A 56267-nucleotide genomic window follows, 5' to 3' on the forward strand; every position below is an offset into this window, starting at 1 on the left:
AGCACGGGCGTCCTGCCGCGCTTCGGCCCACCGGTGCGATGACCGGGAGCGATTTGCCAGTTGGCCTGTAAGCCGGGTTCTGTATGGCTCCGGTTTGCACCGGAACGTGGCAGCCATTCATCTGGGACCGGACTTGCGCCCGGCCTCTTGCAACCCACCCGGATGACCGGCCCGGAAACAGGCTGAAGCGCTAGCGCGCCTCGCGTCATCCCTATTCGGTTTTGCTCCCGGTGGGGTTTACCTTGCCGTCCATGTCGCCATGGCCGCGGTGGGCTCTTACCCCACCCTTTCACCCTTACCTTCCGAGGAAGGCGGTTTGCTTTCTGTGGCACTTTCCCTGGGGTCGCCCCCGCCGGACGTTATCCGGCACCGTGTTTCCGTGGAGCCCGGACTTTCCTCCCCCTGCGGCCTTTCGGCACTTGCAGAGCGCGGCTGCCCGGCCAACTGGCAGGCGCTGACTAGCCTATGGCGACAGGAAAGACCAGAGGCCCGAAGCATTTCCGACAAAAGTGTGCAGCGGTTTTGCGTTCGGAAACGCTTTATCGAAAATGAACCGCGAAATCGGTCGCGAAGTCCGGCTCATCCATGCGGCCGCGAATCACTAGATCGGCACCGATGCGGCCGATCTCGTCCGAACTCTTCGCCGCCATGCCGTTGCCGCCGGTCAGAAGCGCAATGCGGTCGCTCTCCACGAAACCGGCATAGGGGTAGCCGTGAGTGGTGAAGGTGGTGACGCAGGGGGCCGAGACGAGCCGTAGGGGTCTGAGGTCGGGGATCGAGCGGGCGAGCAGCCGCTGGAGATGGCTGATCGCGCCGGGCGTGCCCTCCCCGCGGAACCAGTCGGCAATCGTCGGTTCATTCTCGATTTCGATATCGGTCGGGTCACCGCCGATCTTGAGATAGGCGTGACCATCCGGATAGACGATCGGCGGCAGGAAGTAGAAATGCTCGGAGGGATCGGCGCTCTCATCGATCCAGGAGGGCATGTTGCGATAGGCCTCTGCCTGTTCCGGCGTGAGCTGTGCCAGCACGACGGTGCGCGCCTTGACGACGAGGGATGGCACCTTGGGCAGCAGACCAGGTGCCCGTGAAAACCCGCCGGTCGCCACCAGCACGCGATCGCCCGTCACGGCTTCGCCGGTCTTGAGTGCCACCGATGCGCGGCCACCGTCCTCCGTCACCGAAACCGCATCGTCGAGAATGGAGAGACCTCCGGCCTTCTCGAAGCAGGCGATCTGCGCAGCAACAAGCTTGCGCGGATCGACGTAACCCGCCCCTTTCGCCTCGAACAGGCCCGCCGATGTTTCAGGCAGATCGAACCAGGGAAACTGCGCCCGCAACGCGGCGCGATCGAGCAGCGGCGCATCGAGCTCGTGGTGTCTGGCGACCGTCTCGACGGCGGTGATGTAATCGCCCCCGGCCCGACCGGTGATCAGGCAGCCCGTCTCGCCGTAGAAGGCGATGCCGCTTTCGGCTTCGAGATCCCGGTAGCGGGCGATGGACCGTTTGGCGAGCAGCGCCCAGTCCGGATCGCCATCGATGGTGCGGGTGATGCGTCCGCTGTCGTAGTGGCTGGCGAAGACGCCATCATGGCTCTTCCAGTCCGCCGGCTCTCCCCGGCCGACGAGCGCCACGGATGCACCCGTCCGGGCCAGGTGGCGCGCCGCAGCCGCCCCCATCATGCCCCTGCCCACCACGACGCAATCGAAATGCCGAACCATGCTTCACCTCACGCTGTTGCGGGCAGGCATAACATGGCGCGGCTCCGATTCCAGCCCGCGACGCATCACTCAGTCGATGATGCTCTGCACCTTGCCGCAATAGCGCTTGGAGACCGGATTCATGCGCTTCGCACCATGGCCGGCATTGTATTTGAGGATGGTGCCGCAGGTCGTGCCGCCGCCGAGATCATGTGCCATGGCGAGGTATTTCATGCCGAACTTGATGTTGGTCTCGGGATCATAGAGGCCCTTGGCGGTACCCCGATAGCCCATCATACGCGCCGTTGCGGGCTTGATCTGCATCAGGCCGATTTCACCGGCGCTGCCGCGTGCCTTCGGATTGAAATTGCTTTCGACGCGCACGACGGCGTGAGCGAGATCGACCGGAACGCCATAGGTCTTCGCATAGGTCTGGATGAGGCTGGAATAGCTTGCCGACTGGACGGCCTCCGTCAAAGGGTTCTCCGCCCTTGGGAAGCCGGCGGTGCTCTTGTAGGTCTTCAGCTTGCCCACCACGACACCGTCCCTGTCGATGACGGTCTTGCGCTTGTTGCGCTTGCTCACGGTCTTTCGGGACTTTTGCTTGCTCGAAACCTTGGCCTTGCTCGTCTGCGCTGTCTTGGCCTTCACCGGGGTCTTGGCCACGGGCTGGGATGCCAGGCGGGGACTTTGTACTTGGATCCTGTCGGAGGCTGCATGCACCATGCCAGCGGAAAAAATGGACACACAAAAGCAGGCCGCGCTGAGGGCAGCAACAAGTCTTCTCATCTAGTTTCAGTCTCCAAAAGGCGCAAAGGCAGAGCCTTTGGGGGCTGGCATATCAAGCCGCGCACCCTGCGCTAACGTCGTGATCCCTGTTGATTGCGATCAGGCCCTGACCGCATGTTGCGTTGCAACGAACGCAGCCGGAAAAGACATGCCCAATCGGGTAAGGATGTGGCGAAACGGTAAACTTCTGTTACAAACCGTAATATTCGAATAAAAGAATAGGCTATTACGTCGTGATCCGCGGCAGTGCGGAAAGCAGCCGGTGCAGCGTATCGATGGTCGAAAAATCGGCGATGCCATCGACCTTTTCCGGCCGAAAATGGCGCTGGAAAGCGGCGACGTCGCCTTCAGTTTTTTCCGAGAAAACTCCATCGATTTCAGTGCCATAGCCGTAGAGCGACAGCATGGTCTGCAAGGCCTCGACCGGCTGGCCGGCATCGCCCCGCTGGAAGAAGCGCCCGCCCGCGATGGGAGACGGCTCCACCCAGTGCCCGACACCCGCTTTGTGCAGGCGGCCCCAGGGGAAGTTTTCACCCGGATCAACCTTGCGAATGGGGGCCACATCGCTGTGCGCCAGCACCCGTTCGGGGGCAATTCCCCACCTTCGGCCACAATCGAGACACAGTTCGACAACCGCCTGGATCTGGATTTCTGGGAAATCCGGCAGTCCGCCAGGATGGCCGGGATTGGCGATTTCGACGCCGATGGAGGCCGAATTGATATCCGCCTCGCCCTTCCAGATGCTCTTGCCGGCATGCCAGGCGCGATCGGCCTCGCGCACCAGCTGCTCGACGCGCCCGTCCTCATGCACGAAGTAATGACAGGAGACCTGGCTTTCCGGCGCGCAAAGCCATTTCATCGCGGCGTCCGCCGTTGCCATGCCGGTATAATGCAGGAGAATGATGTCAGGCAGGCGCCCAGCAGCGCGCTCGCCAAAATTCGGCGACGGCGCGGGGATCGCGCCGGAATAATCACATGTGAATGCGCTCATGCGGCGCAGCGTTCCTTCTCGATCGCCTCATAGGCAGCGTTGAGCGCGGCCATGCGGTCGTTCGCAATCTGATGGAACTCGGCCGGCACGCCACGCGCCACCAACCTATCAGGATGGTGTTCGGAGGCAAGCACGCGATAACGCTTGCGGATATCCGCAAAGTCGTCGCTCGGCTTCACGCCCAGCACCTTGTAGGGGTCACGGCCGCTGACATGAACGTGGCGCGCGGTGATCTGTTCGAAACGCTCGTCCACCATGCCGAAGATTTCGGCAACGCGAGACAGGAAGGCCATCTCGTTTTCGTGGATCAGGCCGTCTGCCTTGGCGATATGGAACAGGCCGTCGACGATATCCTCGAGGATGGGGCAATTTTTCTCGCAGGAGACGCAGAGCGCCTTCATCTTCTCCGCATAGGCCTCGTAACCGGCAACGTCCTGCCGCGCGAGGTTATAGAGCCGGGCGACATTGGCCGCCTGGTTGTCAGGGTATTTGAAGATGTCCTTGAAGGCATCCACTTCCGCCGTCGTGACGATACCGTCGGCCTTCGCCATCTTGGCGGAAAGCGCGATCATCGCGACGGAAAAGGCGACCTGCCGGCGCGTTTCCGGATCCCCTTCGAACAGGGTCCGGACAGCCTCGACCACGCCGGACAGCACGTTGCTGGCGGTATCGGCGACCATGCCGACGAGGCGATCCCACACGGCACTGATGAAGCAACTTGGCGAATTCTGGAACATAACGTGATCTTGATCAGACAATTGCAGGGAAAGCAAGGCGTGAGAGGCCGGATTCCGCTCGCATGACAAAATTTTGATGCCCCTCAATAGATGGGCCGGCCGCTTTATTGGTGGATAGCCGCCCCGCGCCTCTTCTCCGTTGCGTCGGAAGCGTCGAAACACCTTCACGGGATCTCTCGCTTTCTCATTCGCCCGACGACGCGCATAACGTCCATCCGCGTTTCGCGGGTGTGAACAAAGAGGTGGAAAACCATCTCGCACCGTCATTTAAATGCCGTATGATTTCCGCTAGAGAGAGCGCGCGTTTCGAGGAATCCCTGAGGAGGAACCATGCCTAAGCAGAAAGTCGCAATGCTGACCGCCGGCGGGCTCGCACCCTGTCTGTCGTCCGCCGTCGGAGGCCTCATCGAACGCTACAGCGATGTCGCACCGGATATCGAACTCGTCGCCTACCGCTCCGGCTATCAGGGCCTGCTGCTGGCCGATCGCATCGAAATCACCAAGGACATGCGCGAAAAGGCGCCCCTCCTCCATCGCTACGGCGGCTCGCCGATCGGCAACAGCCGCGTGAAGCTGACTAATGCTGCCGACTGCGTGAAGCGCGGCCTCGTCAAGGAAGGCGAAAACCCGCTGCGCGTCGCAGCCGAGCGGCTCGCCAAGGATGGCGTGACCATCCTGCACACGATCGGCGGCGACGACACCAACACGACGGCCGCCGACCTTGCCGCCTATCTCGGCGCCAACGGCTACAACCTCACCGTGGTCGGCCTGCCGAAGACGGTCGACAACGATGTCGTGCCGATCCGCCAGTCGCTCGGCGCCTGGACGGCCGCCGAAGTGGGCGCCGGCTTCTTCGACCATGTCAGCAACGAGCAGAGTGCCGCCCCCAAGACGCTGGTCGTGCATGAAGTCATGGGCCGCCATTGCGGCTGGCTCACCGCCGCCACCGCGCGCGCCTATATCCAGAAGACCAACGGCAACGAGTATGTCGAGGGCTTCATGATGAACAAGCAGCTGAAGAACATCGACGGCCTCTACCTGCCGGAACTGGACTTCAACCTGGAAGCCGAGGCCGAACGCCTCAAGGGCATCATGGACCGCGCCGGCTATGTCACGCTGTTCGTTTCGGAAGGCGCCTGCCTCGACGCCATCGTCGCCGAGAGGGAAGCAGCCGGCGAGACGGTCAAGCGCGACGCCTTCGGCCATGTGAAGATCGACACGATCAATGTCGGCAACTGGTTCACCAAGCAGTTCGGTGCGCTTCTCGGCGCAGAACGCTCGATGGTGCAGAAATCGGGTTACTACGCCCGCTCCGCGCCCGCCAACCGCGATGACCTGCGCCTCATCCAGAGCATGACCGACCTTGCCGTCGAGAGCGCGCTCAACAAGGCTTCGGGCGTCACCGGTCATGACGAGGGCCAGGGCGGCAAGCTGCGCACCATCGAGTTCCCGCGCATCAAGGGCGGCAAACACTTCGACACCTCGGCAAAGTGGTTCGGCGAGGTGATGGACACGATCGGCCAGAAGTGGAAGCCGGCGGCCTAAACCCGCTTGACGCCGAAAATTAGGAATGGCTTGCTCCCCGGATCGATCTCGATCCGGGGAGTTTTTCATGTCCTTCGAACATTGGCTTGCCTTCGCCGCCGCATCCGCCGTCATGCTGGCCATTCCCGGCCCGACGATCCTGCTTGTCATCTCCTATGCGCTCGGGCACGGCCGCAAGACGGCCGGTGCGACCGTCGCAGGTGTCGCTCTCGGCGATTTCACCGCCATGACCGCCTCCATGCTCGGCCTCGGCGCATTGCTCGCCACCTCGGCGGCGATCTTCACCGTGCTGAAATGGGTGGGTGCGGCCTATCTCATCTGGCTCGGCATCAAGCTCTGGCGCGCACCCGTCTCCGTTGGGGCGGAGGGCGAGACGCCGGCGGAGGAAAAACCCTTCCGCATCTTCGCTCATGCCTATGTGGTGACGGCGCTCAACCCCAAGAGCATCGTGTTCTTCGTCGCGTTCCTGCCGCAGTTCCTCGATCTCTCGCGGCCGATGCTTCCGCAGATGGTGATCTTCGAAATCACCTTCCTCGTGCTCGCCACGCTGAACGCCTTCTCCTACGCGCTTCTCGCGTCCGCCGCACGCAAAACCATCCGTAAACCCTCGGTCCAGAAGGTCGTCAACCGCACGGGCGGCACGCTCCTGATCGGCGCCGGATTGCTCACCGCCGGCCTCAAGCGGGCGGCGGCATGACGCATCGGTAACTCTGCGGGTTGCCGCTTTCGGCCCGATCGGCTATGAGCGAGGCACGGCCACGGCCGATTGATTTGCAAAAGCGGGGGCGTTTCGGCGCCTCGCACCCCAGCAAACCGAGAGCGACGACCATGGCTGACACCCCCGCTTCCCGTCCGGCACGCCTTGCCACGCTTGCCTGCGCCGGCCTTCTTGTAACGCTTGCCGGCTGCGCCAGCGTTGCCGACGATGCGACGACGGCGCGAACGGTGAAGCCGACCTCCACGACGACCACGGATCTCGCCGCGGCCGACGGCACGACGACCGAAGTCGCCTATGCCGCCCTGCCGGCCGCAAAGCCGGGCACGGAAAACACCGCGGCAGCCCTGCCGACGCCGATCGCCGTTGCGGGCGACGCCGCAGGCGCCGTTCCGGTCTCGGCGCTGGCCGAGTCCAGGAGCATGACGGGTGCGGCAGCCGCGACCGCCGCCCTTGCCGGCAACACGGTCGAGGTGGCGAGCGCCGATATGGCGGCAACGCAGACCTACGACACCGTAATCGGCGTCTCGGTCATGGAGCCGGGCTTCGACAGCGGCGAACCGGAAGGTCTCGAGCAGCTCGTCGCCACCCACAAGATCGTGCCGATGGCCAAGCCCGCGATGATCAGCAACGCGGTTCTGACAACGGAAACACGCCTGGTCGTTCCGCAGGCCGAGCAGCCCTTCAAGAAATCCGGCACGCCGATCGACGCGCTCATCACGAAGTATGCCAGCCTCTACGGCATTCCGGAATCGCTCCTGCATCGCGTCGTGAAGCGTGAAAGCACCTATAATCCGCGCGCCTTCAACCGCGGCCACTACGGCCTGATGCAGATCAAGTATTCGACCGCCAAGAGCATGGGCTACGAAGGCCCGGCCGAAGGCCTGTTCGATGCCGAGACGAACATCAAATATGCCGGCAAGTATCTGCGTGGCGCCTGGATGGTGGCTGACGACAAGAACGACGGCGCCGTGCGCCTCTATGCCGCCGGCTATTACTATCATGCCAAGCGCAAGGGCCTGCTCGACGAGACCGGCCTGCGTTAAGCCGGCCTTCGCCCAGATACGTTTACAGCACCGGCTTCAGCCAGAACGACATCGGCTTTTCCGTCTCGTCGGTCTCACCTATATCCTGCCAGGCCAGCATCGTGCGTAGATCCGCACGGTGCGCATAGCCGCGCTTGCCCCAGAATTCGTCGAGAGGCGCATAGTCTGCCGGACGGAGCGGGTGATCGCTCGGGCGCTCGACGGCGCAGAAGGCACACCAGTCGAACCGGCCAAGCCGGCGCGCATAGGCTTCGCGTTCTTCGAAGAAACGCACGCCGAGTCCCCTGCCCCGATAGGTCGACAGCAGGACGGATTCGCCGAAGTAGAACACCTTTTCCGGATCGATGCCCGCAGCCACGAACGGCACCTTGAACACATCGGACGCATCCGTCATCGGCACGCCAGTCGAGGCACCGACAATCGTCTCGCCATCGAGCGCCAGCACGAAGAGGCTTTCGGGCGATTGCGCATAAGTCGCGAGATAGGACGCCTCGTAGTCCTCGCTACCTTCATAAAGATAGGGAAAGGCGCGGAAGACGGTGGTGCGAAGCTGCGCGAGATCTGCGATGTAAGGCGTCACGGCCTCGCCATGGATAACTTTGATCTGCATGATCCGTGAACGTTCCCAACGGTTTGAACAATGCTATAAGACGGGCGGGTTCGCCCATCCGACAACGATATGAGGGATGACATGCCAGCAAAAGAGACGATCCGCGCCTATTACGATGCTTTCAACAGGCAGGATATGGAGGCCTTCTTCGATCTCTTGCATGACGATGTCGTCCACGACATCAATCAGGGTGGCCGACAGGTCGGCAAGGACGCTTTCCGTGACTTCATGGCGCACATGAACCGTAGCTACCGCGAAACGCTGACCGACATCGTCATCATGTCGAGCGATGACGGCCGGCGGGGTGCGGCCGAATTCGTCGTCAACGGCCAGTATCTCGCCACCGACGAGGGCCTGCCGGAAGCTAACGGTCAGACCTATGTGCTGCCGGCCGGCGCCTTCTTCGAAATCCGCGACGGCAAGGTTGCCCGCATCTCCAACACCTACAATCTCAACGACTGGATCGCTCAGGTCGGCGCCTGAGCCGTCCCTGCCTGCGCATCCACGATATCGAGGATGTGCCTGATCAGCGGCTGGGGCTCATAGCCGAGCTTCGAGGGCGTCAGCCCCAGCCTGATGACCGCAAGCTTCCGCGAAGGTATGATGGTGGCCGATTGCCCGTCATGCCCGCGGAGCCAGAACGTATCGGCCGGCAGACCATGCTCGGCATCGCTCTTGGCACCCGGCCCCTTGAGCCAGGTCTGCATCTGGCTATAGGTGCCGCCGGACGCCTTGCCTGGTGTTCCCATGGCCGTGACGAACCCTTCCGGCAACAGCCGCTCTCCCTTCCAAACACCGTCGTTCAGGAGCAACAGGGAAAACCGCGCCCAGTCCCGCGCTGTCGCATACATGTAGGATGAGCCGACGAATATGCCGGTCTCGTCCGGCTCCAGCACGGCGCTTGCCATGCCGAGCGGTGCAAACAGCGCTTTCGTCGGGAAGGACAGGGCCTGGCTGCGCCCGGACAGCGCGCTCATCCAGATACGCGACAAAAGCAGGGCCGTGCCGCTGGAATAGTTGAACCGCTCGCCGGGATTGGCTTCAGAGGGCAGCGACAGCACGAAGCGCGTCATATCGGGTTCGAGATAGAGCATGCGCGTGACATCGGCGACGTCGCCGTAGTTCTCGTTGAAGGCAAGTCCGCTTTCCATGGCAAGCAGCTGGCCGAGCGTGATGGTGGAGCGCGCGTCACCACGCCATTCCGGGAAGAGGTTATCGAGTTGCGGTGACAGCGCACCCGCCTGCATCAACCGGCCCACCAGGGCGGCGTTGACCGACTTGGTCATAGACCAGCCGAGAAGCGGTGTCGCGGCATCGAAATCATCGCCATAGGCTTCCGCGACGATGCGGCCATCGTGCACCACGACGGTTGCACGCATGCCGGGACCGGTCAGTTCGCCATCCTCAAGCAGCGTGGCGATCGCCGCATCCACCGTCACAGCTTCGCCCTCCGGCCAGAGGATCGCGGGATCACCCATCGGGATTTTCGGCAGCCGGACGTCAGAGGTCGCCTGCTGCGCAGCGCGGAAGTCGCCATCCGGCACGCTGGAGCAGCCGAACCCCTCATGCCAGGCGGCATAACCCGGCGCGAAAATGCCGAAAAGATGGGTCGTCACCGTCTTTTCCGAGAAATCGACATCCTGCCGCATCAGCTTCAGCAGCGGGTGACCGGGCGCCTGCACATCCTCGGCCATGACCTCTCGGGCATCCCTGCCGGAAATGAAGACGCTGGAGCAGACGATCTTGGCCGCATAGCCGGAACCGACACTGAGCAGCGCGGGCGGTGATACGATCAGCCAGCTCGCCGCCACCACGATGGCAAGGGCAAGAAGCGAAAGCACCCAAGCGGCCAGCCTGTAGAATCGTCTCATCGAGGCCCCTCCGTCCAACCCTGAGACAAGCAGGATTTGACTGTCATGAAAAGGCTTTTTGCACTTCAGGCGGAAAGCCGGCTCTCCGTTTTCAAAAGAAGACGCCGGACATCGTCTGCGCCGACCGGCGCGGAAATCAGGAATCCCTGTGCCTCGGAGGCGCCGCGCTGGCGGATGAATTCGAGCTGGCCTTCGGTCTCGATCCCTTCCACCGTCGTCGCGACCTGGAAAGTCTGGCCAAGCTTGAGAATGATGTCGACAAGCTCGGCATCGCGCCTGGTCTCCATCATCGCCCGCGCGAAGGAGCGATCGATCTTCAGCTGGTCGATGGGGAAAGCCCTGAGATTGTTGATCGAGGAAAAGCCGACGCCGAAATCGTCGAGCGCGACACGGACCCCATGGTCGCGCAACTCGCACAGGCTTTCGCGGATGACGGTCTCGTCGACGGAAAAGACCGATTCCGTCACCTCGATCGTCAGGCGCCCCGGCGCCAGCCCGGCCTCGACAAGGCACTGCTTCACATAGTCGACGAAGGCGCTATCCTTGAACTGGTCCCCGACGACATTGACGGCGACACCCGCCGGCGCCGGCCAGTTGGCCGCCTCGCGGCAGGCCTCCCGCACCACCCAGTTGCCAAGCGGCAGGATAAGACCGGTCTTTTCCGCGACCGGAATGAAGACCGCCGGCATGATCCGTCCCTTTTCGGGATGCTGCCAGCGCAGCAGCGCCTCGAAGGAACGCACAGCGCGGCTCTCCACGCCGACGATCGGCTGGTATTCGAGGAACAATTCGCCCGCATCGATCGCCCTGGCGAGATCGCGCTCGATTTCCGCCCGCGCCAGCACGTCGGCGGCAAGGGCGGCATCGAAGAAACGAAAGCCGCTGCCATGGGCCTCTTTCGCTTCATAGAGCGCGACATCGGCCCGCTTCAGCAATTCGGACATGGAGGTATCGTGCGCCTCCATGAAGGTCACGCCGATGCTGCAGCCGCTGGTGACACGGTTTCGCTTCAGTTCGAACGGCTCCTCGAAGAGCCTGCAGATCGTGCGGCAGACATTCTCGATCTTGCCCTCGGACGGGTGCCCCGCGATCGTCACCACGAACTCGTCGCCGCCGAGCCGATAGACGCGGGCCACCGCGGAAAGGGCACGCCGCAGCCGCTCGGCGATCGCCGCCAGCAGAGCGTCGCCGGCATCATGGCCGAGGCTGTCATTGACGAACTTGAAGCGATCAAGATCGATCAGCAGCAGCGCCGGCCGCGCATCCTCGTCCCCTTCCTCCACCGCAGCCTGGATGTCCCGCTCCAGGCAGAAGCGATTGCCAAGCCCAGTCAACCGGTCGTGATAGGCATCGTGCGACAGCCGCTGCTCCGTCCGGCGCCGCTGGGCAAGCTCATCGATGAGTTGCGCCTTGGAGCGGCCGATCTGGTAGAAGCCGACGCCGAAGAAAACCGGCATGAGAGCGAGAGCCGTCGCGGTGGGAGCAGAAAAGCCGAAGAGACTTGCCTGCGTCGCATCACGCAGAAGCTGGTCGGCGGCAAAGCACAGGGTCGGAAGGAAAGCTCCGAAGACAGACCCCGTCAACGCATAGCGTTGCTCGATCCTCGGCAACAAGGTTTTCAACATCATGTAACCCTAAACCGTTGTTATCATGACAACAGGGTGCGCGTGAACCGCCATCGGTCCGTCGATGTTTCTAGCCGACAAACAATGACAGAGTGTTAAGCGAAGGTTGGCGTTTGCCTGCCAGATTCCGTGGGTCTTCTTTTCTTCGGAACACTCCCCGCCCTTGCGCGTTCGGGACCTGTTGTCATTCGCGTGCGGGGCTTCGCGCGAGTATCGAGTGAAAAGGACCATCACATGAAATCGATCATTCTCGGTGCCGCCGGCATCCTCGTCACCGCCAGCGCGCTGCCGGCTTTCGCGGCTGACATGACCATCGCCGAACCGCCCGTGGAAACGCCCATCGTGGAGGCCGCACCCGGCGTCTATGACTGGGGCGGTTTCTATGTCGGTGTGAACACCGGCTATGCTTGGACCGGCGTCAATTCCGACGGCCCTGCACCGGCTATCGACCAGCGCGTCGGCGGTTTCGCGCTCGGTGCCTTCGCCGGCTACAATTTCTTCAATGACGGCTGGGTCTACGGTGTTGAAGCCGACGTCAAACACGACTTCAACAACGACCGCTTCTCTTCGGGCGGCACGACCTACGAGGCAGAGACGAAGTGGGGCGGTTCGGTCCGTGCGCGGCTCGGTTATGCCTTCGACCGCACGCTTGTCTATGCGACGGGCGGCTGGGCCTTCACAAATGCCGCGCTCGAAAACGTAAATACGGGCGTGAAGGAGAAGGACACGTCGCACGGCTGGACGGTCGGCGCCGGCGTCGAGCAGGCCTTCACCGATACTGTCGCCGGACGCCTCGAGTACCGCTACACCGATTATCGCAGTTCCGACATCTTCCAGGCTGCCGGGCGGGACGGTGATCTCGATTCGCATTCGATCATGCTCGGCGTCAGCATGAAATTCTGAGGTGGCAGGCCGGGCGGCGCCAGCGCCGCCCGTTTTAACCACCCGCTAACCATAATTTTACGAAAATCCGCGATAGGTCGAGGATCTGTCCCGCGCGCTCCCCTTTACGGCCCGCTTCGTTCGAGGCAGGATCGGTAATCGCGCGAAACACGGGACCTCCATGCGTCGGCTCATTCTGGCTTTGCTGCCCCTCGCCCTCCTCGCCACGTCCTGCTCCACCACCGATTACGACCTCGTGTCGACGGCTTCGGTTCCGCCCCGCTTCGAAGACAAGGACCCGCAGGATTTCGGCGCCCGTACGCCGCATCGCCATCAGGTGCACGGCATCGACGTCTCCAAGTGGAACGGCGATATCGACTGGCCTTCGGTGAAGAATGGCGGCGTCTCCTTCGCCTTCCTCAAGGCGACCGAGGGCACGGACCGCCTCGACAGCCGCTTTGCCGAATACTGGCGCGGCGCGCGCTCGGCCGGTGTGGCGCATGCGCCCTATCACTTCTATTATTTCTGCTCCACGGCAGATGCCCAGGCCGACTGGTTCATCGCCAATGTGCCCAAGGAAGCCGTACAGCTTCCCCCTGTTCTGGATGCCGAATGGAACCCGGCCTCGCCCACCTGCAAGACCCGCCCGCCGGCGGACGAAGTGCGCACATCCCTGCAGCGCTTCATGGACCGCCTCGAAAAGCACTATGGGAAGCGGCCGATCATCTACACGACGGTCGATTTCCACCGCGACAATCTCGTCGGCCATTTCGAAGGCTATCATTTCTGGCTGCGCTCGGTGGCGAACCATCCGGAAAACATCTATTCGGCCCGCAAATGGGCGTTCTGGCAGTACACCTCGACGGGCGTCGTGCCGGGCATTTCGACGAACACGGACATCAACGTCTTCGCCGGCTCCGCCAAGAACTGGAACACGTGGGTCGCTTCGGTCTCCCGCTAACGTATGTCGCGCAAAGTTGTGCAGCGGTTTTGCGGTAACGACATGCGGAAAAACAAGGCGCTAAAGCGCAAGGAGCTAGTCTGGAAGATCGCGACGCGCTTTAGGTCCGCCAACAAGTGCGCAAAAAGGAAGGCCGCGCGCTACGGTTGCCCTTTTCTTCTTGCTTCCGTCACATTCATCTGAGACAGCCGGGCAATCCAGAGCCTGTCGGGCGAAACTCGCGACGACGGACACCATCAAAGACACCAGGGCAACGGACCCTTAGGGAGCATTGAGATGCGGCTGAACCTGAAGACGACACTTGCAGCCGGCCTGACGGCCCTTCTTTTCGCAGGCACGGCGCATGCCCAGACAGCAAGCGCCACGGCACCGGCTTGCGGTGGCGATCTCGGCGCATTTCTTCAGGGCGTGAAGGCCGAAGCCCAGGCGCTCGGCGTTTCAGCCGACGTCGCCGAGCGGGCGCTCGCCGGTGCCGCTCTCGACCCGAAGGTCCTGTCGCGCGACCGTGCACAGGGCGTCTTCCGCCAGACCTTCCTTGAATTCTCCAAGCGCACCGTCAGCCAGGCCCGCCTCGATATCGGCCGCAAGAAGCTGAAGGATCTCGCAGACGTCTTCAGCCGCGCCGAGCAGGAATTCGGCGTGCCCGGCCCCGTCATCGCCGCCTTCTGGGCCATGGAAACCGATTTCGGCGCCGTGCAGGGCGATTTCATCACCCGCAACGCCCTCGTAACACTCGCTCACGACTGCCGTCGCCCCGAAATCTTCCGCCCGCAGCTTCTCGCCGCCATCGAGATGGTCGGTCACGGTGATCTCGACCCGAACGGGACGACCGGCGCCTGGGCCGGCGAAATCGGCCAGGTACAGATGCTGCCGCGCGATATCATCGCCTTCGGCGTGGACGGCGACGGCGACGGCCACGTCGATGTCAAGCGGAGTTCGCCGGATGCGATCCTGACGGCCGCGAAGTTCATCCAGAGCCTCGGCTTTACCAAGGGGCAGCCCTGGATCCAGGAAGTCTCCATTCCCGACGCCCTGCCCTTCGAAAAGACCGGCCTGCAGTCCGGCATGAAGGCTGCCGACTGGTTTGCGCTGGGCGTCAGGCCGCGCGACGGCGACACGTCCTTCGGCAATCTCGAGGCCTCGGTGGTTTTGCCGCAGGGCCGCAAGGGTCCCGCCTTCATGACCTACCCGAACTTCAACATCTATCTCGAATGGAACCAGTCCTTCATCTACACGACCTCGGCCGCCTATTTCGCCACCCGGCTTGCCGGCGCCCCGCCCTATGAGCGCGGCACGCCCGAAGAGGGCCTTTCCGAGGACGCCATGAAGCAGTTGCAGACCAGGCTGCAAAGCCTTGGCCACGACGTCGGCAAGATCGACGGCATTCTGGGCTCCGGTACGCGCGCGGCAATCCAGAAGGAACAGCTGCGCCTTGGTCTCCCCGCCGACGGCTGGGCAACGCAGGCCCTGCTTTCCGCGCTCTGACGGAAATCGGGTGGCGGTTCCCCGCCCCGATGCTATGACAGCAGGCAGACTGAGAGCGGCGGCACGGTCGGACCGGGCGGCCGCTTTTCTCATTGCGCATGGACCGGGAGGGGAATGATGGACAATTCGGTGACGGCACCGGCCCGCATGAGCGCGCAAACCTGGGCTCTGCTGGCGCTGCTCGGCATGATCTGGGGTGGCTCGTTTTTCTTCGCCCGTGTCGCCGTCGGCCACGTACCGCCGGCAACGCTCGTGCTGCTGCGTGTCGGCATCGCCGCGCTTGCCCTGCATATCTATGTCGCCGGCCGTTTGGGCATCTATCAAACCCTCCGCGCCCGCTGGCGGGAATTCCTGCTGCTCGGGCTCATCAACAATGCCGTACCGCATATGCTGATCTTTCTCGGGCAGACGCAGATCGGCGCGGGCCTCGCGTCCATCCTCAACGCGACGACACCGATCTTCACGGTGCTCATCGCCAACCAGCTGACGGCGGACGAAAAGCTCTCGTCCGAAAAGATCGCCGGCTGCCTGATCGGTCTCGTCGGCACCGCCGTTCTGATCGGTCCGCGCGCGCTTGCACCATTCACCGGCGCCGCGTCCTCCGGCGATGGCGGTCCCCCGCTCTGGGCCGTCCTCCTGCCCGTTCTCGCGGCTGTCTCCTACGGTTTTGCGGCAACCTACGGCAAGCGCTTCCGCGGCACCGCTCCGCCGGTCATCGCCGCCGGCCAGCTGACGGCCTCCACGCTTCTGATGCTGCCGGTATCGTTTGCGCTCGACACACCGTGGCAGCTCGCCTTGCCGCCGTTGCCGGCCATCCTTGCCGTGCTCGCGCTGGCGCTCGTCTCCACCGCCTACGGCTATATCCTGTTCTTCCGGATCATGGCCGCCGCCGGCGCCACCAACACCTCGCTTGTCACCCTGCTCGTTCCACCAAGCGCGATCATCGCCGGCATGCTCTTCCTCGGCGAAACGCTGACGCCGCTCGGTATTCTCGGCATGGTGCTGGTCCTTTTCGGCCTCGTGGTGCTCGACGGGCGCGCTGTCGCATACCTGCGCAGCCGCTGAAGCAATCCGGCAGCAGACCGGCGTTCTTGATCAAAAGCCGTGAAGATGCTCCAGCGACTCACCCTGCGGGGAACAAAAGATCATGCTGACCGTTTTGTTAATCTGCCGGGATTACGGCGCCGACCTGCACCACTATGGTAAATGAACAATGTCGGCACTCGTCATCCGGTAAGGATTGTGAATTTTTTGCGGCAAGCACATTAACGCAGGAAATTCAATTATTTAGCACTGTTAATAACTGCGAAGCCACGCCCCGATGTTGCAACGCAGCAACAAAACGCCTTTCCAACACGCTTTTTTCGGTCGTAATATCGGCCGGTAAACGCAAGGAGGTCAGCCATGGGACTCACACATTCCTTGAATGTTCTGATGATCAGTGCAGCGTTCCTCTTCGTCGCCACCATGATCTTTATCTAGGCGACACAAGCGCAGTCAGAGAGGCCGGGAACAAGACCAACAAACCCTGCCATACCTATTCAAAAGAAATGCATGGCCCCGGAAACGGCGCCATGCATTTTCATTTTGCGGACATTGTCGGCAGGGCCTGCCCGTTAGGCGGCAGCACCCGTTGTACGCTGGCGATCGTTCCTCGCAAAACCGACGCCGTCGCACACAGCCGAGACCATCGCGGCGCGGTTCATCGTATAAAAGTGGAACTCCGAAATGCCGCGGGCGATAAGATCGTCCACCTGACGCGTCGCAAGCTCGATGGCCGCGGCGGCACGCTCGTGCGGCCGGTCATCGAACGGGCTGAGACGGTCCGCCAGCCAGCCGGGCACACTGGCGCCACAGAGGCCGGCGAATTTCTGGACCTGCGCGAGATTGTGCACCGGCAGGATGCCCGGCACGATCGGGATGGTGATACCGGCCCTGCGCACGCGCTCCAGATACCGTTCGAAATCATCGTTCTCGAAGAAGAACTGGGTCAGCGCGCGTGTCGCGCCCGCATCCACCTTGCGCTTGAGCATATCGACGTCAGCCGCGACGTCAGGGCTCTGCGGGTGCTTTTCCGGGTAAGCCGAAACGGAGATTTCGAAACCGGCGAGGCCGCGAAGGCCCGCCACCAGTTCGGCGGCATTGGCGTATCCGCCGGGATGCGGCTGGTAGGGCGTGCCGACGCCACCCGGCGGATCGCCGCGCAGCGCGACAAAGTGCCTGACGCCGACAGCCTGGAAGTCTGCGACGACGGCATTGACCTCCGCCTTCGTCGCGCCGACGCAGGTAAGATGCGAGGCGGCGGGAAGCCCCATTCCGAGGAGATGGCGAACCGTCGCCAGCGTCGGTTCCTTCGTGGAGCCGCCGGCACCGTAGGTAACCGACATGAAACCCGGATCATAGGCCGAAAGCGCGGCGGCCGTCTCCCAGAGCTGTCCTTCGGCTTCCACGGATTTCGGCGGGAAGAATTCGAAAGACAGGCGGATGTCCTTGCGGGCTGGGATGGCGGTCGCCTTGGTCATGTCAACTCCTCCTGCGGATGGCAATGGGGTCGGCTGCCTGTTCGCGGGTATCGCGGGCAAGCCAGATGGTAACGGTGAGCGCGTCGGAGGCCGAATGCGCCGGTTTGAGGTCGACGACCTCCTCGACGGCAAGACCGGCTTTCTCCAGCCATTCCGACATCGTCTGGTGCGAGAAGCCGAGACGGATATGGGCGTGCTCGTCGCGCAGATGCTCCAGCGCATGGGGGGCAAGGTCGATAATGGCAAGGCGTCCGCCGGGCGCCAGCATGCGCGCCGCCTCCCCGACCGCCGCTTCCGGCTCGTCGAGGAAGTGCAGCACCTGATGGATCGTCACGACGTCGAATTCGTCGCGCTCCAGCGGCAGGTTGAAGATATCGCCATGGCGGATCGACGCCTTGGTGATGCCGGCGCGGTCGAGGTTGGCACGCGCCACCGCCAGCATGTCGCGGCTGGCATCGACACCGACGCCACGACGGTAGAGACCTTCGAAAAGCTGGAGGATACGGCCCGTACCGGTGCCAAGGTCGAGGAAACCGTCGACGGGCTCCGTGCCGATCATCGCGGCGAGCTTCGCCTCGACCTCGGCCTCGCTGACATGCAGGCGCCGCACCGCGTCCCACTCGGCCGCGTTGCGGCTGAAATAGGCCTGCGCCTTGTCGGAACGGATCTTCTTGAGGGCCCGCAGCCGCTCGTCGTCGCGAGCCAGAACCGCGTCGACCGGGTCGGATGAATCGAGAAGCTGGCGCACGAGCGTCACCGCCGGACCAGCCTGACTGAGACGGAAGAAGGCCCAGGCCCCTTCCTGGTAGCGATCGACAAGCGCGGCCTCGGCGAGCAGCTTCAGATGGCGCGAGATGCGCGGCTGGGACTGGCCGAGAATATCGGTCAGGTCCGTCACCGTGAGGTCGCCATGCGACAGCAGCGCGAGCAGGCGAAGGCGCGTCGGCTCGCCCGCCGCCTTCAGGATCTCCACGATGTCATCCAGTCCGAGTTTGTCGCCCATGATCTTCCCAATCAAGACATAAAGATATGTTTATGTGATTAATCCGCATTGTGCAAGGCAAATCCACACCGCCGATCTTTCCATCAACAGGCCCAAAGAAAAACCCCGGCGAGCCGGGGTTTTTCAGAGAAGCCGAATGATCGGCCCGATTTTGCCGATGGCCGCCTGCCGGCAGCCTCGTGATCAGCGCGTCAGGCGCTTGTAAGCCTGGCTGCCGGGATTGAGGGCATCGGGGCCGAGACGACGGACCTTGTCCTCTTCGTAGTCCTCGAAATTGCCTTCGAACCATTCGACATGGCCGTCACCTTCGAAGGCCAGGATGTGGGTGGCCAGACGGTCGAGGAACATGCGGTCGTGGCTGATGATGATCGCGCAACCGGCGAAGTTTTCAAGCGCACTTTCCAGCGCACCGAGCGTTTCCGTGTCGAGGTCGTTGGTCGGTTCGTCGAGCAGCAGAACGTTGCCGCCGGCCTTCAGCATCTTGGCGAGGTGCACGCGGTTGCGCTGGCCACCCGAGAGGTTGCCGACCTTCTGCTGCTGGTCGCCGCCCTTGAAGTTGAAGGCGCCGCAATAGGCGCGCGAGTTCATTTCGAACTTGCCGAGCTTGACGACTTCCGCACCGCCGGAGATTTCCTCCCAGACGGTCTTGTTGCCGTCGAGCGCATCGCGGCTCTGGTCGACATAACCGAGATGCACGGTATCGCCGACGCGGATCGAACCCGCATCCGGCTTTTCCTGGCCGGTGATCATCTTGAACAGCGTCGACTTGCCGGCGCCGTTCGGGCCAATGATGCCGACGATGCCGCCCGGCGGCAGCTTGATCGACAGGTCGTTGATCAGCGAGCGGCCGTCAAAACCCTTCTTGATGCCTTCCAGTTCGATGACCACGTTGCCGAGGCGTTCGGAAACCGGGATGATGATCTGCGCGTCGCCGGGCCGGATGTTCTCCGCCGCATCGACCAGCTGTTCGTAGGCCTTGATGCGGGCCTTGGACTTGGCCTGGCGGGCCTTCGGGCTGGAGGCGATCCATTCCTGTTCGCGCGACAGCGCCTTCTGGCGGCCGGCCTCTTCACGGCTTTCCTGCTGCATGCGCTTGGCCTTGGCCGTCAGGTAGGCCGAGTAGTTGCCTTCGTAGGGGATGCCGCGGCCACGGTCGAGCTCAAGGATCCAGCCCGTGACGTTGTCGAGGAAGTAACGGTCGTGGGTGATCATCATGACGGCGCCCGGATAGTCACGCAGGTGCTTTTCCAGCCAGGCGATGGTTTCGGCGTCGAGATGGTTGGTCGGTTCGTCGAGCAGAAGCAGGTCCGGCTGCGACAAGAGCAGGCGGCAGAGCGCGATACGACGGCGTTCACCACCCGAGAGCAGCGTGACGTCGGCATCCTTCGGCGGGCAGCGCAGGGCTTCCATCGCCATTTCGACCTGCTGCTCCAGGTCCCAGAGGTTCTGGCTGTCGATGATGTCCTGGAGCTTGGCGCCTTCGTCCGCCGTCTCGTCGGAATAGTTCATCATCAGTTCGTTGTAGCGGTCGAGCACGGCCTGCTTGTCGGCCACGCCTTCCATGACGTTTTCGAAAGCTGTCTTGGCCGGATCGAGCTTCGGCTCCTGCTCGAGATAGCCCACGGTCGCGCCTTCGGCGAGCCAGGCTTCACCGGTATATTCCTTGTCCTGACCGGCGATGATGCGCAGCACCGTCGACTTACCCGCACCGTTCGGGCCAAGGATACCGATCTTGGCATCGGGATAGAACGACAGGTTGACGTTCTCGAGGATTTTCTTGGCGCCGTAGGCCTTGTTGAGCCCCGACATATGATAGATGAACTGGCGTGCCATGCGAACGTGCTCCGGATCGGATAAATTTGCCCGCTATGTAGGGTAATTCTCCGCCCGCGGCAATCTGTGAAAGCCGCGGCGCACAGGCGAATGGCCATGCGTGTTCCTCGCAACGTCGTGTCGGCGAGCGCATGAGGCGTTGAAGCAGCAAACCGTCCCGCCGGTGCGCGATCCCCGCCCACGCCATCCATCTGCCGCCAGTCCCGTTTTAGCCCGACTTGGCGGCGCCCGTCGTGCCCTCGGTGCAGCGCGACCGGGTTGGTGAAGAGCCGTCAATCAGCGTCTCGAGCTTTCCTTCGCCTGTCCCAAGACCGATGGTGAGGCCGATGACGATGGGTTGACCATCCGGCCCTTTCCGGCAGGCCAGGCGCACGCGCGTGCCGGCATCGGGCCCGAACGCCGTGTCGAAGGCAGCGCGCACTTCCGTCAGCGTGACCACTGCCCCGGCCTTGCCGGTAAAGAGGGTACGCACCGGCGAAGCGTTCAACTGGTCGAGCAGGTCGAGCGAGCGGCTGTAATAGGCTTCCGCCGAAGCGGCGACGCAACTGCCGCTTCTCAGCCACTGCTGCCGGTCGAGCCCGAACTTCGCGGCGGGCATGGCCGCCAGCAAGCGATCCTTGGTTCCGGAGGCGAGCGCGATATCCGGCAGGTCCGTCCACTTGCCCTTACGGGCCTTCTGTCTGATCGCGGCATCGATGCCGCAATAGCTCTTTCTCGCCTGGAAGCGGCTGAGCAGCGAGAATTGTTTCGCGGCGGTGGACGTCGCCGCAAAATCGGCGCAGCCGCGGCTCTTCGGCCGCGCGGCGCAATAGCCGGGCTGCCAGCTGACGGATAGCACTTCACGCATGACGACCGGTGCAGGCACCGACTGCGCGGCAGCAGGAAGCGGACCGACCAGACAGGCAAAACACAGGAGAACAGAGGAAAGGACGGCTTTGAACGGCAAGGCAGCATTCGTCATCATGACCGGCTCCCGAATGAGAACAAAACAAGATCATATACAACCAAAAATCTCAAAATTGCAACCATGAATCGGAAAAATCACGAAAAACGCGAGGGCATGCAAAAATACACGCCGCATCCCGTTGTCTTTGCACGGCAAATCGCGTTGACCTGTCGGAAATGGGAGGGAGTGCCGTGTTTTCAGAGGCCAGGACGCTGAGCGCTAGCGGGGCGAGTCTGGCGCTGCGATACGAGGCGGCACGCGGCGAGGCGCGCGGTATCCTTCTTCTGAGCCACGGCCTGGCCGAACACAGCGCGCGCTACGCCGCCTTTGCTGCGCGCATGGCGGACGAAGGGCTGCATGTCTATGCGCATGATCATCGCGGCCACGGTTTCACCACCGCACCGGACGCACCGCTGGGCCAGTTTGCGCCGCGCGACGGCATTGCGCGGGTGGTCGCCGATATGCGGACGGTGCGCGATCATGCGGTTTCCCGCCATCCCGGCCTGCCGATCGTGCTGTTCGGCCATTCGATGGGCGGGCTCATGGCGCTGGCCTTCGCCGAGACGCACCCGGCCGATATCGATGCGCTGGCCGTGTGGAATTCCAATCTAGAACCCGGCTTTGCCGGGCGCATCGCGCAGGTGGTTCTCGCCGCCGAGCGCATGCTGAAGGGCTCCGACGTGCCGAGCGGCATCCTGCCCCGCCTCACCTTCGCCGCCTGGGGCAACACGATTTCCGGACATCGCACCGCCTTCGACTGGCTGTCGCATGACACTGCCGAGGTCGATGCCTATATCGCCGACCCGCTGTGCGGCTTCGATATCAATGTCTCCATGTGGATCGACATCTTCGCCGTCACCTTTGCCGATGCCTCGGCAGAGGGCCTTTCACGGCTTCCGAAAAATCTGCCGATCAATCTCGTCGGCGGCGATGAGGATCCCGCCACCGATGGCGGCAAGGCGACGCTGGCCTTTGCCGAGCGACTGAAAAAATCGCGGCTTGAGGACGTCACGACAACGGTCTATCGCGGAATGCGCCACGAAACGCTGAATGAAAGCCCTGGCCTGCGCGATCCCGCCATCGAAGCCTTTGCCGGCTGGTGCCGGCGGGCCATCGCCGAAAAGCGACGGGTTGCGGAACACACATGACCTCATCCACCATCACGCCGCCGCGCCAGGAGATCGGCTTCGGGCTGCTCCTCATGGTGCTCTCGGTGCTCATATCGCCGATCATCGACATCTTCGCCAAGCTCGCTGTGACGGCTGTTCCGGCAACCGAGATCACCTTCGTGCGCCTGCTCTTCCAGATGACGGTCCTTGCACCGATCTGTCTCTACCGTGGCACGCTGTTCGACGTCACCTGGCGAAAAATGGGGCTCCATGCTGCGCGCGGCCTGTTGATGGCAATCACGATGATCAGCTTCGTCACACCGCTTGCCGTGATGGAGGTCGCCGACGCCATCGCCATCTTCTTCGTCGAGCCGATCATCCTGACCATCCTGAGCGCGATATTCCTCAGGGAAACCATTGGCTGGCGGCGCTACACGGCCTGTGGCGTCGGGTTCTTCGGCTCGCTGCTCGTCATCCAGCCCAGCCTGCAGGAAGTGGGACTGATCGCGCTGCTGCCCGTGGTCGCCGCCTTTTCGCTCGCTCTCTTCTTCCTTCTGACCCGGCTCGTCGCGCAGAAGGAGGATCCGTGGTCCATGCAGTTCTATGCCGGTTTCTGGGGTGCGGTTATTGCCGGCCTGCTGCTTCTCGTCGGCAGCAGCGTGGGCATCTCCTTCCTGACGCCCGTCGTGCCGGATATGCAGCACACGCTCTACATTGCGGGCGCGGCCGTCGCGGCCACCATTGCCGGCGTGCTCGGCGTCTATGCCTACCGCTCGGCGCCTGCGTCCACGCTGGCACCGCTGCAATATCTCGAGATCGTTTCGGCGACGATCCTCGGCTGGTGGGTGTTCGGCGACCTGCCGGATGCGCTGAAATGGCTGGGGATCGCCATCATCATCGCGTCGGGCCTCTATGTCATCTGGCGCGAACGCCAACTCAACAAATCCGTGGCGACACCACCCGTCTCGGCTCCCATCTGAGAAAGGCCAAAGGCGACCGCTTGGGCAGGCATGATGTCAGTCTGAGGCGTCATGATCTTCTCCAGGCCTCCGGCTTTCGTGCCTTCCGGCTTTTTGTTATCCAAGGGAAAACGGGCGAAAAGCCCGCCGGCCGGTCGCTCTGCGCCGGTCACCTAGGAGGAGTACACGATGGAGAAATCGAACCTGCCGCTATCAGGCATCAGGGTCATAGAGCTGGCGCGCGTTCTGGCCGGCCCCTGGGCGGGCCAGATGCTGGCCGATCTCGGTGCCGATGTCATCAAGATCGAGAACCCCGATGGTGGCGACGATACCCGTGCCTGGGGGCCGCCCTTCGTCATGGGCAAGGACGGCGAGAACCTGTCCGCCGCCTACTATCACTCCACCAACCGCGGCAAGCGCTCGATCAGCGTCGACCTGAAGACGGAGGAAGGCCGGGAAACTGTTCACCGTCTCATCGCGACGGCCGACATCGTCATCGAGAACTTCAAGGTCGGCGGCCTTACCAAATACGGCCTCGACTACCAGAGCCTCGCGAAGAAGCATCCCAAGCTGATCTATTGCTCGATCACCGGCTTCGGCCAGGATGGCCCCTATGCCGCCCGCGCCGGCTACGATTACATCGTGCAGGGCATGTCCGGCTTCATGTCGGTGACCGGCGCGCCGGATGGCGAGCCGATGAAGGCGGGCGTCGCCATCGCCGATATCTTCACCGGCATCTATGCCGTCACCGCCATCCAGGCCGCGCTCATCCATGTCATGAAGACCGGCGAAGGCCAGCATGTCGATATGGCGCTGCTCGATGTGCAGTCCGCCGTCATGGCAAACCAGAACATGAATTTCCTCGCCTCCGGCAAGGCGCCGACGCGGCTCGGCAATGCGCATCCGAACATCTCGCCCTACGAGGTCGTGCCGGCCTCCGACGGCCACATCATCCTCGCCGTCGGCAATGACGGGCAGTTCCGCAAGCTGTGCGGCATCCTGAAGCTCGCAGGCGTGCCCGAAGACGAGCGCTTCGCCACCAACCGTGCCCGCGTCGCCAATCGGGTCGAGGTGCGCCGTCTCGTCACGGAAGCCACAGCCACGCTCAGCAAGGCAGATCTGCTCGATGCCTGCGAACGCGAAGGTGTGCCGGCCGGGCCGATCAACTCGATTGCCGAAACCTTTGACGACCCGCAGGTCAAGGCACGCGGCATGCGCGTCGACCTGCCGGATGCCGACGGCAATCTCATTCCCGGCGTGCGCACCCCGATCGTTTTCTCCGGCACGCCGCTCGTCTACGATCGCCCCAGCCCGCGGCTCGGCGAACATACCGATGCCGTGATGGCAGAACTCGAAACGCTCGAAGCAGGAAAGAAAAGCGCATGAAGACCGGTGGCCAGCTGATCGTCGACGCCCTCGTTGCCAATGGCGTCAAGCGCGTCGCCTGCGTGCCGGGCGAAAGCTACCTCGCGGTGCTCGATGCACTGCATGACACGGATGTGGACGTGCTCGTCTGCCGCCAGGAAGGTGGTGCTGCGATGATGGCCGATTGCTGGGGACGCCTGACCGGCGAGCCCGGCATCTGCATGGTGACGCGTGGCCCAGGCGCCACCAATGCCTCGGCGGGCCTGCATATCGCACGGCAGGATTCCATTCCGATGATCCTGTTCATCGGCCAGGTGCAGCGTGATGCGCGCGAGCGCGAGGCCTTCCAGGAAGTGGAATACCGCCGCGCCTTCACCGAAGTCGCCAAGTGGGTGGCCGAGATCGATGACGCCCGCCGCATTCCGGAATTCGTGACCCGGGCCTTCGCCGTCGCCACCTCGGGTCGCCCCGGCCCGGTCGTGCTGGCGCTGCCGGAGGACATGCTGACGGACGAAGTCGAGACGGTCGAGCCGCAGGCTTACATGCCGGTCGAGGCCCATCCCGGCCGCAAGCAGATCGCCGAACTGACAAACCTGCTCGAAACCGCCGAGCGCCCGCTCGTCATCCTCGGCGGCACACGCTGGTCGCAGGAGAGCGTCACGGCCTTCACGGACTTTGCCGTGCGCTGGTCACTGCCGGTCTCCTGTTCGTTCCGCCGGCAGATGCTGTTCGATCACCAGCATCCCAACTATGCCGGCGATAGCGGCATCGGCATCAACCCGGCGCTGGGCAAGGAAATCCGTGAAGCGGATCTCGTCTTGCTGCTCGGCGGCCGCTATTCCGAAATGCCGTCCTCCACCTATAGCCTGCTGCAGAGCCCCTACCCGGCGCAGAAGCTGGTGCATGTCTATCCCGACCCGTCCGAGCTCGGCCGCGTCTATCGCCCGGACCTCGCCATCTGCGCAGCCCCTGAGGATTTCATCGCGGCACTGGACGGCGTCTCGCCGAAGAGCACGCCGCGCTGGGCAGCACGTACCGCCGCCATGCACGAATCCTTCCTGAAGTGGTCAACGCCGCCGATGGCCGGCCCCGGCGACGTGCAGATGGGTCCGATTATGGCCTGGCTCGAGGAGAATGTCGCCGACGACACGATCTTCGCCAATGGCGCAGGCAACTATGCGACGTGGGTGCACCGCTTCCACCGCTTCCGCCGTTTCGCCACGCAGGCGGCGCCGACATCGGGTTCGATGGGCTACGGTCTGCCGGCCGCCGTTGCCGCCAAGCAGCTCTTTCCGGAGCGCGAGGTCATCTGCTTTGCCGGTGACGGCTGCTTCATGATGCACGGCCAGGAATTTGCGACCGCCGTGCGCTACAATCTGCCGATCATCACCGTCGTCGTGAACAACGGAATCTACGGCACGATCCGCATGCATCAGGAGCGGGAATATCCCGGCCGCGTCAGCGCCACGGATCTCACCAATCCCGATTTCGCGGCACTCGCCATCGCCTATGGCGGTCACGGCGAGACGGTGGAAAAGACGGAAGATTTTGCGGCAGCCTTCCTGCGCGCCCGCGCCAGCGGCAAGCCGGCGATCATCGAGGTGAAACTCGACCCCGAAGCGATCACGCCGACGCGCACGCTTTCGGATATCCGCAGCGGGAAGTAATTATCGAGGGGCGGTGAAAACCGCCCCTTTCCCTATCAGCCGCGAAGGTGCTGGGCCTGCTCGTAGGTCTTGGTCGAGCGCATGCCGGAGCGGCAATAGCCGAGCATCGGGCGCGGCAGGTCGTCGAGCGCGTCCATCATGCCGTTGACGGCTTCCACGGTCACGCCCATCGGGCCGACGGGCACATGGGCGGTCCCGATGCCGAGCTCCTCGGCGCGGGCAGCGATGGCGGAAAATTCCGGCTGGCCCGCTTCCTCATGGTCCGGGCGGTGGCAGACGATGGACTTGAAGCCCAGGGCGGCGATCGCATCGAGGTCCTCGACGGTGATCTGGCCGGAGACGGAATATTCGTCGTTGATCTCACGGATATCCATGGACAAGTCCTTTCGCGATTGGTGCGCTCCCGTTTAAGCCCGCACCGAACAAGCGTCAATCATGCGAAATCTGGCGGACCTCGAAGGAGAGGCCGTAGTCGACGCTCTCACCCTGCGAAAACGCCTCTGCCTCACCCGAAGCGATCAGCTCTTCGCGGGAAACAAGCCGGTGGGACACCGGCTCGATGCCGAGCACGGCACAGCCCGGCGACTGGTTCCGCCAGACCTGGAGATAGGGCAAGGTATCGGTGCGGAAGCGGATCACCATGCTGCGGCCACCGAGCGAAGCGATCGGCCCTATTGCGATCTCCGCCCAGCCATGTTCGGCCGTCTCGGCCGCCGGCACGCATAAGATCGCCATGTCGCCCTCGTCGAAGCGCCACGGCAGGCTGCCGCCGGGCAGCATCGCGCCGGTCAGCCGCGTGGCCTCGTCGAAAAGGCCGGTGCCGAAATTGATGTGGTACATGGCAAAAGGCGGCCACGCCTTCTCACCGCTGTTGAAGACGGTATCGTCAAGCGTAATGTGACCGGTGCGCCGGTCGGCACGCCAGCGGCGGACCAGCTCCGCCGTGCCGCCATGGGCGAGCGAAACGGCGACACGCCCTTCGCAGATGACTTCGCCCTCGTCCTCCTCGATCAGAATATCCTTCGCCGGATGCGAGGAGAGCGAACCGTGCAGCGGATAACGCTGGCCATCGGTGGCACCCTCGATCGGCACCGGGTGGCGGATGTGGTCCGGCCCGCAGGTGAACAAGAAGCCCGGCAGTGCCTTGTCGATGCGGGGATCGCCATCCGAGGGGATGGCCGATCCCGGCGCAAGGTCGATGCCGTGGAAGAGCGCGCTGCCGATGTCCAGCGCCGAGTGCGGTGTCAGTTCGAGACGGAAGGACTGGTCTGGCGTTTCGGCGGTCAGGGCGAAGGTCATCCGGGTCTCCGGCAAAGGGCTATAGACCGGGGCATGCTAGTGGGAACGTTTAACCGACGCCACCGTTAGCCCCCTGTCGGCACACAATTTTTCGCCGGCGCGGAAAGTCCGATCACAAGTTTTTGCAGACTGCGTTGACGTTACGTTCACCATCGATTCAGTTTTTCCATATTAAGGTCTGAATTGAAGTGTTCCGTCCGCGCGATATGTGCAAGCTGGCAGGTCAAAAGTCGTGAATTCAATTTTGAAAACAAGCATTTCGCTCCTTATGGCAGCTTCCGTCACGGGAATCGCCCTGGCGCCTGCGCACGCACAACAGCCATCCCGCGAAACGATTCTCGTTTCTCCGGAAGGCGATATTCTCGATTACATCCCCAATGATGGCAGCGTTCGCTGGGCGAGGGATAATCGCGGCAACACGGTGCTCGTCGATAACTGGGGCAATGTCGTCGCCACCGCCATGCCGGCCGGCCGCTATTTCGCGCGCAACAACGATTATCGTCGTGACCGCTATCGCGACGTCTCCGGCTATCCGGAAACCGATCCGGATTATTTTCCGCCGGCGCCCTCCTCCGACTTCGGCGATGACCTGACCACCAGCTCCGTGCCGGAAATGCGCGAGGCGCTGCCGGGCGACATCGAGCGCCAGACGCTGCCCGATGCGGACTTCGGCAATTCGCAGCAGATGCCCGATTTCAACGATGGCAACGACGACAGCGCCGCCCTGCCGGAGACGACGGACCCGAATGCCGAATTCGTGCCCGGCCCGAAATTCCAGCCGGCGACGGCGCTCGGTAAGATGTCGTCCGCCGAGATCACCGCCCTCCAGGTGTTTCTTGATCGCGAAGGTTTTTCGCCCGGCGTGATCGACGGCAAGAAGGGCTCGAACGTCACCAAGGCGATCGAGGCCTGGCAGAACGCGACGGGCGACACGCTCGATCCGAACAATGCCGACGACATTCTGGAACGCCTGCGCCTGTCCGGCGGCATGGCCTTCACGACCTATGAGATCACCGCCGCGGATGCCGCCGGTCCCTATGTCGCGTCGATCCCGGACGATTACGCGCAGAAGGCCGCACTACCGCACCTCTCCTACACCTCGACCACCGAGATGCTGGCGGAAAAATTCCACATGGACGAGGCCTATCTCAAGGAAATCAATCCGGGCGTCGACTTCACGATCCCCGGCACGATCGTCAAGGTCATCGACACCGGCACGCCCAAGACCGGCAAGGTCGCAAAAATCCTCGCCGACAAGGGCCGCAAGCAGGTGCTCGCCTATGACGAAAACGGCACGCTGATCGCCGCCTATCCGGCCAGCATCGGCTCGGCCGATACGCCCTCGCCGTCCGGACTGGTCACGGTCGAGCGCATCGCGCTGAACCCCGGCTATACCTATAACCCGAAGATCAACTTCCAGCAGGGCAGCAACAACAAGGTGCTGACCCTGCAGCCGGGGCCGAACGGCCCCGTCGGCACCGTCTGGATCGCGCTTTCCAAGCCGACCTACGGCATTCACGGCACGCCGGAACCGTCGAAGATCGGCAAGACCCAGAGCCATGGCTGTATCCGCCTGACCAACTGGGACGCCACCGAACTTGCCAAGATGACGAGCGCCGGCGTGACGGTCGAATTCGTTGACTGAGACGCGACATAAGCCAGAGATGAAGCCGGTCCATTGGGCCGGCTTTTTCGTTTCCGGCTCCCTATCGGCGAACCTCGAAAACAAAAGGCCGGGCAGAACTGCCCGGCCTTTAGCTTGGTTTTACAAAGACGGCTTATGCCGCGCGGCTGTATCCGGAACCCTTTGCCGGTTGGGCGGTGCCGCCGGTGCGGAAGGCGCTGAGCTGGGCGGCGATGGAGGCTGCCTCCTGCGTCAAAGCCTGGCTCGCCGCATTGGCCTCTTCGACCATGGCGGCGTTCTGCTGGGTGATCTGGTCCATAGCGTTGACGGCCTGGTTGACGGCCTGGAGGCCCGTCGCCTGCTCCGCCGTGCTGGAGCGGATGGTATCGAAGACGCTGCTGACTTCCACCACCTGCGACACGATGAGCCGCAGTGAGTCCGCGACCTCGTTGACCGAGCGCACGCCATCCTCGACCTGGCCATGCGACTTGGCGATCAGGTTCTGGATGTCCTTGGCCGCATCGGCGCAGCGCTGAGCAAGCGCGCGAACTTCAGAGGCGACGACGGCAAAGCCGCGCCCTGCCTCGCCGGCCCGCGCAGCCTCGATGCCGGCATTCAGGGCCAGAAGGTTGGTCTGGAAGGCGATCTCGTCGATCACCTCGATGATATTGGCGATGGCCGAGGACGAGGCCTGGATCTCGCCCATGGCGGTGATCGCCTGCTCCACCACCTCGCCGCTGCGCTCGGCATTACCGCGCGCCGCCTGGACCAGGGCGTTCGCCTCGTTGGCGCTCTGCGCCGTCTGGCGCACGGTGGTCGTCACTTCCTCGACAGCCGCCGCAGTCTCTTCCAGGTTCGCTGCCTGCCGCTCGGTGCGCTTGGCAAGATCGTCGGAGGCCGCGGCAATTTCCTGCGCGCTGAGATGGATGGAACCGGCGCCGACGCCGATATTGCCGATCGCCTGCGACAGCGTGGAGATCGCGTGGTTGAAGTCCTCGCGCAGGGTCTCATAGGCCTCGGGCAACGCGCCGGTGATGCGCGCCGTCAGGTCGCCGTCCGAAATGCGCTTCAGTGCGGCGCCGAAACTGTCGCTGACGAGCTTGCGCTCCTCGGCCAGCACCTGCGCCTGTACCGCCTGCTGCTTGGTGACGTCGGATGTGTCCATATAGACGGAGATCGACAGGTCCATGTCGAGGAACATGGCCTTGAGGAGGCTCGAGAAGCGTGCCGCGAACTCCTCCGGCTCGATCTCGCGGCGCGAGAACAGGCCACCCTTCGGCCAGAGCGACTTCACGGCTTCCGTCAGGAGATGTTCGACGATCAGCGCGTAGCCGCCGATATACCAGCGCGGCTCCAGGCCGATGCGGGCATGCACATGACCGATCGTCTGCACCTTGGCGGCATAATCATGCGTGAAATCACCAGCGGCGATATTGGCCCAATGGCCGAGCTGCGCATTCTTGGCGCGGTCGATATGCGCATCGTTGGAGAAGAGGTGATTGACCTCCGGGCTCTTGCGCACGATGGCGTAGAACTTGTCGAGCGCCGGGCCAAGCTCCTTCTCGATGAAGGGTTTCAGGCTGCGCAGGCGCTTCAGCGCGGCCTCGTCGAGACCGAGATAGTCCAGGCGGCGGGCGATATCGTGGTTCTGGTTGGGGGTCCCGGAGGCTGGCTTCATGCTGAAAATCCTGGCGGCAAGAGGAGAAAGCGGAGATTTTCCGGCAGAATGGCGGTGCTCAGGGCATCGTCACGCCCGCGACCCCTCATGGGTCCTCGGGAACAAGCTTTCCGATGCTACATCCCTAGGGGAGGCATGGTAAATTGTTCATTACCAGCTTTGCTTTTATTCAAGAAAACGGCTGCGCCATTGGTCGCAGCCGTTTCTGACAGTCATCAATTCCAACCGCTTATGCCGCGCGCTGTATCGTGCGGAAAAAGCCCCGCTCGGCGGCGACGCGCTTGCGCGACGGCATCAGGCGCAGCACCTCTTCGGCGAACAGGCGGGCGTTTTCACGCGCCTTGTCGAGATTGCTCACCTTGGCCGGATCCATCGAATAGAGCGTGCCGCCACAGTCGAAGATATCGCGGAAGGCGGTGCGCTCGCCGATCGGCGTATCGAGCACGGGAACACCACGGGAAGACAGCAGTGACTTGATCGCCGTCATCGCGCGGGTCGTCACCATGGCGTTCATGCGGGTCAGCACGACGGAATGGTTGATGCGAATGCCGGCGCGCTCGTCGAGCTGCTTCAGAAGCTCGAGAATCTGTGCCCCGCCACGCGCATCCATCGCGCAGCCCTGCACCGGGATCATCACATGGTCCGACAGGCCGATGGCCGTCGCGACGAGTGCATCGCGGGCGCCGGCGAGATCGATGATGAAATAGTCCGTCGTGTCACGGTTCTCGCAAATGTGACACTGGAGGGAGGCCATGGAGACTTCCGAAATGACGGCGATGTTGCGCTGGCGGCCGGAAATCTCGTGCCAGTGGCTGATCCAGCGCTGCGGATCCGCGTCGAGAATGGTGATGCGGTGCCCCTGGCTTGCAAGCTCGGTGGCCAGGATGAGCGCCGCGGTTGTCTTGCCCGCGCCGCCCTTGGCATTGGCAAATGTAATGACTGGCATGTCTTTCCTCATAAAATGCTTTCGAGCCTGCTCATCGCTCTCGTCAGACGACCCGGTGGAGATGGCGCCCGCTTAATCAAATCTTTCAAAAGATGGTTAATGAAATGGAAATTTACGTATCGCGAAGATTAATGAGATGGCACGGGAAAATCCGTACCCGCAAAGAGAAAGCCCGGAAAACCAGCGTTCTCCGGGTCTCTCTAAATTGTTAACGGTAAGAATTCAGGGCGCCGGAGCGGCGACCGCCGGCTGCATTGCCCGCATGGTTGCAGCGACTTCGGCCCGCACCAGAGGCTTGCGGACAACATCACCAACGGCAAAACGCAACACCTCGTCGGCAAAGACCCGCATGTTGAGGACCGCCTTGTCGAGATTGCTCGTGCGGTCGGCGGCAATCGAATAGAGCGTGCCGCCCGTTTCGAACATGTCGCGGAACGCGGCACGCTCGATAACCGGTGTGCCGATGACCGGGATTTTCGCCCCGTCGAGCACAGCCTTTACACTGCGTAGCGCGCGGGTGGTCACGAGCGGGTTGACGCGTGACAGCACGACGGCGCGATTGATCGGCTTGTGCGAATTGGCGCTGACGAGATCGATGAGTTCCAGCACATGCGCGGCCCCGCGGCTGTCCATGGCGCAGCCCTGCACCGGCACCAGAACGAGATCGGAAAGCCCGGCGGCGAAGGCGACGAGCGCATCACGCGCGCCCGAGAGGTCGATGACGATATGCTCGTGTGTGGCGCGCAGCGCCTTGAGGTAACCGGCGAGATTGGAAACGGCGACGGTATCGACCAACGTCAGCCCTTCGCCAAGCCGCGCCGTCCGCGCCCAGCTGGCCGCCAATTTCAGGTCGTCGCAATCGAGAAGGGCTGTGCGCGCGCCGCGCGCGACGAATTCCGTCGCCAGCAGGACCGCTGCCGTGGTCTTGCCCGAACCGCCCTTGGCGTTCGCTACCGATATGACCGCCATTCCACTACCGCCGCCTCAGACCGTCTGGCTGCACCGGGAGCGGGCAAATCATGACAGTCGCATGACATTCTGATGACAGGCATCATGCGACGCAATTGGTAACCATAGTCATAAAGAAACGGGGCGGCGATCGATTGACCGCCGCCCCGATGATGATCGCGTCGGTACGCTCAGATGCACTCGACGAAGAGGCGCTTGGCCGCGTCGAGCGTCAGCTCCACCGGGTTGCCGCCGGCCGTCGGGTCGACGATGGCCATGGCCGACATTTCATCGATGCGATCGGTGCCCACGCCAAGCGCCGAGAGCTTGTCCGGCACGCCGAGTTCCTCGCGCAGGCGCAGCACATAGTCGAAGAAGCCATCGAACCCGCCGGCAATGCCGAGATAGGCGGCAGCGCTGGTGATCTTGGCTTCGATGGCCGGGCGGTTGAAGGTCAGCACCGGCGGCATCACGACGGCATTGGTCATGCCGTGATGCGTATTGTAGATCGCGCCGACCGGGTGCGACAGAGAGTGGATCGCGCCGAGACCCTTCTGGAAGGCGACGGCGCCCATGGCGGCCGCCGACATCATATGGGCGCGGGCCTCGATATCGGTCCCGTCCTTGTAGGCGCGCGGCAGGTATTCCTTGACGAGGCGCATGCCCTCCAGCGCGATGCCCTGGCTCATCGGATGGTAGAACGGCGAGCAATAGGCTTCGAGGCAATGAGCAAACGCGTCCATGCCAGTGCCCGCAGTGATGACCTTCGGCATGCCAACAGTCAGTTCCGGGTCGCAGATCGTCACCGAAGGCAGGAACTTCGGATGGAAGATCACCTTCTTGGTGTGCGTCTCGGAATTGGTGATGACCGAGGCGCGACCGACTTCCGAGCCGGTGCCGGCCGTGGTCGGCACGGCGACGATCGGCGCGATGCCATCGGGATTGGCGCGGGTCCACCAGTCGCCGATATCCTCGAAGTCCCAGACGGGGCGCGTCTGGCCGGACATGAAGGCGATGGCCTTGCCGAGATCGAGGCCCGAGCCGCCGCCGAAGGCGACGACGCCGTCATGGCCGCCGTCCTTGAAGGCCTTGACGCCGGCTTCGAGGTTCTTGTCGTTCGGGTTCGGATCGACTTCGGCGAACATCGCCCGGCCGAGGCCGGCGGCTTCGAGAATGTCGAGCGCGTTCTTGGTGATCGGCATGGTGGAGAGGCCGCGGTCGGTGACCAGCAGCGGCTTCTTCATGCCGACGGCCTTGCAGTGATCGGCGAGTTCGGCGATGCGCCCTGCCCCGAACTTGATGGCTGTCGGGTAGCTCCAGTTGGCGGTGATGGACATTATGCTTTCCTGAAGTGGTAGGATTTCGGACGGGTGAGGTTGTGGAAGCCGATGACGGAGAGCGAACCGCCGCGGCCCGTTTCCTTGACGCCGGTCCAGCAGAGTGCCGGGTCGAGATAGTCGGCGCGATTCTGGAACACGGTGCCGGTCTCCAGATCGCGGGCGATCGTTGCGGCGCGGTCGCTGTCCTTCGTCCAGAGCGAGACGGTGAGGCCGTATTTGCAGTCGTTCATCAAAGCGAGCGCTTCGGCGTCGTTCTTCACCTTCATGATGCCGACAGCCGGACCAAACGTCTCTTCCTTCATGAATTCCATGGAGTGATCGACATCGACGAGGATCTGCGGGGCGACATAGGCGCCGCCGTCATCGGCCGGGAACAGCTTGGGATCGACCAGCGCCTTGGCGCCCTTCGAGACGGCATCCGCGATCTGCGCACGAACGGTCGCGGCGAAACGCTTGTGCGCCATCGGGCCGAGCGATGTCTCGGGGTCGAGCGGATTGCCGAGCTTGTAGTTGGAGACCCAGGCGACCGACTTCTCGACGAATTCGTCGTAGAGGTTCTCGTTGACATAGATGCGCTCGATACCGCAGCAGCACTGACCCGAATTGTAGGTCGCGCCATCCATCAGCGTGTCGACGGCCGCATCGAGGTCGGCGTCTTCCATGACGTAACCCGGATCCTTGCCGCCAAGCTCGAGGCCGACGGGCGTGAAGGTGCCGGCCGCGGCGCGCTCGATGGCGCGGCCGCCTTCGACCGAACCGGTGAAATTGACGAAATCGAAGGCGTTGTCGGCGATCAGCGCCGATGTCGTGTCATGGTCGAGGAAGACGTTCTGGAAAACATCTTCCGGCACGCCGGCCTCGTTGAAGGCGCGCACAAGGCGCTCGCCGACGAGCAGCGTCTGGGCGGCATGCTTGATGATGACGACATTGCCGGCCATCAGCGCCGGCGCGATCGTGTTGATCGCGGTCATATAGGGGTAGTTCCAAGGCGCGATGACGAAGACGACGCCATGGGCTTCGCGTTCGATGCGGCGCTCGAACTTGGCGCTGTCCTCGATGACGATCGGCGCCAGCGACGAGCCGGCGATCTCGGCGACGTAGTTGGAACGCTCGTTGAAGCCCTTGAACTCACCGCCGTAACGGACCGGACGGCCCATCTGCCAGGCGATCTCAGGCACGATCTCGTCGGCCATCTCGTTGACGCGGGCAACACCCTTCAGCACGAGCTGGATACGGTCTTCCAGCGGGCGCTTGGCCCAGGCCTTCTGGGCCTTTTTGGCGCGGGCCACGGCGTCCTGAGCGGCCGCCAGCGGCATCGCCTCACGCTCGGCGTAAACCGAGCCATCCACGGGGGATATGCATTTGATCACAGTCATGATCGACTTCCTGTTTCCGATATGAATTTTCGCGCCGGACAATAGCCGATCCAGCCACGCGGCAAATATCCCTGGAGGGTTATGCGCCGGGGCCGGTTCGACCTTGACTGGCTTGAGCCTTACGCTCTCTCGAAGCCGCGCGCCACCTCCCAGTCGGTGATGCGACGATCGTACTCCTCCTGCTCCCATTCGGCAGCGCGGACATAGTGGTCCACGACGTCGTCGCCGAAGGCTTCGCGCAGCATCTTGGAGTCCTTCAGTGCCGCGGAAGCGCCGCGCAACGTCTTCGGGATCTCGCGGATGTCCTTGCCGCCATAGGCGTCACCGACGAAAGGCGCTTCAAGCTCCAGCTTCTCCTCGATGCCGGCAATGCCGGCGGCGATCAGGGCGGCCATGGCGAGATAGGGGTTGAGGTCCGAGCCGCCGACGCGGCATTCGATGCGGATGCCCTTGGTGCCCTCACCGCACAGGCGGTAGCCGGCGGTGCGGTTGTCCTTGCTCCAGACGGCCTTGGTCGGCGCGAAGGTGCCGGCAACGAAGCGCTTGTAGGAATTGATATAGGGCGCGAGGAAATAGGTGATCTCGCTGGCATGGGCGAGCAGGCCCGCGACATAGTTCCGCATTAGGTCGGACATGCCGTATTTGGCGCCCTTGTCGAAGAACTTCGCTTCCTTGCCATCCAGCGTCCAGAGCGACTGGTGGATATGCGAGGACGAACCGGCGGCGGAATAGTTCCACTTGGCGAGGAACGTCACGGACTTGCCGCGCTGCCAGGCGATTTCCTTGGTGGCGTTCTTGATGATCGAATGCCGGTCGGCCATGGCGAGCGCGTCGGCATAACGCACGTTGATCTCCTCCTGGCCGGCCGAGGCCTCGCCCTTGGAGTTTTCGACGGGAATGCAGGCACCCTGCAGGCCGTTGCGCAGCGCGCGCATCACGTCCTCTTCCTTGGTGGTCTGGAAGATGTGGTAGTCCTCGTTGTAGCCCGAGGCCAGGCGCAGATCGCGGTAGCCGCTTTCGCGCGCATCGTCGAAGGACTGGTCGAAGAGGAAGAATTCGAGTTCGCTGGCCATGAAGGCCTTGAGGCCCATGGCCTCCAGGCGCTTGACCTGCTTCTTGAGGATGGCGCGCGGCGAATGCGGCACTTCCTCATGGGTGTGGTGGTCGAGCACGTCGCAAAGCACGAGTGCCGTGCCTTCGAGCCAGGGCAGCTTGCGCAGCGTGGCGAGATCCGGCTTCATCGTATAGTCGCCGTAGCCGGCGGCCCAGCTCGTCGACTTGTAGCCGGAGACGGTTTCCATCTCCATGTCGGTGGCGAGCAGATAGTTACAGCTATGCGTTTCTTCATAGGCGCTTTCGACGAAATATTCCGCCTGGAAGCGCTTGCCCATGAGGCGACCCTGCATGTCGACGAGGCAGGCGAGAACGGTGTCGATGCGGCCCTCGGCAACATCCTTCTTCAGGTCATCGAATGTGTAGGTCATGCTCATGGTCGTTGGTCCCAGCAATGTGCCCGGCGGCTGCCGCGCATCGGTCGGAAATGGAAACGGGGGCCGCAGGCGCGGCCCCCGCGCTATTCGAGTGGATCAGACCTGGCCGACAGCCTTTTCGGCGGCGGCGATCTCGGCCTTGCGGCGAAGGACTTCGTCGCCGATCGGCGGGCCCTTGAAGCGGCGGCTTTCAAGGCCGAACCAGATGATCGCGGTCAGGACGAGGAAGCCCACGGTGATGTAGAGCGCCCAGTCGTTCGGCGGCTGGATGCCGAGGATGAAGATCAGTGCCATGGCGATGATCGACAGGACGGCAAACAGCTTGAAGACGCCTTCACCGAGGTTCCACGGACCCATCTTGTCCCACTTCGAAGTGCCCCAAGCGAAGAGGCCGAGCGCAATCGGGATCGCGAACGAGAAGAACAGGAAGATGACCGTGCACGAGACGACGACGGTATAAACCGGCGTTTCGCCGATCGAGACGAGCGACGAGCCCCAGACGAACAGGACCGAGAGGATCGAACCCGTCCAGATGGCGGCGACCGGCGTGCGGAAGCTCGGGCTGACCTTCGACAGGCCACGCGAGAACGGCAGGCCACCATCACGCGAGAAGGCGAAGATCATGCGCGACACGGAGGTGACGGTCGCAAGGCCGCAGAGCCACTGGGCAATCAGGATGAGGAAGTAGAGGATGTCCTTCAGGACCGGGTTCACCTGCGTGTCCATGGTCCAGAAGAAGACGTTCCAGCCCTGGGCGGCGGCGGCAACCATGCCGTCCGTCGTCGTGCCGTCGGCATTGGTGACCGAGGTCGGGATCATCAGCACGAAGGAGCACAGCATGATGTAGCCGAAGAGCGCCGACCACAGAACGGAAGAGACCATGCCGCGCGGTACTGACGTGGCCGCCTTGACGGTTTCTTCCGAAGTATGTGCCGACGCGTCATAGCCGGTGATCGTGTAGATCGGCAGCAGCAGGCCGAGCAGGAACACCCAGGTCCCCGAGTTTTCAGGCCAGACGTTGCCGCCGGCCTCGCCGGAGAAATTCGAGAAGGTGAAGAGACGACCGATGTCGTAGCTGTCGGCGGCGGCGAGGCAGACGATGGCCAGCAGGATCGACGTAACGAAGATCAGGTAGCCCGAGAAATCCGTGAGCTTTGCGGTGAGGCCGATACCCATATGATTGACGAGCGCCTGGGCACCGGTGATGACAGCCAGGAACAGGATCCGGGTCGTCGTGGTGTCTTCGAGGCCGAAATACGGCGTGCCGAACGAGCCCATGAAGAAATAATAGGTGCCGACATTGATGGCGCCGAGAACCGTGACGAGGCCAAGCAGGTTGAACCAGGCGGTCAGCCAGCCGGTGAAGCGGTTTCCGAGGATCGAACCCCAGTGATAGAGGCCACCGGCCGTCGGATAGGCCGAGCTGATCTGCGCCATGGCGACGGCGAAGACGAGCGAAATGAAGCAGCCGAGCGGCCAACCGATGCCGATCGCGGCGCCCCCCGCGCCCGATGTGGCCTGCGCCAGCGAGTTGATGCCGCCCGAGAGAATGCAAATGATGGAGAAGGATACGGCAAAATTCGAGAACTGGCTCATGCGCCGCTCGAGTTCCTGCGCGTATCCCATGGAATGCAGGACCTGCATATCCTCATGTTTATCGTGATCGGAATAATCTGACATGTTTTTCCCCTGTATCGACTGGTCCCTGGCGGAATTGCCAGGAGCCGCCTGTGTCTGAGGCCCACGAAATGCGTGGGATATGCGCCGCGGCCATGCCGCTCCCCGGGGTCTTTTTCTTGGTTTATGCGGCAGGAAGGCTTTCGTTGAGCAGCCCCGCCAGATAATCGGCCACAACCCCTTGGCCGACTTCGTCTCGTATGAGGTCGTTGCGGACCTCGATCATCACATTGGGCAAGCCGTTGGAAAGACCGTGCTCCCGAAGCGTATGCGTCACCCCGTCCTGCGGGCCGTAAGGCTCGTTGCGACAGACATTGTAGAGGCCGGCCGTGCCAGCGGCGGCCAGCATGCCGTCGGCGACCCGCGTGTCGGCATCGTGCAGAATGCCGATCTCGACCGCGCGCGGCGTGCCGAAATAGACGGGCGTGAAGCTGTGCATGGTGACGATGACGGGCGCCCTGCCCTCGGCAATCCTGCTTTTCACGAGATCGGCGAGCGTATCGCGGAACGGCAGGTAGAGCGCTTCGGTACGGGCATCGCGCGCCGCCTGGTCGAGCCCGGCATTGCCAGGCACGTCGAAGACCTCGCTCTTTTCCGGCATGGCGGCGGGCGATTCCGGCGGGCGGTTGCAATCATAGACGAGACGGGAAAAGCGCTGGAAGACCAGCGTTGCATCAAGGCTCTTCGCCATGCGGCGAGCAACGGCGAGTGCACCCGGATCCCACGCGATATGACTGGCCAGCGCCTCCTCCGAGAGGCCGAGCGTGCCGAGTGATTTGGGCAGAAGGCGCGAGGCGTGCTCGCAGACGAGGATGACCCGACCGCGCGCAGACACGTTCTCAAGGGCGACAGGGTCGCCCTCCTCTCCAGTCAGAATTCCCATAGCCTGATCCCCTCGACCGGCTTTTTTCGTTAATGAAAAGAATTCTTCACAGATTTGCCGCTGTCAACGGGGTTGTGAAAAAATCTCTTCAAAAAAACATTTGACTCGAATTGTGACAGCGCGTTTTATCGTTTGAAACCCCGGCAAAGACTGGGGTGCAGGGGAACAATTTGACGCTCAACCAAGCATCCATGACGGTGTCGGATGTGATCGGTGCGCATTTCGACGCGTTGACACGCGCCGAAAAGCAGCTCGCCGCATCGCTGCTCGACAATTATCCCGTCTCCGGCCTCGGCAGCATCACGACGGTGGCAGAAAACGCCGGCGTGTCGACGCCGACGGTTGCACGCATGGTCCAGAAGCTCGGCTTCCGCGGCTTTCCGGATTTCCAGGCCCGCCTGCACCACGAGCTGGAAGCGACGCTGTCGAGCCCGATCACCAAACACGACCGCTGGGCCGCCAACGCGCCCGGCACGCATATCCTCAACCGCTTCGCCGACGCGATCATGACCAACCTGCGCCAGACGCTGTCGCAGGTGGAAACCGCCGAATTCGACGGTGTCGCCGCCCTTCTCGCCGACCGCCAGCGCAGCATCTACATCATCGGCGGACGCATCACGAAGGCGCTGGCCGACTACCTGTTCACCCATCTCCAGGTCATCCGGCCGAACGTCACCCAGATCGCCTCCAATCCCAGTTCCTGGCCGCATTACGTGCTGAACATGAAGGCCGGCGACGTTCTCGTGATCTTCGACATCAGGCGCTACGAGCAGGAGATGGAGACGCTCGGTCGGGTCGCACGCGAACGCGGCATCGAGATCATCCTGTTCACCGATCAGTGGGCCTCGCCCGTTGCCAAGGCCGCCGCGAAAATCTTTCGCGTTCATATCGAGGTGCCCTCGGCCTGGGACTCGTCCGTCGTGACGCTGTTTATCGTCGAGGCGCTGATCGAAGCCGTCCAGAGCTCGGGCTGGGAGGAAACCAGCGACCGAATGAAGACGCTGGAGGGCCTCTTCGAGGCCAGCCGGCTTTTTCGCAAACCGCGGCCGGAGGTTCCCGGCAAGCCTTGACAGCAATACGAAAAAACCGAAACAAAACTGTCACATAAGCTTCATATGCCCACAGTATCAGCTTCGCCGAAGTTGACTGACACACCAAAGGAGAACACCCGTGATGTCATCTACGAAACGTCTGCTTTCGCTCTCCACCGCGCTCGCGATCGCGCTGCCGTCGCTGGCCTTCGCCGAGCCGAGCGCCGAGCTGATCGAAGCTGCCAAGAAGGAAGGCATGCTGACGACGATCGCTCTGCCGCACGACTGGTGCGGTTACGGTGACGTCATCGCCTCCTTCAAGGCAAAGTATCCGGAAATCCAGGTCAACGAACTGAACCCGGATGCCGGCTCCGCCGACGAAATCGAAGCCATCAAGGCCAACAAGGACAACAAGGGCCCGCAGTCGCCCGACGTGATCGACGTCGGTCTCGCCTTCGGCCCGCAGGCCAAGGCCGAAGGCCTGACCCAGCCCTACAAGGTCTCCACCTGGGACGAAATTCCGGATACCATCAAGGACGCCGACGGCCACTGGTACGGCGACTACTACGGCGTGATGTCCTTCCTCGTGAACAAGGACCTCGTTGCCAATACGCCGAAGGACTGGGCCGACCTCCTGAAGCCGGAATATGCCGGTCAGGTCGCACTCGCCGGTGACCCGCGCGCCTCGAACCAGGCCATCCTCGGCGTTCTCGCCGCCGGCCTCGGCAAGGGTGCGAAGGCTGGCAAGGAAGCCGGTGAAGCTGGCCTCGGCTACTTCGCCGAGCTGAACAAGGCCGGCAACTTCGTTCCGGTCATCGGCAAGTCGGGTACGCTCGCCCAGGGCTCGACCCCGATCGTCGTCGCCTGGGACTACAACGCGCTCGGCTGGGCCAAGACCCTGAACGGCAACCCGCCGACCGAAGTCGTCGTTCCCGCCTCCGGCGTTCTCGCCGGCGTCTACGTTCAGGCGATCTCGGCCTACGCGCCGCACCCGAACGCTGCCAAGCTGTGGATGGAACACCTCTATTCCGACGAAGGTCAGCTCGGCTGGCTGAAGGGCTATTGCCACCCGGCCCGCTTCAACGCCATGGTCAAGGCCGGCAAGGTTCCGCAGGACCTGATCGACGCCCTGCCGCCGGCAGAATCCTATGAAAAGGCCTACTTCCCGACGCTCGAGGAAGTCGACGCCAACAAGGCTGCCGTTACCGCGGAATGGGACAAGGTCGTCGGCGCGAACGTGCAGTAAACAACATCCTTCGTCGCCCCGGCTCGTTGGCCGGGGCGACGATACGGCATGCCAACAAAGGCAACCCGCCAGAGGTTTTCTTAATGTCATCAGACAGTTCAGCCGCAAGACCGCCGGCACGGGAGCCCTTCCGCCTCCCGTTGCATTGGCTTGGCGCGGCGCCGTTCGCGATCTTCGTCCTGCTGTTCCTGATCATGCCCACGATGCGCATCGTCGTCGGGGCGTTCCAGACCCCTGACGGCAGTTTCACCCTGGACAACATCCGGGGCCTCTTCACGACGTCGATCCTCTCGGCCTACTGGATCTCGATCAAGATCTCTATCGCGTCCGCCCTGCTCGGCTGCCTGATCGGCTTCGCGGTCGCCGCCGCCGCGGTGCTTGGCGGCCTGCCGAAATGGATCCGCGGACCTCTCCTGACCTTTTCCGGCGTCGCCTCCAACTTCGCCGGCGTGCCGCTCGCCTTCGCGTTTCTCGCGACGCTCGGCCCGGTCGGCCTGCTCACGGTGTTCCTGAAGACCCAGGTCGGCATCGATCTGCGCGCGCTCGGCTTCAACATCCTGTCCTTCTGGGGCCTGACCGTCACCTACCTGTTCTTCCAGATCCCGCTGATGATCCTCATCATCACGCCGGCCCTCGACGGCCTGAAGCGTGAATGGCGCGAGGCAGCCCAGATCCTCGGCGCGACCAACGCGCAGTACTGGCGCATGGTCGCCTTCCCGATCCTTCTGCCGTCCTTCCTCGGCACGCTGGCGCTGCTTTTCGCCAATGCCTTCGGCGCCGTCGCCACCGCAATCGCGCTTACCGGTTCCTCGCTCAACATCGTGCCGATCCTGCTCTTCGCGCAGATCCGCGGCGACGTGCTTGGCAATCCGCATCTCGGCTACGCGCTCGCCTTCGGCATGATCGTTGTCACCGGTATCGCGAACACGATCTACATCTGGCTGCGCGCCCGCAGCGAAAGGTGGCTGAAATGAAGAAGTTCTGGGCCTGGGGCGCCCTCATTTTCGGGCTGCTCTATTTCATCCTGCCGCTCGTCGGCATGACCAACTTCTCCCTGAAGATGCGCCGCGGCGTCTATTCGCTGGATGCCTATGCCGTCGTGCTCGGCGATCCGCGCTTCCAGGAGACGTTCACCTACTCGATCCTGATGGCCCTCTCGACCATCGTCTTCGGCGTTCTGCTCGTCGTGCCCACGGCCTATTGGGTACGGCTGAAGCTGCCGGGTCTGCGCCCCTATATCGAATTCATCACGCTGTTGCCGCTGGTCATCCCGGCCATCGTTATCGTCTTCGGCTACATCCGGCTCTATAACACCTCGAGCTGGCTGCCGCTGACCGGCACGACCACGGGCACCAATATCCTGCTGATGTTCGGCTATTCGACGCTGGCGCTGCCGTACATGTATCGCTCCGTCGATACCGGTCTTCGCTCGATCGATATCGCGACGCTGACCGAAGCCGCCCAAAGTCTCGGTGCCGGCTGGACGACGATCCTCGCCAAGATCATCCTGCCCAACGTGCTCGTCGCGGTTCTCTCCGGCGCCTTCCTGACCTTCGCCATCGTCATCGGCGAGTTCACCATGGCGGCCCTGCTCAACCGCCCGGCCTTCGGCCCGTACATGCAGCTGCTCGGCGCCAACCGCGCCTATGAGCCGGCGGCACTCGCGGTCATGTCCTTCGCCTTGACCTGGGGTTGCCTCGGCCTGATCCAGCTTGTTTCCCGTTTCCAGAAGGGCGCGCAAAGCCCCGCCTAAGGACCTTTCATGAGCTTCCTCAACCTCACCAGCATCCAGAAGTCCTTCGGCCCTGTGCAGGTCGTGAAAGACTTCAACATGGCCATCGAGAAGGGCGAATTCGTTTCCTTCCTCGGGCCTTCAGGCTGCGGCAAGACCACGGTCCTGCGCATGATTGCCGGTTTCGAGACGCCGTCCGGCGGCACGATCTCCATCAACGGCAAGAGCCAGGCGAACCTGCGCCCCAACCAGCGCAATATCGGCATGGTGTTCCAGGCCTATGCGCTGTTCCCCAACATGAACGTCGCCGAAAACGTCGCCTTCGGCCTCAAGGTCGCCGGCCGCCCGAAGGCCGAGATCGATCAGCGCGTCAAGGAAATGCTCGGCCTCATCAAGCTCGACCATCTCGCCGATCGCTATCCCTACCAGATGTCCGGTGGCCAGCAGCAGCGCGTGGCGCTTGCCCGGGCGCTTGCCCCCAAGCCGCAGGTCCTGCTTCTCGATGAACCGCTCTCGGCGCTCGACGCCAAGATCCGCGTGTCGCTGCGCGAGGAAATCCGCATGATCCAGCAGCAGCTCGGCATCACCACGGTCTTCGTGACGCATGACCAGGAAGAGGCGCTGTCGATCTCCGACCGCATCGTCGTCATGAACGCCGGCAAGGCCGACCAGATCGGCGCCCCGGCCGAAATCTACAACCGCCCGGCCACCCGCTTCGTCGCAAACTTCGTCGGTACGCTGAACCTCATCGAGGCCAAGGTCGTCGATCCCGCCTCGAACCGCGTCTCGATCGGCGACCAAGGGGTGACGCTGCGCGAGCCGCTCGGCAACGTGAAGGCCGGCGACACGATCTCGCTGGCGTTGCGCCCGGAAGCCGGATCGATTGCCGCCGACGCCAAGGGCGATACCGCGCTGACCGGCGAGGTAATCTCCTCCAACTTTCTCGGTTCGGTCATCCGCACCCGCATGAAGGTCGGCACCGCGGTCATCTCCTTCGACATGTTCAACAGCCCCGGCCTCGTGCCGCCGGCCGTCGGCGAGACCGCGACGCTGCGCTTCACCGCAACGGACCTCCTGATCATCCGCGACTAAACATTTTCCAAGTCTTTCCCGAGACTTGGAAAAATCTGTCGTGAATTGCCGTTTTTGCGTCGCCCGCGGATTTGATCCGCGGGCGATTGCTCGTTAATCTTCCATCGTTCTCAGGGCGGGGTGAAACTCCCCACCGGCGGTATCCGGAGCGATCCGGGAGCCCGCAAGCGCCTTTCGCGAATGGAAGGGTCAGCAGATCCGGTGCGATGCCGGGGCCGACGGTTACAGTCCGGATGGAAGAGAGCAAGCAGGAGAACCGCCGTCTCAGGCGGAGCGACTGCGTGTTCGCCCAAGGGGACCGTTGAAAAATGGCTCAACCCTTGAAAGGCCTTATACATGAATGCGAATGCCACCCCCTCCTCCCGGATCGCCGTCCTCCGTGCCCGCTGGCACGCCGGCATCGTCGACCAGGCGGTAGACTCCTTCGTCGCCGAATGGGCAGCGCTTGGCGGCCGCGCGGAAGACGTCGACGTGATCGACGTTCCCGGCGCGCTTGAAATCCCGCTGCATGCGCAGCTTCTCGCCCGGACCGGGCAGTATTCCGCCATCCTCGGCGTCGCCCTCGTGGTCGACGGCGGCATCTACCGCCACGACTTCGTCGCCGGCACCGTCGTCGATGCCATCGTGCGCGTCGGCCTCGACACCAACGTGCCGGTGCTCTCGGCCGTGCTGACCCCGCACAATTTTCAGGAATCGGAAGCGCACATCGCCTTCTTCCGCGACCATTTTGTCATCAAGGGCAAGGAAGCCGCCCACGCCGCGCGCCAGATCATCGACGCCCGCGCCCAGGTGGCGCTGGCCACGGTCGCTTGAATCGGCGCGTGAACGGCTGGATTCGATCTGCTAAGGTTGGATGGCAAGCCATTGAAAAATATCAAAGAGCTCGGCAGTAATGCCGGGCTTTTTTGTTGCATGGATCAGTGCCTGTCACTGACGCGCCCGCAAGCATGGCACCGTTTTCCGAAGCACGACCTCTCCTCCGTCATCCTCGGGCTTGACCCGAGGATCCATACGGCAAGCACAGCGCTTGTGAGGTGGATCCTCGGGTCAAGCCCGAGGATGACGGAGGAGAGGTAATCGTCAGAGCATCCAATTGGGAATATCCTATTGGGGCCGCCCACTCCTCCCGCGCCTAGCGGCTGCGACTGCTCTACCCCTGAATATTCTTCAGATAGATCGACAGCAGCTGGATCTGCGAGGAGATACCGAGCTTACGGTAGACGTTGCGGCGATGGACCTTCACCGTGCCGGTGGAGATGTCGAGCTTAAGGCCGATCGATTCCGAAGAATGGCCCTGCAGCACCAGCTCAATGATCGAAGCCTCGCGGTCGGTGAGGTTGAGCTTGCGCCACACCTTGTCAGCCTCGCTGACTGGCTCGCTGCGCCGGCCGCGCCCTTGTCCGGTCTCAGCGAAACGCCGCGCGAGATCGCTCCAGGCCTGCCGCACGAAGGCGGCGACGAAGGGTTCGGCGTCGTTGAGTAGCACGAATTCTTGTGCGGGGAAGATACCGGTCTTTTCGCGACGCATCAGGGACATCACCACCGTAACCCCATCCGCCACCGGCACGAAGAAGCCGAGTTCTTCCGCAAGACGGGTCTGCGAATAGTAGGTGCGATAATATTCGCTCGAGAAGAAGCGGTCGGGCGCGAGCTCGCGCATGCGGAAAACGCCGGAGCGGCCGGCACGGGTGGTATGGAAGAACGGATCGAGCAGGTAGGGGCCGGCCTGGTAGAGCGTCACGAAGATATTGTGATCTTCGGCCTCGAAGGTGCTGAAGAGGTCGATCGGCCGCGCCTTGTCGCGATAGGCGAAAATAACGATGTCGTCGAAACGCACCAGCGCGTGCATCATGGCAAGCAGGGTTTCGCCCGTTTGGCGGTCGGACTGCTCCGAACCGCTGGTCCAATCGGCAAGTGCCCGGAAAAATGCCGTGAAATCGACCCGCATGGCGTTTTCGCTCCCCGATTTGCCCGCAGGAGGCGTTGACCGCCACCAACGAGATATACTCCTCCCACAGCCAATTTACGGATAAAATACCTCTCTCGGGGTATATACCAACCCGCCAGCACATGACTAGCTTTGGCAAGACGGTGGCCAAGGCGACACAGAGCGCCCAGAGACCAACAACCGCAGGGAACAGACGTGATATCCGCCCCAACGAACGACATCGAGTTCCGTTCGGTGACCAAGCGCTATGGCGCGGTGACCGCGGTCTCCGACATCAATCTCACGGTGCCGAAAGGTGCCTTCGTTGCCCTGCTCGGCCCTTCCGGCTGCGGCAAGACGACATGCCTCAGGATGATCGGCGGCTTCGAGCAGCCGAGCGAGGGCGAAGTGCTGATCGCAGGCAAGGTCGCCAATGGCGTGCCGGCCTATCGCCGCCCGGTCAACATGGTCTTCCAGCAATACGCACTCTTCCCGCATTTCGACGTGGAGAAGAACGTCGCCTATGGCTTGAAGCAGCTGCGGCCGAAATTGCCGGTGGCAGAGATATCCCGCCGGGTCGGCGAAGCCTTGGAAATGGTGCGCCTGTCGGGCTTCGCCAAGCGGCGCATCCATGAAATGTCCGGCGGCCAGCAGCAGCGCGTGGCGCTTGCCCGCGCGCTGGTCAACAAGCCCTCCGTGCTCTTGCTCGACGAGCCGCTCGCCGCCCTCGACAAGAAGCTGCGCACCGCCATGCAGATCGAGTTGCAGACCCTGCAACGCGATCTCGGCATCACCTTCGTGCTCGTCACGCACGACCAGGAAGAGGCGCTGTCGATGAGCGACCTCGTCTGCGTGATGAGCGCCGGCCGCATTCGCCAGCTCGCCACCCCGCAGGAGGTCTACGACCGCCCGGCCGATCTCTTCGTCGCCGATTTCGTCGGCAAGACCAATCGCTTCGATGGTACCTTGGAGGCCGGCGGCACCGTCAGGCTCGGCAACGGCGCGGCGCTCCCCGTGTCTCGCAAGGATCTCGCCCCCGGCGCCGTCACCGTGGCGCTGCGCCCCGAAGCGATCCGCCTGTCGCGCGGAACGGGCAATGCCGCGACGCTGGAAGGCACCGTCACGCACCGCATCTTCCTTGGCTCCGCCGCCGAATATTCCATCGCCATCGACGGCTTGGGCGACATGCTCGTCACCGCCGAACGCCAGACACAAAACGACCTCGTCGCGCCGGGCGAGCGGGTCGCAATAAGCTTCGATCCCGGTACAGCGCATATCTTTCCGGCCTGAAGGGAAACAGGCTCGTCACAACAACAAGGGAACAGTGTGATGTCGAAATGGTTCAGAGAGAATGCCCCGATCAGCGCCCGTGAGTTAACGGACGAATTCATGCGGCTGAAACGTGGCTCGGTCAGCCGCCGCCACTTCCTCGGCATTACCGGCCTCGGCCTTGCCGCAGCCGTTCTTGCCCGCCAGCCCGGCTTCCTCGCCTCGCCGGCCTATGCCGAAGACCTGGGCTCCACCATGTCGCTGGCGACTTGGCCGAACTACCACGATCCGGCGACCTTCGAAGCCTTCACGGCCGCCACGGGCGTTGCCGTCGAAGTCAATGTCTTCGGCTCGAACGAGGAAATGCTGGCCAAGCTCCAGGCCGGCGGTACCGGCTGGGACCTGTTTGTGCCGACGAACTACACAATCTCGACCTATGCCGGCCTCGACCTGATCGAACCGCTTGATCTCGCCAAGGTGCCGAATTTCGATCCCAAGACGCAGAACACCCGCTTCACCAACGAGGGTACGGTCGACGGCAAGGTGTTTGCCCTGCCGAAGAACTGGGGCACGACGGGCATCGCCTTCAACTCCGACAAGGTAAAATCGAAGGTCACGAGCTGGAAGGACTTCTTCGAGGTCGCACAGGGCGAGGCAACCGGTCGCGCCATGGTGCACGACTACCAGCTCACCACCATCGGCAACGCGCTGGTCTCGCTCGGCTTCTCGTTCAATTCCATCAAGCCGGAAGAGCTCGCCAAGGCCGAGGAGCTGCTGATCAAGGTCAAGCCGCATCTCTATGCGATCAACAGCGACTACCAGCCCTCGATGCGTGCCACCGATGCGTGGATGACCATGTGCTGGACCAATGACGGCGCACAGCTCAACCGCGACATCCCGGAAATCCAGTTCGTGCTCGGCACCGATGGCGGCGAGATCTGGTCGGATTTCTACGCGATCCCGAAGAGCGCAGCCAACAAACCGGCTGGCTATGCACTGCTCAACTTCCTGATGGATCCGGCAAATGCCGTGAAGGAGCATATCGCCAACGGCGCACCCACGACCGACAGCCGCGTTCTCGCGCTGCTGCCGGCAGAAGTCACCGGCAACAAGATCGTCTATCCGGACGAAGCAGCGCTGACCCCGCTCGAATTCGGCGCCGCCGTGACCCTGACGGATCCGGCACGCGCCGAGCTGATGGCACGCTTCAAGTCGGCTTAAAGCCCAAACGGCCCCCGACCGCCGCTCCGCAAGGGGCGGCTGCGCGGACCGGGACGGGGGCCGGCATTCTCCAGACACAACACGGATTTCCCATGGCTTTGACGATGACGGCAAAGAGACGGCTTGTGACGACCGCGCTACTGGCGCCGGCGTCCGTCTGGCTGTTCGTCTTTCTCGTGTTGCCCTTCATCGCCATGGTGATCTTTTCCGTCGGCGAGCGCGGACCGGCGGGCGGCTATCAGGCGGCGTTCACCTTCGCACAATATGCCAACCTGCCGGCCCGCGCCGCTGCCTACTGGAACACCTTGCTGCTCGCCCCCGTCGGCGCCTTCTTCTGCCTGGTCGTCGCCTATCCCACGGCTTATTATCTTGCTGTCAAGGCAAGCCCGCGCCATCGGCTGCTGCTTGTCTCGCTGGTCGTCGTGCCGTTCTGGACGAGCCTGCTCGTGCGCACCTATGCCTGGATGTATATCCTCGGCTCGCGCGGTATTCCGAACCTTCTCGACATGATCGGCATTGCGGATGTGCGCCTGCTCAACACGCCCGGTGCGGTGCTGCTCGGCATCGTCTACGGCTACCTTCCGCTGATGATCATGCCGATCTATGTCAGCCTCGAAAAACTCGACCGCCGCCTGCTGGAGGCGTCCGCCGATCTCGGCGCAAAGCCGGTCTCGACCTTCTTCTCCGTCACCCTGCCGCTCTCGCTGCCCGGTGTCATGACCGGCGTCGCGCTGGTGACGATCCTGCTGCTCGGCGAATATCTCATTCCCCAGCTGCTCGGCGGCGGAAAGGTCTTCTTCATCGGCAATGCACTGGTCGATCTCTTCCTGCAATCGCGCAACTGGCCCTTCGGCTCGGCAATTGCCGTCACCCTCGTCGCCATCGTCGTGGTGGTGCTGATGGTCGCCATGCGCATCGCCTGGCGCATATCGGGCACAAGACAGGTGGATCTCATCTGATGCGCGCGCTGATCACCTCCGTCTATGTCTTCCTCTATGCGCCGATCGCGCTGGTCGTGCTGTTCTCCTTCAATGCGGGGCGCAATGCGAGCGAGTTCACCGGCTTCTCCGCGCAATGGTACGGCAAGGCGCTCGCCAATCCGTTCCTCGTGACCGCCTTGCAGAACAGCCTGATCATCGCGCTGGTAAGCGCCACGCTCGCCGCGGTCTTCGGCACCATGGCCGCACTCGGGCTGGAGCGCCTCGGCGCCCGCACCCGCGCGATCTTCGACGGCCTGCTGGCCGCCGCCATCGTCGTGCCTGGCGTCGTCATCGGCATCGCGACGCTGGTGGCGCTGGTCGCCGTCTTCGGTGCCATCAACCCGGCCATCGCCGCGCTCTGGCCGGGTGATAGGCCGCCGCAGCTCGGCCTCGGCTACGGCTCGATCATCGCCGCCCACGGCCTCTTCACCATGGCGCTCGTCACGATGATCGTGAAGGCGCGCATCGCGACGCTGGGACGCGATATCGTCGAAGCCTCGGCCGATCTCTATGCCACGCCCTTCACCACCTTCCGCGATATCGTGCTGCCGCAGATCCTGCCGTCGGTGCTGTCGGGTTTCCTGCTCGCCTTCACCTTCTCCTTCGACGATTTCATCGTCGCCTTCTTCGTCGCTGGCTCGAAGACCACGCTGCCGATCTACGTCTTCGCCTCGATCCGCCGCGGCGTGACGCCGGAGGTCAACGCCATCGCAACCATGGTGCTGGTTGCCTCGCTGCTGCTCATCCTGATTTCCCGCCTTCTGATGCGGGACAAAACCCAGAAATCGCCTGCCGGGGAGTGAGACCGATGATCCTGAAGAACCGTGTCGCCATCGTCACCGGAGCGGGCTCCGGCATCGGCCGGGCCGGCGCGCGCATCATGGCGCGCGAGGGCGCCACCGTCTGCGTCGCCGATCTCGACGAAACGCGCGCGCACGAGACGGTCGATTTCATCCGCGCCGAAGGCGGCAAGGCCGAGACCGTCATCGTCGACGTCACCGACGATGTCGAACTGAAGATGGCGATCGCCTCGGTGCTGTCGCGCCACGGCCGCATCGATATCCTGCACAACCATGCCGGCGCACAGGTGGCCGGCGATCTCGAAAGCGTGCCGATCGACGGGCTGGATTTCTCCTGGAACCTCAATGTGCGCGCCCATCTGATGGCGGCGCGCTATGTCATGCCCGTCATGAAGGCGCAGAAGAAGGGTGTGATCCTCAACACCGCCTCCTCCTCCGGCGTGCTCTACGACCGCGAGATGATCGCCTATACGACGACCAAACACGCCGTCATCGCCATGACCAAGCAGATGGCGGGCGACTATGCGGGCCACGGCATCCGCGTCAACGCGCTCTGCCCCGGCTGGGTCGACACGCCCTTCAACGCGCCCTTCATCACCCAGATGGGCGGGCGCGAGGCGATCGAAAGCTATATCAAGGAAAAGGTGCCGATGGGGCGCTGGGCCGATGTCGAGGAGATCGCCGAGCCGATCCTCTTCCTCGTCTCCGACCGGTCAAGCTACATGACCGGCCAGATTCTTGTCGTCGATGGGGGCGAGACGGTGACCTAAGCAATTCCAGCAAAAGCGCGCAGCGGTTTTGCGTCCGGAATTGCGTCAACAGGAAAGTTTACACGCCGACCGGCGTGCCGAGCGAGCCCTGATGCACGACGATGCGGGCGTGATAGGGCACGCGCTTGTAGAGATCGAGCACATCCTGGTTGATCAGCCGCACGCAGCCCGACGACGTCGCCTTGCCGATCGACTTCCACTCCGGCGAGCCGTGCAGGCGGTAGAGCGTGTCCTTGCCGTTCTGGAAGATATAGAGCGCACGCGCGCCGAGCGGGTTCTTGATACCCGGCTCCATGCCGCCGTTCTCGACGGAATATTTCGCAAGGCTCGGCGTGCGGGCGATCATGTCGGCCGGCACCTTCCAGCGCGGCCAGGGCTGACGCCACTGGATGACGCCCTCGCCCTCCCAGGCAAAACCGTCGCGGCCGATACCCACGCCATAACGCATCGCCGTGCCGCCGGGCTCGACGACATAGAGGAACCGGTTCGGCGTATCGACGACGACGGTGCCCGGAGCCTCGCCCGTCGGGTCCTGCACGCGCTGGCGATAATATTTCGGGTCGATCTGCGTGTAGGGAATGGCCGGAATCTGGTGGCCGCCGTCTTCCAGCGCGGCATAGCGCGCGGCCAGTTCCTCGTCCGTCGCCGGCGTGATGGGGTAACGGATCTTCTGCGGAACCGGAACAATCTTGGTAGACGGCTGCGTGGTCGCGCAGCCCGCAAGCGTCGCGGCAGCGCCAAGGAAAAAGGCTCTGCGCGACAAAGTGCACACCGTGGACATTCTCGATAGGACTCCAATGGGATAGACGGGTTGAGGCCGATGGCTATCCAAAGCGTCGGGTGGCTGGCAAGAAGAACGGGCTTCACATCTTCGGCATCGCCCCTTCGTTTTATAGAGGCGATGCAAAGCGGTCACGCCCGGCCCGGCGCAACGAGGAAAACACGATGGCCCCTGTGGAAATCAATCCGGCGCATGTCCGCGAATTCGTCGATCTCGACAGCTTCTATCGCTGGCTCGACGAGAACCATGCCAGCGCGCCGGAAGTCTGGATCAAGCTTCACAAAAAAGCATCCGGCCTGCCGTCAATCACCTCCGAGGAGGCGATCGAGGTCGTGCTCTGCTGGGGCTGGATCGACGCCATCCGCAAGAGCCATGACGAAAAGAGCTTCTTCCAGCGCTACTGCCCGCGCGGCAAGAAAAGCGTGTGGAGCAAGAAGAATGTCGACACCGTCGGCCGACTGACCGAGAGCGGGCGGATGACCAAACATGGGCTGAAACAGGTGGAAGCCGCAAAGGCCGATGGACGCTGGGAGAAGGCCTATGGCAGCGGCAAGGACCTGAAAATCCCAGACGATTTCCAAGCCGCTATCGATGCGGAACCTGCGGCCAGGGAGATGCTCGGCAAGCTGACCGAGCAGAACCGCTTTGCGCTGGCCTTTCGCCTGCACAACGTCAAGACGGAGGCTGCGCGCAAGCGGCGGATCGAGGCTTTCGTGGAGATGCTGAAACGCGGCGAGACGATCTATCCGCAAAAGCAGAAATAGACCGTCCCGTTAAGCCGCGTTCGATCAGTTGGCGCTGGCCGTGCGCGTGCCGGACTGGCCGGCGAGCCAGTTGTGCCAGTCGCTCTCGCTGCCGGCGAAGACATTGAGATCGATCTTGCCGGAAACGCCGTGCGACAGGCCCGAGCCGGAATATTGCCAGAAGGTCCAGCGGCGGTTCGGATAGCGCTTCGACGGGTGGGCTGCGACCGAGCGCAGCCAGAACGGATATTGCGTCAGCTCGCCCGAGAGATTGTCCTCATAGAAGTCAGGCGCCGTGTAGATGATCGGGCGCTTGCCATAGTGGCGCTCCAGCATCTCGGCGAAGACCTTGATCTTCTCGACATACTGCGCACGCGTCAGGCGCTTCTTGCACGCGGATTCGCCATTGTACTCGGCGTCGATAACCGGCGGCAGAGCATCGGGATCGCGCGGCACGTTGCGGATGAACCACTCGGCCTGGGAGCTCGCCACGCGGCACCAGTAGAAGAAGTGGTAGGCGCCGCGGCGAATACCGGCCTCCTTCGCCAGACGCCAGTTCTTCTGGAACATCGGATCGAGATGGTCGCCGCCATCCGTCGCCTTGATGAAAGCGAAGTTGGCACCCTGCGTGCGCAGCTTCATCCAGTCGATATCACCCTGCCAGCGCGACACGTCGACGCCGTGCACCTGATAATGTTTCGGTGCACGCTTGCCGAAGTTGATGGGATGGGCATCGCGGAACTGCTGGCTGTAGACGCGCGAGCGCTTGGCCGAACGCCCGACGGACGGCTCGATGGCGAAGACAGCGTTTTCCGGCCGCGTCTCGGGAACGGCAGACTGCTTTTCCATGGTTTCGAAGACGTGATTTTCCGGCGTGGCACCGGCCCAGGCGAGCATTTCCGCACCGCCATCCGCCTTCACCTTGCCTTCGCCGACCGCGACTTCCGGGACAGGCCCTGATTTCACGGAGCTGGTGACCTCTGCCGACGGTTTTATCGACAGGGCAGTCTCGGGATTGGAGCTTGAGGCACAGCCCGCCATGGAGGCGCAGCCGAGCAGGATCGCTGTCAGGACCGAAAGACGCATAGGCACTCGCACGCAAAACAAACCGAAGCCCCCGCCCACAGCACGCAGACGGAATTACTAACGGAAGATTACCGCGAAATGTTAAATGCAAGGTTTACGCTGGCCGTGACATTTCAGGCACTTAGCAGCACTTACCTTCACTACTCCTGCTGGTTTCGGTCACGAAAGCGTGTCCGACAACCCGTCAGGCATTGCCGATCCTGATGTAGCCGATGTCCTTCTTTTCGATTTCGTCGAGCGATTCCTCGTAGCCGGCATCCGCATAGCGGATCACGCCAAGCGCGGTATCATTGGTCAGCGCATGCTGTAGTCGCTCCGCACCGCCAGCCGTGCCATCAGCCACCAGTGTCACGCCGCAGCTCGTCATGTAACCGGCATAACCGCCGCCGCCCGAATGGATGACGACGAGGTCGGCCATCGAGGAGGAAAGCAACATGGCATCCAGCAGCGGCCAGTCGGCGATGGCATCCGAACCGTCCTTCATGCGCTCCGTCATGATGTTCGGATGCGCCATGGCACCGGCATCGAGATGGTCGCGCGAAAAGGCGATCGGCCCCTTAAGCTCACCCGCCGCGACCAGCTTGTTGACGGCCAGCGCCAATTCCGTGCGCTCGCCATGGCCGAGCCAGGCAATGCGCGCCGGCAGGCCCTCGAAAGGCACGTTCTCGCGGGCAAGGCGAATCCAGTTGGTGACGATGAAATTGTCCGGGAACATCTCCAGCACGAGATCGTCGATGCGGGCGATATCGCTTTCCTCGCCCGACAGCGCCATCCAGCGGAACGGCCCGATGGCACGCGCGAAGAGCGGCCGCAGATAGGCTTCTGTGAAGATCGGAATATCGAAAGAGTTGGTCACACCGCCCTCCCGCGCCTGCGTGCGGATGAGGTTGCCGTTGTCGAAAACCTCCGAACCCATCCTCTGGAAATCCAGCATGGCGGAGACATGTTCGACGATCGAGGCGCGGCTTGCCGCCATCAGCTGCCCCTGCCCGTCATCGCGCAGACCCTTCACCTGATCGAGGCTCATGCCCTTCGGCACATAGCCGTAGACAAGGTCGTGCGCCGAGGTCTGGTCCGTGACGATGTCCGGCACGATGCCGCGCCGCGCGATCTCCGGATAAATCTCCGCCGCATTGCCGACGAGACCGATCGAGGTCGCGCGCTTGTCCTTCACCGCTTCGTCGATCATGGCGAGCGCCGTATCGAGATCCGGCGCGACATGTTCAAGGTAACCGACGGCCTTGCGCGCAGCGGCGCGTGCCGGATCGATATCGACGCAGAGAATGGCCGCCCCCGCCATGCGCCCGGCGAGCGGCTGCGCGCCGCCCATGCCGCCAAGACCAGCCGTCAGGATGAAACAGCCGGCGAGACTGCCGCCGAAGCGTTTTTCCGCAATGCGCATGAAGATTTCATATGTGCCCTGGATGACGCCCTGACTGCCGATATATTGCCAGGCGCCAGCGGTCAGCCCGCCCCAGCAGATCAGGCCCTTGCGCTGGAGTTCATAGAAGACCTCCGCCTTCGCCCATTGCCCGACGATATTGCAATTCGCCATGATGACGAGCGGCGCCTTCGCATGGGTTTTCAAGAGCCCGACCGGCTTGCCGGACTGGATGACCAGCGTCTGGTCCTCGTCCATCTCCGTCAGCGCCTTGACGATGGCCTTGTGCGCCGCCCAGTTGCGCGCCGCCTTGCCGAGTGCGGCGTAGACGATGAGATTGTCCGGGTCCTCGCCGACCGACAGCACGTTTTCGAGCAGCCGCAACAGCCCCTCCTGCCGCCAGCCCTTGGCACGCAGCACATCGCCGCTGGGGATCGGATAATTCGGATGGCGCGGATTGGCTTTGGGCATGGACGTCCCTCTTTGAAAAACAGAATTCGTTACTTCGGCGGCAGCGTATCGACAAAGGCGATGGCCTCGGAAATCAGGCGCCGGCGCAGCATTTCGTCGGCGCAGGCGTCGGGCG

General features: G+C 63.0%; 51 protein-coding genes, 1 other RNA gene and 1 riboswitch (1 of these 53 only partly in view). Of the genes, 25 read left to right on the top strand and 27 right to left on the bottom strand.

From position 1 onward, the window contains the following. Nucleotides 1-52: 52 nt before the first annotated feature. The 5 genes from rnpB to MUU55_RS03785 all read right to left on the bottom strand — a co-directional run bounded on the left by rnpB (nucleotide 53) and on the right by MUU55_RS03785 (nucleotide 4160). Nucleotides 53-448, bottom strand: an RNA gene (rnpB, locus tag MUU55_RS03765) — RNase P RNA component class A. 91 nt (nucleotides 449-539) lie between these two features. After that, nucleotides 540-1721 (bottom strand): NAD(P)/FAD-dependent oxidoreductase, encoded by a 1182-nt coding sequence (locus MUU55_RS03770; RefSeq protein WP_244759413.1) that lies wholly within the window; start codon nucleotides 1719-1721, stop codon nucleotides 540-542. A 69-nt stretch (nucleotides 1722-1790) separates the two neighbouring features. After that, entirely contained in the window at nucleotides 1791-2489 is a 699-nt protein-coding gene (locus MUU55_RS03775; protein ID WP_425314129.1) for a lytic transglycosylase domain-containing protein, read from the bottom strand. Between the two features lie 226 nt (nucleotides 2490-2715). Further along, nucleotides 2716-3480 (bottom strand): N-acetylmuramoyl-L-alanine amidase, encoded by a 765-nt coding sequence (locus MUU55_RS03780; protein ID WP_244759414.1) that lies wholly within the window; start codon nucleotides 3478-3480, stop codon nucleotides 2716-2718. After that, nucleotides 3477-4160, bottom strand: a complete 684-nt coding sequence (locus MUU55_RS03785; protein WP_421581305.1) for a TerB family tellurite resistance protein — start codon at nucleotides 4158-4160, stop codon at nucleotides 3477-3479. Before MUU55_RS03785 ends, MUU55_RS03780 begins: the two co-directional genes overlap by 4 nt. Before the next feature lie 387 nt (nucleotides 4161-4547). Between MUU55_RS03785 and MUU55_RS03790 the strand changes: the two genes are divergently transcribed. From MUU55_RS03790 to MUU55_RS03800, 3 genes are all read left to right on the top strand, one after another. Next, nucleotides 4548-5762, top strand: coding sequence for a pyrophosphate--fructose-6-phosphate 1-phosphotransferase (locus MUU55_RS03790; RefSeq protein ID WP_244759416.1), 1215 nt, complete (start codon nucleotides 4548-4550; stop codon nucleotides 5760-5762). Nucleotides 5763-5829: 67 nt separating this feature from the next. Continuing rightward, on the top strand, nucleotides 5830-6459 hold the full coding sequence (locus MUU55_RS03795; protein WP_244759417.1) for a LysE family translocator: 630 nt from the start codon (nucleotides 5830-5832) through the stop codon (nucleotides 6457-6459). Between the two features lie 131 nt (nucleotides 6460-6590). Next, complete coding sequence (locus tag MUU55_RS03800; protein WP_244759418.1) at nucleotides 6591-7523, top strand: lytic transglycosylase domain-containing protein; 933 nt, start codon at nucleotides 6591-6593, stop codon at nucleotides 7521-7523. A gap of 22 nt (nucleotides 7524-7545) precedes the next feature. Here the strand turns inward: MUU55_RS03800 and MUU55_RS03805 are convergent, their stop codons facing one another. Continuing rightward, nucleotides 7546-8133 (bottom strand): GNAT family N-acetyltransferase, encoded by a 588-nt coding sequence (locus MUU55_RS03805; protein WP_244759419.1) that lies wholly within the window; start codon nucleotides 8131-8133, stop codon nucleotides 7546-7548. An 81-nt stretch (nucleotides 8134-8214) separates the two neighbouring features. On the opposite strand from MUU55_RS03805, the gene MUU55_RS03810 reads away from it, so the two are divergent. Continuing rightward, nucleotides 8215-8616, top strand: a complete 402-nt coding sequence (locus MUU55_RS03810; protein WP_244759420.1) for a ketosteroid isomerase-related protein — start codon at nucleotides 8215-8217, stop codon at nucleotides 8614-8616. On the opposite strand, the gene MUU55_RS03815 is transcribed toward MUU55_RS03810, so the two are convergent. Further along, nucleotides 8601-10004 (bottom strand): serine hydrolase domain-containing protein, encoded by a 1404-nt coding sequence (locus MUU55_RS03815; RefSeq protein ID WP_244759421.1) that lies wholly within the window; start codon nucleotides 10002-10004, stop codon nucleotides 8601-8603. The genes MUU55_RS03810 and MUU55_RS03815 overlap by 16 nt on opposite strands. Before the next feature lie 65 nt (nucleotides 10005-10069). Beyond that, nucleotides 10070-11632: a putative bifunctional diguanylate cyclase/phosphodiesterase gene (locus MUU55_RS03820; protein ID WP_244759422.1), complete on the bottom strand. Its 1563-nt coding sequence runs from the start codon at nucleotides 11630-11632 to the stop codon at nucleotides 10070-10072. Between the two features lie 231 nt (nucleotides 11633-11863). Here MUU55_RS03820 and MUU55_RS03825 point away from each other — a divergent pair, with 231 nt between their 5' ends. The 4 genes from MUU55_RS03825 (at nucleotide 11864) to MUU55_RS03840 (ending at nucleotide 16022) form a co-directional block, all read left to right on the top strand. Continuing rightward, nucleotides 11864-12532 (top strand): outer membrane protein, encoded by a 669-nt coding sequence (locus tag MUU55_RS03825; protein WP_244759423.1) that lies wholly within the window; start codon nucleotides 11864-11866, stop codon nucleotides 12530-12532. A gap of 160 nt (nucleotides 12533-12692) precedes the next feature. After that, on the top strand, nucleotides 12693-13472 hold the full coding sequence (locus MUU55_RS03830) for a glycoside hydrolase family 25 protein (protein ID WP_244759424.1): 780 nt from the start codon (nucleotides 12693-12695) through the stop codon (nucleotides 13470-13472). Between the two features lie 276 nt (nucleotides 13473-13748). Further along, nucleotides 13749-14957, top strand: coding sequence for a lytic murein transglycosylase (locus tag MUU55_RS03835; RefSeq protein ID WP_244759425.1), 1209 nt, complete (start codon nucleotides 13749-13751; stop codon nucleotides 14955-14957). Nucleotides 14958-15071: 114 nt separating this feature from the next. Next, nucleotides 15072-16022, top strand: coding sequence for a DMT family transporter (locus MUU55_RS03840; RefSeq protein ID WP_244759426.1), 951 nt, complete (start codon nucleotides 15072-15074; stop codon nucleotides 16020-16022). 551 nt (nucleotides 16023-16573) lie between these two features. Here the strand turns inward: MUU55_RS03840 and metF are convergent. The 4 genes from metF to MUU55_RS03860 form a co-directional block, all read right to left on the bottom strand. Further along, nucleotides 16574-17479, bottom strand: a complete 906-nt coding sequence (gene metF / locus MUU55_RS03845) for a methylenetetrahydrofolate reductase [NAD(P)H] (protein ID WP_244759427.1) — start codon at nucleotides 17477-17479, stop codon at nucleotides 16574-16576. 1 nt (nucleotide 17480) lies between these two features. Beyond that, on the bottom strand, nucleotides 17481-18482 hold the full coding sequence (locus tag MUU55_RS03850) for an ArsR/SmtB family transcription factor (RefSeq protein ID WP_244759428.1): 1002 nt from the start codon (nucleotides 18480-18482) through the stop codon (nucleotides 17481-17483). A 183-nt stretch (nucleotides 18483-18665) separates the two neighbouring features. Further along, the gene (ettA, locus tag MUU55_RS03855) at nucleotides 18666-20315 is read right to left on the bottom strand and encodes an energy-dependent translational throttle protein EttA (protein WP_244759429.1); all 1650 of its coding nucleotides are present in this window, start codon (nucleotides 20313-20315) and stop codon (nucleotides 18666-18668) included. A 208-nt stretch (nucleotides 20316-20523) separates the two neighbouring features. Then, complete coding sequence (locus tag MUU55_RS03860) at nucleotides 20524-21279, bottom strand: ribonuclease T2 family protein (RefSeq protein ID WP_244759430.1); 756 nt, start codon at nucleotides 21277-21279, stop codon at nucleotides 20524-20526. 173 nt (nucleotides 21280-21452) lie between these two features. Here MUU55_RS03860 and MUU55_RS03865 point away from each other — a divergent pair, with 173 nt between their 5' ends. The 4 genes from MUU55_RS03865 to MUU55_RS03880 all read left to right on the top strand — a co-directional run bounded on the left by MUU55_RS03865 (nucleotide 21453) and on the right by MUU55_RS03880 (nucleotide 26361). Beyond that, nucleotides 21453-22409: an alpha/beta fold hydrolase gene (locus MUU55_RS03865; RefSeq protein ID WP_244759431.1), complete on the top strand. Its 957-nt coding sequence runs from the start codon at nucleotides 21453-21455 to the stop codon at nucleotides 22407-22409. Beyond that, nucleotides 22406-23350 carry a DMT family transporter gene (locus MUU55_RS03870; protein WP_244759432.1) on the top strand — a complete coding sequence of 315 codons (945 nt, stop codon included), beginning with the start codon at nucleotides 22406-22408 and terminating at the stop codon, nucleotides 23348-23350. The genes MUU55_RS03865 and MUU55_RS03870 overlap by 4 nt, the downstream gene beginning before the upstream one ends. A 168-nt stretch (nucleotides 23351-23518) precedes the next feature. Beyond that, nucleotides 23519-24715 carry a succinate--glutarate CoA-transferase gene (gene caiB / locus MUU55_RS03875; RefSeq protein ID WP_244759433.1) on the top strand — a complete coding sequence of 399 codons (1197 nt, stop codon included), beginning with the start codon at nucleotides 23519-23521 and terminating at the stop codon, nucleotides 24713-24715. Further along, nucleotides 24712-26361 (top strand): thiamine pyrophosphate-binding protein, encoded by a 1650-nt coding sequence (locus MUU55_RS03880; RefSeq protein WP_244759434.1) that lies wholly within the window; start codon nucleotides 24712-24714, stop codon nucleotides 26359-26361. Before caiB ends, MUU55_RS03880 begins: the two co-directional genes overlap by 4 nt. A gap of 35 nt (nucleotides 26362-26396) precedes the next feature. Here MUU55_RS03880 and MUU55_RS03885 read toward each other — a convergent pair whose 3' ends face one another. Next, the gene (locus MUU55_RS03885; RefSeq protein ID WP_244759435.1) at nucleotides 26397-26735 is read right to left on the bottom strand and encodes a protein tyrosine phosphatase family protein; all 339 of its coding nucleotides are present in this window, start codon (nucleotides 26733-26735) and stop codon (nucleotides 26397-26399) included. A 55-nt stretch (nucleotides 26736-26790) separates the two neighbouring features. Then, a complete protein-coding gene (locus MUU55_RS03890) occupies nucleotides 26791-27660 on the bottom strand; it encodes a DUF4432 family protein (protein WP_244759436.1) in 870 nt (289 codons plus the stop codon). 268 nt (nucleotides 27661-27928) lie between these two features. Here MUU55_RS03890 and MUU55_RS03895 point away from each other — a divergent pair, with 268 nt between their 5' ends. After that, nucleotides 27929-29305, top strand: coding sequence for a L,D-transpeptidase family protein (locus tag MUU55_RS03895; protein WP_244759437.1), 1377 nt, complete (start codon nucleotides 27929-27931; stop codon nucleotides 29303-29305). A 133-nt stretch (nucleotides 29306-29438) separates the two neighbouring features. Here the strand turns inward: MUU55_RS03895 and MUU55_RS03900 are convergent, their stop codons facing one another. From MUU55_RS03900 to MUU55_RS03935, 8 genes are all read right to left on the bottom strand, one after another. Then, nucleotides 29439-30962, bottom strand: coding sequence for a globin-coupled sensor protein (locus MUU55_RS03900; RefSeq protein ID WP_244759438.1), 1524 nt, complete (start codon nucleotides 30960-30962; stop codon nucleotides 29439-29441). A 229-nt stretch (nucleotides 30963-31191) separates the two neighbouring features. Beyond that, the gene (locus MUU55_RS03905; RefSeq protein ID WP_244759439.1) at nucleotides 31192-31908 is read right to left on the bottom strand and encodes a ParA family protein; all 717 of its coding nucleotides are present in this window, start codon (nucleotides 31906-31908) and stop codon (nucleotides 31192-31194) included. A gap of 222 nt (nucleotides 31909-32130) precedes the next feature. Further along, nucleotides 32131-32877, bottom strand: coding sequence for a ParA family protein (locus MUU55_RS03910; protein ID WP_244759440.1), 747 nt, complete (start codon nucleotides 32875-32877; stop codon nucleotides 32131-32133). 170 nt (nucleotides 32878-33047) lie between these two features. Further along, entirely contained in the window at nucleotides 33048-34193 is a 1146-nt protein-coding gene (locus MUU55_RS03915) for an iron-containing alcohol dehydrogenase (protein ID WP_244759441.1), read from the bottom strand. Next, nucleotides 34193-35572: an aldehyde dehydrogenase family protein gene (locus MUU55_RS03920; protein WP_244759442.1), complete on the bottom strand. Its 1380-nt coding sequence runs from the start codon at nucleotides 35570-35572 to the stop codon at nucleotides 34193-34195. The genes MUU55_RS03915 and MUU55_RS03920 overlap by 1 nt, the downstream gene beginning before the upstream one ends. 119 nt (nucleotides 35573-35691) lie before the next feature. After that, entirely contained in the window at nucleotides 35692-37056 is a 1365-nt protein-coding gene (locus MUU55_RS03925) for a glutamine synthetase family protein (protein ID WP_244759865.1), read from the bottom strand. A 102-nt stretch (nucleotides 37057-37158) separates the two neighbouring features. Beyond that, complete coding sequence (locus MUU55_RS03930; protein WP_244759443.1) at nucleotides 37159-38742, bottom strand: amino acid permease; 1584 nt, start codon at nucleotides 38740-38742, stop codon at nucleotides 37159-37161. A gap of 121 nt (nucleotides 38743-38863) precedes the next feature. Then, complete coding sequence (locus tag MUU55_RS03935; protein ID WP_244759444.1) at nucleotides 38864-39622, bottom strand: N-formylglutamate amidohydrolase; 759 nt, start codon at nucleotides 39620-39622, stop codon at nucleotides 38864-38866. A gap of 191 nt (nucleotides 39623-39813) precedes the next feature. On the opposite strand from MUU55_RS03935, the gene MUU55_RS03940 reads away from it, so the two are divergent. The 6 genes from MUU55_RS03940 (at nucleotide 39814) to MUU55_RS03965 (ending at nucleotide 45536) form a co-directional block, all read left to right on the top strand. After that, nucleotides 39814-40692: a MurR/RpiR family transcriptional regulator gene (locus MUU55_RS03940; RefSeq protein WP_425314147.1), complete on the top strand. Its 879-nt coding sequence runs from the start codon at nucleotides 39814-39816 to the stop codon at nucleotides 40690-40692. Nucleotides 40693-40795: 103 nt separating this feature from the next. Next, nucleotides 40796-41899 (top strand): ABC transporter substrate-binding protein, encoded by a 1104-nt coding sequence (locus MUU55_RS03945; RefSeq protein ID WP_280518840.1) that lies wholly within the window; start codon nucleotides 40796-40798, stop codon nucleotides 41897-41899. Nucleotides 41900-41982: 83 nt separating this feature from the next. Then, nucleotides 41983-42873, top strand: coding sequence for an ABC transporter permease (locus tag MUU55_RS03950; RefSeq protein WP_244759447.1), 891 nt, complete (start codon nucleotides 41983-41985; stop codon nucleotides 42871-42873). Further along, the gene (locus tag MUU55_RS03955; protein ID WP_244759448.1) at nucleotides 42870-43652 is read left to right on the top strand and encodes an ABC transporter permease; all 783 of its coding nucleotides are present in this window, start codon (nucleotides 42870-42872) and stop codon (nucleotides 43650-43652) included. The genes MUU55_RS03950 and MUU55_RS03955 overlap by 4 nt, the downstream gene beginning before the upstream one ends. Before the next feature lie 9 nt (nucleotides 43653-43661). Beyond that, complete coding sequence (locus MUU55_RS03960; protein ID WP_244759449.1) at nucleotides 43662-44723, top strand: ABC transporter ATP-binding protein; 1062 nt, start codon at nucleotides 43662-43664, stop codon at nucleotides 44721-44723. Nucleotides 44724-44825: 102 nt separating this feature from the next. Beyond that, a riboswitch (FMN riboswitch) is annotated at nucleotides 44826-44972 on the top strand. An 87-nt stretch (nucleotides 44973-45059) separates the two neighbouring features. Then, a complete protein-coding gene (locus MUU55_RS03965; RefSeq protein WP_244759450.1) occupies nucleotides 45060-45536 on the top strand; it encodes a 6,7-dimethyl-8-ribityllumazine synthase in 477 nt (158 codons plus the stop codon). Between the two features lie 337 nt (nucleotides 45537-45873). On the opposite strand, the gene MUU55_RS03970 is transcribed toward MUU55_RS03965, so the two are convergent. Next, nucleotides 45874-46671, bottom strand: coding sequence for a helix-turn-helix transcriptional regulator (locus tag MUU55_RS03970; RefSeq protein ID WP_244759451.1), 798 nt, complete (start codon nucleotides 46669-46671; stop codon nucleotides 45874-45876). Nucleotides 46672-46866: 195 nt separating this feature from the next. Between MUU55_RS03970 and MUU55_RS03975 the strand changes: the two genes are divergently transcribed. The 5 genes from MUU55_RS03975 to MUU55_RS03995 all read left to right on the top strand — a co-directional run bounded on the left by MUU55_RS03975 (nucleotide 46867) and on the right by MUU55_RS03995 (nucleotide 51690). After that, nucleotides 46867-47940: an ABC transporter ATP-binding protein gene (locus tag MUU55_RS03975; RefSeq protein ID WP_244759452.1), complete on the top strand. Its 1074-nt coding sequence runs from the start codon at nucleotides 46867-46869 to the stop codon at nucleotides 47938-47940. A 39-nt stretch (nucleotides 47941-47979) separates the two neighbouring features. Next, nucleotides 47980-49140 (top strand): polyamine ABC transporter substrate-binding protein, encoded by a 1161-nt coding sequence (locus MUU55_RS03980; protein ID WP_244759453.1) that lies wholly within the window; start codon nucleotides 47980-47982, stop codon nucleotides 49138-49140. 92 nt (nucleotides 49141-49232) lie between these two features. Continuing rightward, nucleotides 49233-50099 carry an ABC transporter permease gene (locus tag MUU55_RS03985; RefSeq protein WP_244759454.1) on the top strand — a complete coding sequence of 289 codons (867 nt, stop codon included), beginning with the start codon at nucleotides 49233-49235 and terminating at the stop codon, nucleotides 50097-50099. Next, on the top strand, nucleotides 50099-50923 hold the full coding sequence (locus MUU55_RS03990; RefSeq protein WP_244759455.1) for an ABC transporter permease: 825 nt from the start codon (nucleotides 50099-50101) through the stop codon (nucleotides 50921-50923). Before MUU55_RS03985 ends, MUU55_RS03990 begins: the two co-directional genes overlap by 1 nt. Before the next feature lie 5 nt (nucleotides 50924-50928). Then, a complete protein-coding gene (locus MUU55_RS03995) occupies nucleotides 50929-51690 on the top strand; it encodes an SDR family NAD(P)-dependent oxidoreductase (protein ID WP_244759456.1) in 762 nt (253 codons plus the stop codon). Between the two features lie 58 nt (nucleotides 51691-51748). On the opposite strand, the gene MUU55_RS04000 is transcribed toward MUU55_RS03995, so the two are convergent. After that, complete coding sequence (locus tag MUU55_RS04000; protein WP_244759457.1) at nucleotides 51749-52471, bottom strand: L,D-transpeptidase; 723 nt, start codon at nucleotides 52469-52471, stop codon at nucleotides 51749-51751. A 164-nt stretch (nucleotides 52472-52635) separates the two neighbouring features. On the opposite strand from MUU55_RS04000, the gene MUU55_RS04005 reads away from it, so the two are divergent. Further along, nucleotides 52636-53235, top strand: a complete 600-nt coding sequence (locus tag MUU55_RS04005) for a YdeI/OmpD-associated family protein (protein WP_244759458.1) — start codon at nucleotides 52636-52638, stop codon at nucleotides 53233-53235. A gap of 24 nt (nucleotides 53236-53259) precedes the next feature. On the opposite strand, the gene MUU55_RS04010 is transcribed toward MUU55_RS04005, so the two are convergent. The 3 genes from MUU55_RS04010 to MUU55_RS04020 all read right to left on the bottom strand — a co-directional run. Beyond that, nucleotides 53260-54300, bottom strand: a complete 1041-nt coding sequence (locus MUU55_RS04010) for a glycoside hydrolase family 25 protein (protein WP_244759459.1) — start codon at nucleotides 54298-54300, stop codon at nucleotides 53260-53262. A gap of 184 nt (nucleotides 54301-54484) precedes the next feature. Beyond that, the gene (locus MUU55_RS04015) at nucleotides 54485-56152 is read right to left on the bottom strand and encodes a thiourocanate hydratase (protein ID WP_244759460.1); all 1668 of its coding nucleotides are present in this window, start codon (nucleotides 56150-56152) and stop codon (nucleotides 54485-54487) included. 29 nt (nucleotides 56153-56181) lie between these two features. After that, nucleotides 56182-56267, bottom strand: partial view of a TfoX/Sxy family protein gene (locus tag MUU55_RS04020; protein WP_244759461.1) — the final stretch only. 244 nt of this gene lie beyond the right edge of the window; the window shows 86 of its 330 coding nt (coding positions 245-330); its start codon lies off the right edge, out of view; its stop codon occupies nucleotides 56182-56184.

Origin of the sequence: Shinella curvata, from assembly GCF_022899935.1 — a bacterium.
Classification (GTDB): domain Bacteria; phylum Pseudomonadota; class Alphaproteobacteria; order Rhizobiales; family Rhizobiaceae; genus Shinella; species Shinella curvata.

Excerpts from the sequence above, each read along its gene's own strand:
- MUU55_RS03770 (WP_244759413.1), bottom strand. The coding sequence starts at position 1,721 with ATGGTTCGGCATTTCGATTGCGTCGTGGTGGGCAGGGGCATGATGGGG.
- MUU55_RS03775 (WP_425314129.1), bottom strand. The coding sequence starts at position 2,489 with ATGAGAAGACTTGTTGCTGCCCTCAGCGCGGCCTGCTTTTGTGTGTCC.
- MUU55_RS03780 (WP_244759414.1), bottom strand. The coding sequence starts at position 3,480 with ATGAGCGCATTCACATGTGATTATTCCGGCGCGATCCCCGCGCCGTCG.
- MUU55_RS03785 (WP_421581305.1), bottom strand. The coding sequence starts at position 4,160 with ATGGTCGCCGATACCGCCAGCAACGTGCTGTCCGGCGTGGTCGAGGCT.
- MUU55_RS03790 (WP_244759416.1), top strand. The coding sequence starts at position 4,548 with ATGCCTAAGCAGAAAGTCGCAATGCTGACCGCCGGCGGGCTCGCACCC.
- MUU55_RS03795 (WP_244759417.1), top strand. The coding sequence starts at position 5,830 with ATGTCCTTCGAACATTGGCTTGCCTTCGCCGCCGCATCCGCCGTCATG.
- MUU55_RS03800 (WP_244759418.1), top strand. The coding sequence starts at position 6,591 with ATGGCTGACACCCCCGCTTCCCGTCCGGCACGCCTTGCCACGCTTGCC.
- MUU55_RS03805 (WP_244759419.1), bottom strand. The coding sequence starts at position 8,133 with ATGCAGATCAAAGTTATCCATGGCGAGGCCGTGACGCCTTACATCGCA.
- MUU55_RS03810 (WP_244759420.1), top strand. The coding sequence starts at position 8,215 with ATGCCAGCAAAAGAGACGATCCGCGCCTATTACGATGCTTTCAACAGG.
- MUU55_RS03815 (WP_244759421.1), bottom strand. The coding sequence starts at position 10,004 with ATGAGACGATTCTACAGGCTGGCCGCTTGGGTGCTTTCGCTTCTTGCC.
- MUU55_RS03820 (WP_244759422.1), bottom strand. The coding sequence starts at position 11,632 with ATGATGTTGAAAACCTTGTTGCCGAGGATCGAGCAACGCTATGCGTTG.
- MUU55_RS03825 (WP_244759423.1), top strand. The coding sequence starts at position 11,864 with ATGAAATCGATCATTCTCGGTGCCGCCGGCATCCTCGTCACCGCCAGC.
- MUU55_RS03830 (WP_244759424.1), top strand. The coding sequence starts at position 12,693 with ATGCGTCGGCTCATTCTGGCTTTGCTGCCCCTCGCCCTCCTCGCCACG.
- MUU55_RS03835 (WP_244759425.1), top strand. The coding sequence starts at position 13,749 with ATGCGGCTGAACCTGAAGACGACACTTGCAGCCGGCCTGACGGCCCTT.
- MUU55_RS03840 (WP_244759426.1), top strand. The coding sequence starts at position 15,072 with ATGATGGACAATTCGGTGACGGCACCGGCCCGCATGAGCGCGCAAACC.
- metF (WP_244759427.1), bottom strand. The coding sequence starts at position 17,479 with ATGACCAAGGCGACCGCCATCCCAGCCCGCAAGGACATCCGCCTGTCT.
- MUU55_RS03850 (WP_244759428.1), bottom strand. The coding sequence starts at position 18,482 with ATGGGCGACAAACTCGGACTGGATGACATCGTGGAGATCCTGAAGGCG.
- ettA (WP_244759429.1), bottom strand. The coding sequence starts at position 20,315 with ATGGCACGCCAGTTCATCTATCATATGTCGGGGCTCAACAAGGCCTAC.
- MUU55_RS03860 (WP_244759430.1), bottom strand. The coding sequence starts at position 21,279 with ATGATGACGAATGCTGCCTTGCCGTTCAAAGCCGTCCTTTCCTCTGTT.
- MUU55_RS03870 (WP_244759432.1), top strand. The coding sequence starts at position 22,406 with ATGACCTCATCCACCATCACGCCGCCGCGCCAGGAGATCGGCTTCGGG.
- caiB (WP_244759433.1), top strand. The coding sequence starts at position 23,519 with ATGGAGAAATCGAACCTGCCGCTATCAGGCATCAGGGTCATAGAGCTG.
- MUU55_RS03880 (WP_244759434.1), top strand. The coding sequence starts at position 24,712 with ATGAAGACCGGTGGCCAGCTGATCGTCGACGCCCTCGTTGCCAATGGC.
- MUU55_RS03885 (WP_244759435.1), bottom strand. The coding sequence starts at position 26,735 with ATGGATATCCGTGAGATCAACGACGAATATTCCGTCTCCGGCCAGATC.
- MUU55_RS03890 (WP_244759436.1), bottom strand. The coding sequence starts at position 27,660 with ATGACCTTCGCCCTGACCGCCGAAACGCCAGACCAGTCCTTCCGTCTC.
- MUU55_RS03895 (WP_244759437.1), top strand. The coding sequence starts at position 27,929 with ATGGCAGCTTCCGTCACGGGAATCGCCCTGGCGCCTGCGCACGCACAA.
- MUU55_RS03900 (WP_244759438.1), bottom strand. The coding sequence starts at position 30,962 with ATGAAGCCAGCCTCCGGGACCCCCAACCAGAACCACGATATCGCCCGC.
- MUU55_RS03905 (WP_244759439.1), bottom strand. The coding sequence starts at position 31,908 with ATGCCAGTCATTACATTTGCCAATGCCAAGGGCGGCGCGGGCAAGACA.
- MUU55_RS03910 (WP_244759440.1), bottom strand. The coding sequence starts at position 32,877 with ATGGCGGTCATATCGGTAGCGAACGCCAAGGGCGGTTCGGGCAAGACC.
- MUU55_RS03915 (WP_244759441.1), bottom strand. The coding sequence starts at position 34,193 with ATGTCCATCACCGCCAACTGGAGCTACCCGACAGCCATCAAGTTCGGG.
- MUU55_RS03920 (WP_244759442.1), bottom strand. The coding sequence starts at position 35,572 with ATGACTGTGATCAAATGCATATCCCCCGTGGATGGCTCGGTTTACGCC.
- MUU55_RS03925 (WP_244759865.1), bottom strand. The coding sequence starts at position 37,056 with ATGACCTACACATTCGATGACCTGAAGAAGGATGTTGCCGAGGGCCGC.
- MUU55_RS03930 (WP_244759443.1), bottom strand. The coding sequence starts at position 38,742 with ATGTCAGATTATTCCGATCACGATAAACATGAGGATATGCAGGTCCTG.
- MUU55_RS03935 (WP_244759444.1), bottom strand. The coding sequence starts at position 39,622 with ATGGGAATTCTGACTGGAGAGGAGGGCGACCCTGTCGCCCTTGAGAAC.
- MUU55_RS03940 (WP_425314147.1), top strand. The coding sequence starts at position 39,814 with ATGACGGTGTCGGATGTGATCGGTGCGCATTTCGACGCGTTGACACGC.
- MUU55_RS03945 (WP_280518840.1), top strand. The coding sequence starts at position 40,796 with ATGTCATCTACGAAACGTCTGCTTTCGCTCTCCACCGCGCTCGCGATC.
- MUU55_RS03950 (WP_244759447.1), top strand. The coding sequence starts at position 41,983 with ATGTCATCAGACAGTTCAGCCGCAAGACCGCCGGCACGGGAGCCCTTC.
- MUU55_RS03955 (WP_244759448.1), top strand. The coding sequence starts at position 42,870 with ATGAAGAAGTTCTGGGCCTGGGGCGCCCTCATTTTCGGGCTGCTCTAT.
- MUU55_RS03960 (WP_244759449.1), top strand. The coding sequence starts at position 43,662 with ATGAGCTTCCTCAACCTCACCAGCATCCAGAAGTCCTTCGGCCCTGTG.
- MUU55_RS03965 (WP_244759450.1), top strand. The coding sequence starts at position 45,060 with ATGAATGCGAATGCCACCCCCTCCTCCCGGATCGCCGTCCTCCGTGCC.
- MUU55_RS03970 (WP_244759451.1), bottom strand. The coding sequence starts at position 46,671 with ATGCGGGTCGATTTCACGGCATTTTTCCGGGCACTTGCCGATTGGACC.
- MUU55_RS03980 (WP_244759453.1), top strand. The coding sequence starts at position 47,980 with ATGTCGAAATGGTTCAGAGAGAATGCCCCGATCAGCGCCCGTGAGTTA.
- MUU55_RS03985 (WP_244759454.1), top strand. The coding sequence starts at position 49,233 with ATGGCTTTGACGATGACGGCAAAGAGACGGCTTGTGACGACCGCGCTA.
- MUU55_RS03990 (WP_244759455.1), top strand. The coding sequence starts at position 50,099 with ATGCGCGCGCTGATCACCTCCGTCTATGTCTTCCTCTATGCGCCGATC.
- MUU55_RS03995 (WP_244759456.1), top strand. The coding sequence starts at position 50,929 with ATGATCCTGAAGAACCGTGTCGCCATCGTCACCGGAGCGGGCTCCGGC.
- MUU55_RS04000 (WP_244759457.1), bottom strand. The coding sequence starts at position 52,471 with ATGTCCACGGTGTGCACTTTGTCGCGCAGAGCCTTTTTCCTTGGCGCT.
- MUU55_RS04005 (WP_244759458.1), top strand. The coding sequence starts at position 52,636 with ATGGCCCCTGTGGAAATCAATCCGGCGCATGTCCGCGAATTCGTCGAT.
- MUU55_RS04010 (WP_244759459.1), bottom strand. The coding sequence starts at position 54,300 with ATGCGTCTTTCGGTCCTGACAGCGATCCTGCTCGGCTGCGCCTCCATG.
- MUU55_RS04015 (WP_244759460.1), bottom strand. The coding sequence starts at position 56,152 with ATGCCCAAAGCCAATCCGCGCCATCCGAATTATCCGATCCCCAGCGGC.